Source organism: Pseudomonas sp. NBRC 111132 (genome assembly GCF_001320565.1).
GTDB classification, from domain to species: Bacteria; Pseudomonadota; Gammaproteobacteria; order Pseudomonadales; family Pseudomonadaceae; genus Aquipseudomonas; species Aquipseudomonas putida_P.
Genome location: NZ_BCBI01000050.1, coordinates 1 through 47,538, shown reverse-complemented (window position 1 = coordinate 47,538; position 47,538 = coordinate 1). Strand labels below are relative to the sequence as shown.

Annotated in this window: 64 protein-coding genes; 13 read left to right on the top strand and 51 right to left on the bottom strand. The window is 55.8% G+C overall.

All coding sequences use genetic code 11. From position 1 onward, the window contains the following. Nucleotides 1-72: 72 nt before the first annotated feature. Nucleotides 73-591 (top strand): YkgB family protein, encoded by a 519-nt coding sequence (locus APH35_RS21285; RefSeq protein ID WP_003464991.1) that lies wholly within the window; start codon nt 73-75, stop codon nt 589-591. 29 nt (nt 592-620) lie between these two features. On the opposite strand, the gene APH35_RS21280 is transcribed toward APH35_RS21285, so the two are convergent. From APH35_RS21280 to APH35_RS21265, 4 genes are all read right to left on the bottom strand, one after another. Beyond that, nucleotides 621-1,466, bottom strand: a complete 846-nt coding sequence (locus APH35_RS21280; RefSeq protein WP_003464995.1) for an AraC family transcriptional regulator — start codon at nt 1,464-1,466, stop codon at nt 621-623. A gap of 238 nt (nt 1,467-1,704) precedes the next feature. After that, the gene (gene ccmI, locus APH35_RS21275) at nt 1,705-2,916 is read right to left on the bottom strand and encodes a c-type cytochrome biogenesis protein CcmI (RefSeq protein ID WP_012080656.1); all 1,212 of its coding nucleotides are present in this window, start codon (nt 2,914-2,916) and stop codon (nt 1,705-1,707) included. Then, a complete protein-coding gene (locus tag APH35_RS21270) occupies nt 2,909-3,382 on the bottom strand; it encodes a cytochrome c-type biogenesis protein (protein ID WP_012080655.1) in 474 nt (157 codons plus the stop codon). The genes ccmI and APH35_RS21270 overlap by 8 nt, the downstream gene beginning before the upstream one ends. After that, nucleotides 3,379-3,888 (bottom strand): DsbE family thiol:disulfide interchange protein, encoded by a 510-nt coding sequence (locus APH35_RS21265; RefSeq protein ID WP_255260239.1) that lies wholly within the window; start codon nt 3,886-3,888, stop codon nt 3,379-3,381. Before APH35_RS21265 ends, APH35_RS21270 begins: the two co-directional genes overlap by 4 nt. Before the next feature lie 119 nt (nt 3,889-4,007). On the opposite strand from APH35_RS21265, the gene istA reads away from it, so the two are divergent. Then, the gene (istA, locus tag APH35_RS21260; RefSeq protein WP_101509640.1) at nt 4,008-5,507 is read left to right on the top strand and encodes an IS21 family transposase; all 1,500 of its coding nucleotides are present in this window, start codon (nt 4,008-4,010) and stop codon (nt 5,505-5,507) included. Continuing rightward, nucleotides 5,500-6,303 (top strand): IS21-like element ISPst3 family helper ATPase IstB, encoded by an 804-nt coding sequence (istB, locus tag APH35_RS21255; RefSeq protein ID WP_054882055.1) that lies wholly within the window; start codon nt 5,500-5,502, stop codon nt 6,301-6,303. Before istA ends, istB begins: the two co-directional genes overlap by 8 nt. A 777-nt stretch (nt 6,304-7,080) precedes the next feature. Here the strand turns inward: istB and APH35_RS21250 are convergent. After that, nucleotides 7,081-7,548 (bottom strand): hypothetical protein, encoded by a 468-nt coding sequence (locus tag APH35_RS21250; RefSeq protein WP_060515432.1) that lies wholly within the window; start codon nt 7,546-7,548, stop codon nt 7,081-7,083. A 127-nt stretch (nt 7,549-7,675) separates the two neighbouring features. Between APH35_RS21250 and APH35_RS21245 the strand changes: the two genes are divergently transcribed. Continuing rightward, nucleotides 7,676-8,251, top strand: coding sequence for a hypothetical protein (locus APH35_RS21245; RefSeq protein ID WP_060515431.1), 576 nt, complete (start codon nt 7,676-7,678; stop codon nt 8,249-8,251). Between the two features lie 96 nt (nt 8,252-8,347). Here APH35_RS21245 and APH35_RS21240 read toward each other — a convergent pair whose 3' ends face one another. The 12 genes from APH35_RS21240 to APH35_RS21185 all read right to left on the bottom strand — a co-directional run bounded on the left by APH35_RS21240 (nt 8,348) and on the right by APH35_RS21185 (nt 17,322). Next, entirely contained in the window at nt 8,348-9,142 is a 795-nt protein-coding gene (locus APH35_RS21240) for a hypothetical protein (protein ID WP_060515430.1), read from the bottom strand. A gap of 84 nt (nt 9,143-9,226) precedes the next feature. After that, nucleotides 9,227-9,736 (bottom strand): hypothetical protein, encoded by a 510-nt coding sequence (locus APH35_RS21235; protein WP_060515429.1) that lies wholly within the window; start codon nt 9,734-9,736, stop codon nt 9,227-9,229. Nucleotides 9,737-10,353: 617 nt separating this feature from the next. After that, entirely contained in the window at nt 10,354-10,761 is a 408-nt protein-coding gene (locus tag APH35_RS21230) for a hypothetical protein (RefSeq protein WP_060515428.1), read from the bottom strand. Nucleotides 10,762-10,794: 33 nt separating this feature from the next. Continuing rightward, nucleotides 10,795-11,487: a hypothetical protein gene (locus tag APH35_RS21225; RefSeq protein WP_060515427.1), complete on the bottom strand. Its 693-nt coding sequence runs from the start codon at nt 11,485-11,487 to the stop codon at nt 10,795-10,797. A gap of 1,057 nt (nt 11,488-12,544) precedes the next feature. Then, nucleotides 12,545-12,727, bottom strand: coding sequence for a hypothetical protein (locus tag APH35_RS28510; RefSeq protein ID WP_082425842.1), 183 nt, complete (start codon nt 12,725-12,727; stop codon nt 12,545-12,547). A gap of 20 nt (nt 12,728-12,747) precedes the next feature. Continuing rightward, complete coding sequence (locus APH35_RS21215; RefSeq protein WP_060515425.1) at nt 12,748-13,329, bottom strand: hypothetical protein; 582 nt, start codon at nt 13,327-13,329, stop codon at nt 12,748-12,750. A gap of 264 nt (nt 13,330-13,593) precedes the next feature. Next, entirely contained in the window at nt 13,594-14,223 is a 630-nt protein-coding gene (locus APH35_RS29475; RefSeq protein ID WP_223843666.1) for a hypothetical protein, read from the bottom strand. A gap of 143 nt (nt 14,224-14,366) precedes the next feature. Beyond that, on the bottom strand, nt 14,367-14,855 hold the full coding sequence (locus tag APH35_RS21205) for a hypothetical protein (RefSeq protein ID WP_060515424.1): 489 nt from the start codon (nt 14,853-14,855) through the stop codon (nt 14,367-14,369). Continuing rightward, complete coding sequence (locus APH35_RS21200) at nt 14,852-15,544, bottom strand: N-6 DNA methylase (protein WP_060515423.1); 693 nt, start codon at nt 15,542-15,544, stop codon at nt 14,852-14,854. The genes APH35_RS21205 and APH35_RS21200 overlap by 4 nt, the downstream gene beginning before the upstream one ends. Nucleotides 15,545-15,659: 115 nt before the next feature. Next, nucleotides 15,660-16,469 (bottom strand): hypothetical protein, encoded by an 810-nt coding sequence (locus APH35_RS21195; protein WP_156341232.1) that lies wholly within the window; start codon nt 16,467-16,469, stop codon nt 15,660-15,662. A gap of 150 nt (nt 16,470-16,619) precedes the next feature. Further along, nucleotides 16,620-16,919 carry a hypothetical protein gene (locus APH35_RS21190; RefSeq protein ID WP_060515421.1) on the bottom strand — a complete coding sequence of 100 codons (300 nt, stop codon included), beginning with the start codon at nt 16,917-16,919 and terminating at the stop codon, nt 16,620-16,622. A 13-nt stretch (nt 16,920-16,932) separates the two neighbouring features. Continuing rightward, entirely contained in the window at nt 16,933-17,322 is a 390-nt protein-coding gene (locus tag APH35_RS21185) for a hypothetical protein (protein ID WP_060515420.1), read from the bottom strand. Nucleotides 17,323-17,539: 217 nt separating this feature from the next. Between APH35_RS21185 and APH35_RS21180 the strand changes: the two genes are divergently transcribed. Continuing rightward, nucleotides 17,540-19,882 (top strand): autotransporter domain-containing protein, encoded by a 2,343-nt coding sequence (locus tag APH35_RS21180; RefSeq protein WP_060515419.1) that lies wholly within the window; start codon nt 17,540-17,542, stop codon nt 19,880-19,882. A gap of 112 nt (nt 19,883-19,994) precedes the next feature. Here the strand turns inward: APH35_RS21180 and APH35_RS21175 are convergent, their stop codons facing one another. After that, a complete protein-coding gene (locus APH35_RS21175) occupies nt 19,995-20,651 on the bottom strand; it encodes a hypothetical protein (RefSeq protein WP_060515418.1) in 657 nt (218 codons plus the stop codon). Nucleotides 20,652-21,091: 440 nt separating this feature from the next. On the opposite strand from APH35_RS21175, the gene APH35_RS21170 reads away from it, so the two are divergent. The 4 genes from APH35_RS21170 (at nt 21,092) to APH35_RS21155 (ending at nt 24,195) form a co-directional block, all read left to right on the top strand. Then, nucleotides 21,092-21,643: a site-2 protease family protein gene (locus APH35_RS21170; RefSeq protein WP_256213808.1), complete on the top strand. Its 552-nt coding sequence runs from the start codon at nt 21,092-21,094 to the stop codon at nt 21,641-21,643. 59 nt (nt 21,644-21,702) lie between these two features. Continuing rightward, on the top strand, nt 21,703-22,113 hold the full coding sequence (locus tag APH35_RS29095) for a hypothetical protein (RefSeq protein ID WP_060515416.1): 411 nt from the start codon (nt 21,703-21,705) through the stop codon (nt 22,111-22,113). Nucleotides 22,114-22,237: 124 nt separating this feature from the next. Beyond that, a complete protein-coding gene (locus APH35_RS21160) occupies nt 22,238-23,029 on the top strand; it encodes a hypothetical protein (RefSeq protein ID WP_060515415.1) in 792 nt (263 codons plus the stop codon). A gap of 179 nt (nt 23,030-23,208) precedes the next feature. Next, a complete protein-coding gene (locus APH35_RS21155) occupies nt 23,209-24,195 on the top strand; it encodes a ParB/RepB/Spo0J family partition protein (RefSeq protein WP_060515414.1) in 987 nt (328 codons plus the stop codon). Between the two features lie 418 nt (nt 24,196-24,613). Here APH35_RS21155 and APH35_RS21150 read toward each other — a convergent pair whose 3' ends face one another. The 30 genes from APH35_RS21150 to APH35_RS21010 all read right to left on the bottom strand — a co-directional run bounded on the left by APH35_RS21150 (nt 24,614) and on the right by APH35_RS21010 (nt 43,362). Then, nucleotides 24,614-25,186, bottom strand: coding sequence for a helix-turn-helix domain-containing protein (locus tag APH35_RS21150; protein WP_177335383.1), 573 nt, complete (start codon nt 25,184-25,186; stop codon nt 24,614-24,616). 71 nt (nt 25,187-25,257) lie between these two features. Further along, nucleotides 25,258-26,052: a hypothetical protein gene (locus APH35_RS21145; RefSeq protein WP_060515412.1), complete on the bottom strand. Its 795-nt coding sequence runs from the start codon at nt 26,050-26,052 to the stop codon at nt 25,258-25,260. A gap of 136 nt (nt 26,053-26,188) precedes the next feature. Beyond that, complete coding sequence (locus tag APH35_RS21140; RefSeq protein WP_060515411.1) at nt 26,189-26,596, bottom strand: hypothetical protein; 408 nt, start codon at nt 26,594-26,596, stop codon at nt 26,189-26,191. Nucleotides 26,597-26,610: 14 nt separating this feature from the next. Continuing rightward, a complete protein-coding gene (locus tag APH35_RS29170; protein WP_218187675.1) occupies nt 26,611-27,096 on the bottom strand; it encodes a hypothetical protein in 486 nt (161 codons plus the stop codon). 203 nt (nt 27,097-27,299) lie between these two features. Continuing rightward, nucleotides 27,300-27,932 (bottom strand): hypothetical protein, encoded by a 633-nt coding sequence (locus tag APH35_RS21130; RefSeq protein WP_060515409.1) that lies wholly within the window; start codon nt 27,930-27,932, stop codon nt 27,300-27,302. A gap of 103 nt (nt 27,933-28,035) precedes the next feature. Further along, entirely contained in the window at nt 28,036-28,656 is a 621-nt protein-coding gene (locus tag APH35_RS21125; protein WP_060515408.1) for a hypothetical protein, read from the bottom strand. Next, entirely contained in the window at nt 28,657-28,902 is a 246-nt protein-coding gene (locus tag APH35_RS21120) for a hypothetical protein (RefSeq protein WP_060515407.1), read from the bottom strand. A gap of 140 nt (nt 28,903-29,042) precedes the next feature. Further along, entirely contained in the window at nt 29,043-29,573 is a 531-nt protein-coding gene (locus tag APH35_RS21115; protein WP_060515406.1) for a hypothetical protein, read from the bottom strand. Between the two features lie 116 nt (nt 29,574-29,689). Then, complete coding sequence (lepB, locus tag APH35_RS21110; protein ID WP_082425841.1) at nt 29,690-30,631, bottom strand: signal peptidase I; 942 nt, start codon at nt 30,629-30,631, stop codon at nt 29,690-29,692. Next, nucleotides 30,628-30,888, bottom strand: coding sequence for a hypothetical protein (locus tag APH35_RS21105; protein WP_060515405.1), 261 nt, complete (start codon nt 30,886-30,888; stop codon nt 30,628-30,630). The genes lepB and APH35_RS21105 overlap by 4 nt, the downstream gene beginning before the upstream one ends. A gap of 2 nt (nt 30,889-30,890) precedes the next feature. Continuing rightward, a complete protein-coding gene (locus APH35_RS21100) occupies nt 30,891-31,631 on the bottom strand; it encodes a hypothetical protein (protein WP_177335382.1) in 741 nt (246 codons plus the stop codon). 8 nt (nt 31,632-31,639) lie between these two features. Continuing rightward, entirely contained in the window at nt 31,640-31,882 is a 243-nt protein-coding gene (locus APH35_RS21095; RefSeq protein ID WP_060515404.1) for a hypothetical protein, read from the bottom strand. A 152-nt stretch (nt 31,883-32,034) separates the two neighbouring features. Continuing rightward, a complete protein-coding gene (locus APH35_RS21090) occupies nt 32,035-32,283 on the bottom strand; it encodes a hypothetical protein (protein ID WP_060515403.1) in 249 nt (82 codons plus the stop codon). Nucleotides 32,284-32,604: 321 nt separating this feature from the next. Beyond that, nucleotides 32,605-33,081 carry a hypothetical protein gene (locus tag APH35_RS21085; RefSeq protein ID WP_060515402.1) on the bottom strand — a complete coding sequence of 159 codons (477 nt, stop codon included), beginning with the start codon at nt 33,079-33,081 and terminating at the stop codon, nt 32,605-32,607. Between the two features lie 386 nt (nt 33,082-33,467). Continuing rightward, nucleotides 33,468-33,740 (bottom strand): hypothetical protein, encoded by a 273-nt coding sequence (locus tag APH35_RS21080; RefSeq protein WP_060515401.1) that lies wholly within the window; start codon nt 33,738-33,740, stop codon nt 33,468-33,470. A gap of 149 nt (nt 33,741-33,889) precedes the next feature. Then, on the bottom strand, nt 33,890-34,213 hold the full coding sequence (locus APH35_RS21075) for a hypothetical protein (RefSeq protein ID WP_060515438.1): 324 nt from the start codon (nt 34,211-34,213) through the stop codon (nt 33,890-33,892). A 102-nt stretch (nt 34,214-34,315) separates the two neighbouring features. Continuing rightward, nucleotides 34,316-34,474, bottom strand: coding sequence for a hypothetical protein (locus APH35_RS28860; protein WP_156341230.1), 159 nt, complete (start codon nt 34,472-34,474; stop codon nt 34,316-34,318). A gap of 153 nt (nt 34,475-34,627) precedes the next feature. Next, on the bottom strand, nt 34,628-35,713 hold the full coding sequence (locus tag APH35_RS21070; RefSeq protein ID WP_256213807.1) for a DNA cytosine methyltransferase: 1,086 nt from the start codon (nt 35,711-35,713) through the stop codon (nt 34,628-34,630). After that, on the bottom strand, nt 35,676-36,101 hold the full coding sequence (locus APH35_RS29470) for a hypothetical protein (RefSeq protein ID WP_256213806.1): 426 nt from the start codon (nt 36,099-36,101) through the stop codon (nt 35,676-35,678). The genes APH35_RS21070 and APH35_RS29470 overlap by 38 nt, the downstream gene beginning before the upstream one ends. A gap of 166 nt (nt 36,102-36,267) precedes the next feature. After that, nucleotides 36,268-37,188, bottom strand: coding sequence for a recombination-associated protein RdgC (gene rdgC / locus APH35_RS21065; protein ID WP_060515400.1), 921 nt, complete (start codon nt 37,186-37,188; stop codon nt 36,268-36,270). A gap of 111 nt (nt 37,189-37,299) precedes the next feature. After that, nucleotides 37,300-38,088 (bottom strand): hypothetical protein, encoded by a 789-nt coding sequence (locus tag APH35_RS21060; RefSeq protein WP_060515399.1) that lies wholly within the window; start codon nt 38,086-38,088, stop codon nt 37,300-37,302. Between the two features lie 12 nt (nt 38,089-38,100). Then, entirely contained in the window at nt 38,101-38,427 is a 327-nt protein-coding gene (locus APH35_RS21055) for an Arc family DNA-binding protein (protein ID WP_082425840.1), read from the bottom strand. Nucleotides 38,428-38,477: 50 nt separating this feature from the next. Beyond that, nucleotides 38,478-38,882, bottom strand: coding sequence for a TraR/DksA family transcriptional regulator (locus tag APH35_RS21050; protein ID WP_060515398.1), 405 nt, complete (start codon nt 38,880-38,882; stop codon nt 38,478-38,480). A gap of 249 nt (nt 38,883-39,131) precedes the next feature. Next, nucleotides 39,132-39,638, bottom strand: a complete 507-nt coding sequence (locus APH35_RS21045) for a hypothetical protein (RefSeq protein WP_060515397.1) — start codon at nt 39,636-39,638, stop codon at nt 39,132-39,134. Between the two features lie 112 nt (nt 39,639-39,750). Then, the gene (locus tag APH35_RS21040; RefSeq protein WP_060515436.1) at nt 39,751-40,251 is read right to left on the bottom strand and encodes a hypothetical protein; all 501 of its coding nucleotides are present in this window, start codon (nt 40,249-40,251) and stop codon (nt 39,751-39,753) included. Nucleotides 40,252-40,306: 55 nt separating this feature from the next. Beyond that, nucleotides 40,307-41,182, bottom strand: a complete 876-nt coding sequence (locus APH35_RS21035; RefSeq protein ID WP_082425839.1) for a SprT family zinc-dependent metalloprotease — start codon at nt 41,180-41,182, stop codon at nt 40,307-40,309. Between the two features lie 603 nt (nt 41,183-41,785). After that, entirely contained in the window at nt 41,786-42,031 is a 246-nt protein-coding gene (locus tag APH35_RS21025) for a hypothetical protein (RefSeq protein WP_060515434.1), read from the bottom strand. A 191-nt stretch (nt 42,032-42,222) separates the two neighbouring features. Further along, the gene (locus tag APH35_RS21020; RefSeq protein WP_060515395.1) at nt 42,223-42,522 is read right to left on the bottom strand and encodes a hypothetical protein; all 300 of its coding nucleotides are present in this window, start codon (nt 42,520-42,522) and stop codon (nt 42,223-42,225) included. 247 nt (nt 42,523-42,769) lie between these two features. Continuing rightward, a complete protein-coding gene (locus tag APH35_RS21015; protein ID WP_156341229.1) occupies nt 42,770-43,045 on the bottom strand; it encodes a hypothetical protein in 276 nt (91 codons plus the stop codon). A 44-nt stretch (nt 43,046-43,089) separates the two neighbouring features. Next, nucleotides 43,090-43,362 (bottom strand): hypothetical protein, encoded by a 273-nt coding sequence (locus APH35_RS21010; RefSeq protein WP_060515393.1) that lies wholly within the window; start codon nt 43,360-43,362, stop codon nt 43,090-43,092. A gap of 153 nt (nt 43,363-43,515) precedes the next feature. Here APH35_RS21010 and APH35_RS21005 point away from each other — a divergent pair, with 153 nt between their 5' ends. The 4 genes from APH35_RS21005 (at nt 43,516) to APH35_RS20990 (ending at nt 45,204) form a co-directional block, all read left to right on the top strand. Next, nucleotides 43,516-44,166 carry a hypothetical protein gene (locus APH35_RS21005; protein WP_060515392.1) on the top strand — a complete coding sequence of 217 codons (651 nt, stop codon included), beginning with the start codon at nt 43,516-43,518 and terminating at the stop codon, nt 44,164-44,166. 132 nt (nt 44,167-44,298) lie between these two features. Then, entirely contained in the window at nt 44,299-44,484 is a 186-nt protein-coding gene (locus APH35_RS21000; RefSeq protein WP_060515433.1) for a hypothetical protein, read from the top strand. A gap of 43 nt (nt 44,485-44,527) precedes the next feature. Continuing rightward, nucleotides 44,528-44,710: a hypothetical protein gene (locus APH35_RS20995; protein WP_060515391.1), complete on the top strand. Its 183-nt coding sequence runs from the start codon at nt 44,528-44,530 to the stop codon at nt 44,708-44,710. Nucleotides 44,711-44,910: 200 nt separating this feature from the next. Beyond that, nucleotides 44,911-45,204: a hypothetical protein gene (locus APH35_RS20990; protein WP_060515390.1), complete on the top strand. Its 294-nt coding sequence runs from the start codon at nt 44,911-44,913 to the stop codon at nt 45,202-45,204. A gap of 39 nt (nt 45,205-45,243) precedes the next feature. Here APH35_RS20990 and APH35_RS20985 read toward each other — a convergent pair whose 3' ends face one another. The 3 genes from APH35_RS20985 to APH35_RS20975 form a co-directional block, all read right to left on the bottom strand. Then, a complete protein-coding gene (locus tag APH35_RS20985) occupies nt 45,244-45,522 on the bottom strand; it encodes a hypothetical protein (RefSeq protein ID WP_060515389.1) in 279 nt (92 codons plus the stop codon). 608 nt (nt 45,523-46,130) lie between these two features. Further along, a complete protein-coding gene (locus APH35_RS20980; protein WP_060515388.1) occupies nt 46,131-46,421 on the bottom strand; it encodes a hypothetical protein in 291 nt (96 codons plus the stop codon). A 363-nt stretch (nt 46,422-46,784) separates the two neighbouring features. Further along, nucleotides 46,785-47,210: a hypothetical protein gene (locus APH35_RS20975; RefSeq protein ID WP_060515387.1), complete on the bottom strand. Its 426-nt coding sequence runs from the start codon at nt 47,208-47,210 to the stop codon at nt 46,785-46,787. Nucleotides 47,211-47,538 lie beyond the last annotated feature (328 nt).

The following is a 47,538-nucleotide window of genomic DNA, read 5'->3' as shown; positions in this document are numbered from 1 at the left end:
TAATCATCTCATCGCCAACGCATACGGCGTTCGGCAGCCAACACACTCTCACTCACTACTGGAAGCTCAGACATGAAAACCATAGGCATTGAAAACTCGAAGTCCAGCGTACAGGCCCACTTAACGCTTGGAACCAAAACTATGGGGCTAGGTATCTATGGCGCGTACTTGGCTCTCGCTATTATTTACTTCTGGTTCGGCGGCATGAAATTTACCCACTACGAGGCCGAGGGCCTGGTTCCACTGGTGAGCAACAGCCCGCTTTTGGGATGGGTGTATAGCATTTTTTCGGTCGACATGTTCTCCAGCCTGCTCGGCATACTAGAGATTTCGATCGGCACTCTGATCGCAGGCCGCATGCTGTCGCCCAAACTATCCGTGGTAGGAGGCGCTCTGTCTGCAGGCCTGTTCTTCACAACCCTTAGCTTTATGTTTTCCACTCCGGGCGTCATTGAGCCTAGTTTAGGGTTTCCGGCGATTTCCGTTGCGCCAGGTCAGTTTCTGCTTAAAGACTTAGGGTTGCTTGCTGTTTCGATATTTGTGGCAGGCCATTCGCTGGTTGAACTGGAAAAACGTAAAATTAATGCATAATTTTTTCAATGGCTTAAGGCAGTAATGCCTTAGGCCTTTTTGCCATCATTTTCCCCCGCCAGATCTTTCAACCAGTCACGAGGGCTCAACCCCGTCTTGCGTCTAAATGCGCGAGACAGCGCCGAAGGACTTTCGTAGCCGACTTGAGCTGCAATCAGCGTAATCGAGCGCCCTTCTCGCATCAGCTTCTGAGCCAGGCTAACTCGCCAACTCAACAAATAATCAGCAGGCGTCTGTCCGATGACACTCTTGAAATGCACGGCATACGCAGCGCGTGACATATTTGACTCACTGGCCAGCTCTGCTATTGACCAGGCATGTTCCGGGGAGTTGTGCATCTGTAAAAGCGATCGGGCAAGCCGCATGTCGGCCAGTCCAGCCATCATTCCGGTGCGCAACTGGTGATGATCGAGCAGGTAACGGAGCAACAGAATGATTAGGAGCTCAAATAAGCGCTCAAGCGCGGCTTCCCTTCCACAATGCACATTTGCCGCCTCGGCAAACATCCACTCCAACGTGTCTGCCAGCATGGGCAGATCATCGAGTGCGAGCACCAAACAGTCCGGTAATGAAGCCGACAAAGGATTATCAATTCCGCCCTCAAACTCCATGGAAGCACACAACAACTTTGCGCCATCGGACTCACCCGCAAACAATTGATGCTTGGCGGGGCGTGGCATAAAAATCAAGCTAGGGCGAGTGAGCTGCAAATCCTTGCGATCGGGACCAAGCAACGTCACGCTGCCGGCCTGAAGCAGATGGATATAACCTCGCCGCTCGGCGCCATCGTAAGATGCAGAGCCGCATAGGTCGCCGTCATAGAACAGATTGGCCCGCACGCCGAACCGCGAGAGCAAATTAGACAAACGATCCATTGGCCGATCCTTGACGAGTCAGAACGCACAGACCATACCATCTGCGTTGTCGTTCAGTGCCTGTAGCGAACATGCCGGCGTAAATCAGCCAACGGATAAAGTGATCACTGAGCAGCTCAGCCTCCCTTTCCAGTTCGGCTGTTAAAAAAACAACACCGTTGTTTGAAAGCACCAGCAAATCAAGTGCTCACTCTTCTATTTTACAGTACCTGGCAACAGCACTTTGCGGTGCAGTCGATCAGATATCCGGAAGGTTGATCGTAAGCTTCAGCCTAGCGCTCTTCGAATTTAATGTCGTCGAGCTTCGGCCCAACCATTCCCCCGACCTACTCTTCCCTCCCCTAGAGACCCTAGCAGTCACTTGAATCGCGGCTGTCTGCGATAAGGTGTTGCTGGTAACTATTGCATCAGCGCCTGAAAACTCCACCTCGGCCGGCAGACTTGAGACCTTAAGTCGTATGGTAGCGAGAGGTACCTTGGAGCCCGATAGCGTCTGTACGAAAACGAACACACTGTCATCCAAAGCGACCTTTTCGAAAATTTCCGGGGAAATGTCCACCCGTACCTTGAGCGGTGTTGGTGGCAAGCCAGCAACATGGTTAATCGTCAAATTGTTGTTTTTTTCATCCGCTGAAAGACCGTTTCTTGCCTTTCCAATGGCCTGTACTAAAGCAGCGTGTGACGGATGGTCGGAACCCATCTCTGCTAATGCGTGATGCCAATATTTTAAAGCATCTTGGTAACGATGCTCTTCAAACGCAGCCAGACCTATGAGACTCAAGCTCTGGAGCTCACCCGGATTTCCATTTAAAGCTTCATCTGTCAGCGCCTTGATTGGCGGAGACCACATTTTGTTGTTAGAGAAATACAATGCTTTAGCCCACTCGCCTAATAACTCCGGTCGGCGACCGGCCAGTGACACCGTTCGTTCGAACATTCTAGCGGCATCGTCGGGCCTCCCTTGAGCCATGTAGTTTTGGGCCAGGTTATAAGCGTTCTCAGCTGACTCCGGTTGGGCGTTAACCGCGCGTTCCAGACGGTCGTTCATTTGCGCGAGTGAACCGGGAGGCTGGGCGAACTCACGAACCAGCTCGACTTTGTCGCTGGCGCCAAAATGCAGGTACAGCGCGAGCCCCAGCGCCGGTATCAAGAAAGCCACGAATACTGGTAGCGGCTTGCCTGTAGTCGAAAAACGTTCGAGGCCAGCTCCTTCGGTGTCCGCCAGCAATTCGCGGTCCGCCTCAGAGCGGGCACTGTTTTTTTGCGCAGGAGACATCACTCCGTCCCCTTGCTGAAGCTGTAGCTCCGCCAGGCGTTCCTGATACAGCGCCACGTAAAAAGCGGTGCGATCTTCTTCGCTTTGGGCACGACGTACAAACAACACAGGGATTAGCACGAAACTGAGGGCAACCAGCAACAGCAGGCCGACCCATAGCCAGAAATCAATCATTAGATTCTTTACCCAATAGGAGGAGGAGCCGTTGACGCTCTTGGTCAGAAAACACCTCAACATCATCGCCATGCCGACCACGATGACGTGCAACGATCAAGTAAATCACCCACACACCGCCCAACAACAAACCGCCAGGCCCAAACCAGAGCAACCAGGTGTGGCTGTTCAGCTCAGGTTTGTAGCGCACGAATTCGCCATAGCGATCGACCATGAAGTCGATGATCTGCTGATTACTCTGACCTTCATCGAGCATGCGAAAGATCTCTTTTCGCAGATCGGCGGCGATGGGGGCATTGGAGTCTGCGATATCCTGGTTCTGACATTTCGGACAACGCAGTTCCCGGGTCAACTCGGTGTACCGGGCGCGTTCGACCTCATCCTTGAACGCGTAAGCATCGATGGCAGCTTGGGCGGCACTAGCGGAACACAACACTAAGAGAGTTCCACATAGAAACCGGCTCATTGCGTGCCCTCCTGCACCAGACCTTGATAAAGATCTGCAAGCTGTTCACGCCACACCGTCTCATCTATAACGCCGACGTGCTTGTAGCGAATGATGCCCTTACTGTCGACCAGGAAGGTTTCCGGCGCGCCGTACACGCCCAGATTCAATCCGAGGCTGCCGGCTTCATCGCGAATATTCAGCTGATAAGGGTCGTGAAAATCCTTCAGCCAGTTCAGAGCATCGAAATTAACGTCTTTGTAATTGACTCCATGAATCACCACCCCCTGCTGGGCCAGTTTGTTCAGCACTGGGTGTTCTGCCCGACAAGCGACGCACCAGGTACCCCAAACGTTTACCAGCGCCGGTTTGCCCAGCAAATCGGCACGGGTCAGGGACCTATTGTCTTGCACGGATTGCAGGGAGAAATTGGGGAACGGCTTGTCAATCAACGCTGAGGGCAACGCCGAGGGATCGAGGTACAACCCTTTACAGAGAAATGCTGCCATGCCAAGAAAAAGCACCAGCGGTTGTTGCCGCTGACCGAAAACTGACCCAGTAGAGGCTGTTCTGCCGACTGAAAACTGACCCAGGTGTTCAACTGCTTCTGCTCAATTTTTGAGCAGGAGAACACAGGGTGATCAGTATGGAAATGATGGGCAAAATTCGCCGGATGTATTTCCGCGACAAGCTGTCGCTGCATGAGATAGCCAAGCGCACCGGGTTGGCGCGCAACACGATTCGCAAGTGGGTCAGAGCACCTGAGGCCAAGCCGCCGGTCTACCAACGCCGCGCGATCTTCAACAAACTCAGCCCTTTTCACGCCACGCTGGAGCAGGCGCTAAAAGCCGATTCGCTGCGGCCCAAGCAACAGCGGCGCAGTGCCAAGGCGCTGTTGGCGCAAATCAAAGCCGAAGGTTATGACGGTGGCTACAGCCAGCTCACCGCGTTTATCCGTGCCTGGCGAGGGGGACAGGGCAAGGCGTCGCAGGCCTTTGTGCCGCTGACCTTTGCTTTTGGCGAGGCGTTTCAGTTTGACTGGAGCGAGGAAGGCTTGCTGGTCGGCGGCATTTACCGGCGTATGCAGGTGGCACATCTGAAGCTGTGTGCCAGCCGTGCGTTCTGGCTGGTGGCGTATCCGAGCCAGGGCCATGAGATGTTATTCGACGCCCATACACGCTCGTTCGGCGCCTTTGGCGGCGTGCCGCGCCGAGGCATCTACGACAACATGAAGACCGCCGTCGACAGGGTCAATAAGGGCAAAGGCCGCACGGTGAATGCGCGTTTTGCGGTGATGTGCGCGCACTACCTGTTCGATCCAGACTTCTGCAACGTCGCCGCTGGTTGGGAAAAGGGCATCGTTGAAAAGAACGTGCAAGACAGCCGCAGGCGCATCTGGCTAGACGCCCAGGACTGCCATTTTCACTCCTTCGAGGAACTCAATGCCTGGCTGGGCCAGCGCTGCCGCGCGCTTTGGAACGAGCTGACGCACCCGCAATACAGCGGGCTCAGTGTGGCCGAGGTGCTGGAGTTGGAGCGCGCCGAACTGATGCCTATGCCCGCGGCCTTCGACGGTTACGTCGAACGGCCTGCGCGGGTTTCCAGTACCTGCCTGGTCAGCGTCGGGCGTAACCGCTACTCGGTGCCTTGTGAGTACGCCGGTAAGTGGGTCAGCAGCCGTTTGTATCCGACCCGCATCGAGGTGGTGGCCGATGATGCGCTGATTGCCAGCCATGCGCGTTTGCTGGATCGCGACCAGGTCAGCTACGACTGGCAGCACTACATCCCGCTGATTGAGCGCAAGCCCGGCGCGCTGCGCAACGGAGCGCCCTTTGCTGATCTGCCAGCGCCGCTGCGTCAGCTCAAGCACGGACTGAAACGTCATGCCGGCGGTGATCGGATCATGGTGCAAGTCTTGGCTGCCGCACCAGTGGCTGGGCTCGATGCCGTGCTGGTAGCCGTTGAGCTGGTACTGGAGAGCGGCAGCCTGAGCGCCGAACACATCCTCAATGTCGTGGCACGGCTGACAGCATCCGAACCGCCGCCCAGCGTCGAAACCCACTTGTCGCTCAAGGAAGCCCCCGTCGCCAACACGGCGCGCTACGACCGCCTGCGTGGCCAGACCGAGGAGATCGGTCATGCGTGATTTGATGGCGGAACTCAAGGAACTGCGCCTGCACGGCATGGCCACTGCCTGGGCGGAGTTAACTGTGCAGGGTGAGTCGAACACAGCCTCGTCCAAGTGGTTGCTTGAACACCTGCTGGAACAGGAGCACACGGATCGTGCCATGCGCTCGGTGAGCCACCAGATGAACATGGCCAAGCTGCCGATGCACCGCGATCTGGCCGGCTTCGACTTCAGCGCCTCCAGCGCCGACGCTCGCTTGATCAGCGAGCTGGCCAATCTGAGCTTTACCGACACCGCGCAGAACGTGGTGCTGATCGGCGGCCCAGGCACCGGCAAAACCCACCTGGCCACCGCACTGGCCGTGTCCGGCATCACCCGGCATGGCAAGCGCGTGCGCTTCTACTCCACGGTCGATCTGGTCAATCTGCTGGAGCGCGAAAAACACGACGGCAAAGCCGGGCGGATCGCTCAGGCACTGCTGCGCATGGATCTGGTCATCCTCGACGAGCTGGGGTATCTGCCCTTCAGTCAGGCCGGTGGCGCGCTGTTATTTCACCTGCTGTCCAAACTGTACGAGCACACCAGCGTGGTGATCACCACCAACCTGAGCTTCGCCGAATGGTCGAGCGTGTTCGGCGACGCCAAGATGACCACCGCCCTGCTGGATCGGCTGACCCACCACTGCCACATCGTCGAAACCGGTAACGAGTCCTATCGCCTGCAACACAGCAGCTTGGCGGCCCAGGCCAAGATCAAATCACGGGAGCGAAAGCGTAAGGGCGGCCAGGAACCGGAGGACGATGAGCCGTTCTGATTTCATGGCGACGACGGCCTGCTACATGGCTGCGTGTGGCAGGTCTTAAACAACTGAACTGGGCTAGCGAAGGAGTGGGGGCAACAGCAGCTGCGCTGGTAGACTTATCCACAGTTGCTGGTAACAAAATCAGCAATCCGCCCTGGGTCAAATTTCAATCGGCAGGGTGGGTCAATTTTCCATCAGCGCCAACACCGGTAGTCCTCCGATTTCGTTCGCCCAGCCGTCGCCGCAACCCCCTCAGCACCTTGCGGGCTTCTTTCCGGATTCCGTCCGGCCATGGCAGGCAGGCCTCCCATGTCGGGAGCTTCTGCGTCATCGTGGGTTGTCGAGATCAGCTGTCCTACTCTCGGTATTAATCGTTCAGGCCTTCAGTCTCGCGATCTACTATGCCCTCTGCTGACTTCTGCACAATCATTCCTGCACCTCGCGGTGCCGGTAGCCCTGACGGGCAACCGTGCAGATCTCCCCGGGTATTGCGCACCCACTTTCACACTTATACCTGTCGGATCTACGTCATGGCGTTCTGTGCAAGTATTGGGCTTCGCAGATCTCGGACTGCTTACCCCGCCATGCCGCCTCGTATCCGCTTCCTGTTCGTCAGGCCAGCGATTTGCCTCGGGCTTCCTTCAGACTCGCAGTCGCCCGCGAAACCCTTGCCTCTAGCTAGCACTTCCCCTTGCCGGGTGTGCAGGGGACTTTCACCCCTTAGTGGATGCGCCCTGCCGGGCGCACCGAAAAAAAACCCGGCAAATGCCGGGCTATGGGGTTACCTGCTCACGCTTGCGGCGTCAGCAGTAGCTCAAGGTGTTGACGATCACTTGCGACCATCGAATCGACGCCCCGCAAAATAGCAGCAGAGAGCGCCTTTCCAGCGATTTGCTGCGAGTTTGCGTTACCGTTGAGCTGCTCTTGAGAGCAGCACTCAGAGGCCTGGAGAATTGACCGGAGATTGCCTAAGGAGAGCCGACCGACTATGGCATCCAACACGATGGCAACAGGAGAGCCACACACCTGAGTCGCTTTAGCTACAGCGCTCGCTGTGTAAGGTGCAGGATCAACGGTGAGGCCCTGGGCAGCGGCCAAAATCTCATTCAACTGATCAGTGACCAGGTGCAAGAGCTCGTTGTAGCTATCCCCATCGGGAGGCAATTCCTTGTCGTTGAGGTCTCGGGCATGCGCGTTGACGGCGCTGAGAAGCTTGACCACAGCTTGCAGGGAGATTTTTGGATCGTTCAGGCTCATGAGAGGCACCAGGTAGTTGGTTGTTTAACTGACCTCAGGAGATGCTGCACACAGCCCTACAAACCCCTTTCTACATGCCTGTGGGACATCTCCTTGCATCATGAAAAGCCTTTCAAGGAGAGACCCTATGCAATTCCAACAAGCCTTCGAGCAAATGCGTGCCATCGTTGAGGCTGATGACTGCCTTCTGCGGGGATACAAACAAGACTTTTACCAGTTTGACCTGCTCCATCTCACCAAAACTGGGACGGTCGGCGGTCGATACGTTTGGGTCATCCGCGAAAACGGCACACACCTGGCTTCACTCGGCCTGCATTCCAAGCTCACTGAGTTTGTGGAATGCGCGCTCGACATGAAGGAGGCACTGCAGGTTTTCGAAATCACCCTGCTGAAGGATGGCGCTGCGACGATTAAACCTATCTCCGTGGAGATGGGGCGTGACCTGTTACGGCACCAGCAATACAAGTTCGAGGGACGGCACATCAAACGAGGCGGCCGCCTCGTTGCGCTGGTTGACATCGAGGTGTTGTACAACCGAGGCCAATACGGCGGTACCGTCAGCTTCTCCTTCGAATCAACACCGAGCAGGGATGAAGAGACTGACTTCAAGCAAATCGCCCTGTGCCTTTTCCAACAGAGAGCGCAAAGCTTGTTTGCCTGTATGGACAACGTGACTTTCCAGACGCGCAATCTTGCTGCATGAGGTACCAACGCAATACCCCACCGCTGGCCACCTAGGTCAGCGGTTTTTTTTGGCCGAAAAAAAACCGGCCTCAAGGGCCGGTCGGTAGCGTTTCCTTCAGCGTGCAGCGAGCATTGCCATACGGCTCCGCTCCTCGCGTTCAAGCAATTGCTGGCAGTTGTACGGCTCAACCACCTGGACGCCGCCCAGGTCATCGAGGTGCACCAGGTAATTTAAGTAATCATCACCAGGATTCGACCATAGGTGCCTCAGCCGCTCGTGGTTGAGCACATGTGCCTTGAACTCCTCTCGACTCAATTCCCCACGGCCGAGGGCGACCTGCAGTTTCGAGTACGCCAGGTAGTCTGGGCGCCAGCTTAAAGGGATAGCGCAAAGCGCGTGATGTACGCCATCCGAATCGGGCCATACCGGGGGAATGGTCGTCAGTTGTGCCATGGTTAGGCCCGCCTCTTCTGCCGGTGCAGCGATGGGCGAGAGTTCGAGCCCTGTAACATCGAACCAAGCATGGCCGGTCGCCGAATAAGCAACCGCGCTGATCGGTGACGTTGGTGCGCAACCATAGACCAGCCAGCTCTGGCAGCCAGCCCACTGACGGATGAATCTCACCATCAGGGAGCCGTCGACAAGAGGCTTCCGCCAGATGCAAGCGCGCAGGTGGTAATCGATATTGTAGGGCGCCAGGTCCGCAGGTAGATCAGTGTCGACAACAGCATCGAACACCTCAAACCCACCGGCGCCGATTCGCGCCAGGTAACTGGCTCCCTCGGCGATTTCAAAGGCAGGGTCAAAGTGCAGCACGCCGGCAAGTGCCGTCTCCCCTCCTCCGGTTAGGCGAAACACAATGCGGCCGTGAGGCTTGTAGCTGTGGTTGAACTGTACGGTGGTGGTCATCTGTATACCCTCTTCTTGGTCTGAGGGAATGCTTTGCAGGACCCAATAAAAAACCCACCGCGAACGGTGGGTCAGGTGTAGCGTTCAAGAACTGAGCAGGTAGTCCCCGGCGATGACAGCGTTGGTAGACAGGCCCTGTGAAGGGATTTCGACACGCTTGGTGCCGTCATCGATCAGCTCAACGAGCGTGGCGGCAAGTTTGCGCACGATGACATTGTCGACCGTTTTGACAGGCACCGAATGGCCCTTGTCCTGGAGCAGGAGCTTGTAGCCCGTATCGTCGGCGTTGTGGGTGATCACCAGAAAGCCATGCAGCTTACTCGTGTTTACATTCACCTGCAGCGCCGGGCGGCGGGCAAGCCGAGAATCATCGTCGCAGTCACGCAACAGGATGAAATCGGGGTTTGCACCGGCATCAAGCAGCATTTGCCAGATGGTGCGATCGTTGTCCGGGACGAGAAGGACCTCCACCAGCTCGATCAAGCGCAAGAGACGTCGCGAGCGAATCGACTCACGGTCAATAGGGAGCTTCGACTGGTTGAAATCGTCAATGGTGTCCAACTGTGCTACGGCATTTACGGTTTGGGTGTGCATTGCATGACTCTCCTGAAAGGTAAGCCAGGTGTTGCGAAGACCTGGTACCGCAGGAATGCGTCACACGACTGTGGAAAGCTGCCGGCTGGAGATGACCGCAGGCGGAGATCATTTTCACGACAGTTTGAATTTTTTTCAGGCTTTCTGAACCCGGCACAGGTATGATGCGCCAGCTTGCGTGTGGACCTGCATTTCAAGAGGCCCTTTTGGTGATATGTCCTCTGCTCGGTTACCGAGAATCTCGATGTTCCGAGGATGAGATACACCTTTCGACACGGTGTTTAGACCGTGCCGGCTTGCTGCATTCGAAGGGCCACCAGGGCCTCTTCTGGAATGCACCACGTGCGTTCTGAAAGCGCTGAAGTGCCGGTTAGGCGTTGGAAGATTGGCCTTCCTGAAACGGAGGTCAACGATTATGAAGCGTATGCTGAATTTTCTGAGCCACGTCTGGACTCTCTACCGGCTTTTGTCGGCTGTGTGGGGATTCATGCGTGACCACTGTGATGCGGTCTAAACGCCCGTCCAGTGTTGAGATGTAAAAAGGCCACCCGAGCGTAAAGCAGAGGTGGCCTTTCTGTTTCCACGGATGCATCCCAGTAAGGCTGGCCGGGTACGATTTACGAAGGTACGTACCAGCGACGTTCAATGTTCAGCTGATGCTCACGCTCGTAGGCACTCACGGTTCTAGCATGCTCATGTCGGCCGCCGTCGTACTGGTCTGGATCGCTGTTCAAGAGCTCGTCGAGCATACCCTTGACCCTGAGAGCGTGAGCTGCGCGCTTGGCCTTGATCGCCTTGCACACGTCCATGAAGTCGGGATCGCCTTCACCATGGCGACGGTAGGATGCCGACATCATTTGGAAGATCACCATGTGCCGGTCATCCAGATTACGCAGGCCACTAGCGTCCAGTGGGAAGGCAGCGCCGGCATACATGGACATCGCGAACGACTGCAGAAAAACCGCAGCCGCATAGTCGCTGTCGACCAGCACTGAGCGGAAGGTGGCGAAAGGTGATTCGGTCATCTGTAAACGTCCTGAAGGGTGTGGGATCGCCGATTACCAACCGGCGTAGTGCGACACCAGGTGGCCCCAGTCAGCGAGAGCCGAGTTGTCGCGCAGAATGGTCAGAGCCTCGGCGGCGTGGATCTTCGTTGGGCAACCGCCGGTGAGGAACAGCTTGTCCTTACCCTGGTTGTACAGGTGCATAACTGTCAAAGTCATAACCTGCTGGAGGGGACTCATTGCCCGGTACGCCTTGCGCATGGCGGTGAGCTTTTCCGGGATCTCCGCGTGGCCCCTCGCCCAATCACAGCCCTGAGGGCGGAGGCTGTAATGATCGCCAACAGCCTGGAACGGCTTGTTGTGGCGTTCAAAGCACCCATGCAGCTGGTATTTATCAACGATAGCCCAGACCGCGTCGCCGAAAATGCGTGCTCGATCATCTGACCCCTTGAACGAAGGCAGCTCAGCCCCGCACACGATCGCCAGGGCAGCATATTCCGCATAGTCCAGGCTCGGGATCTTGTCGACCAGGTCCACCAACGTATATCCAGGAAAGCGCCCGGCTGCGAAGGTAGGGTTGACCGCAGCATATGCTGCGAGGGCTGCGGGCTTCTGCGAGTGGTGGATATAGCCGTGACTGGCCGTTCCCACATCACTCAGCGACCACGTGCTCAGTGCACCTTGGTGGACGCCGAAGGCGGTCAACAGCTCTGTGGCTTTCACGTGATAGTGGGCTGCATCAAACATCGTTCGTCCTCTGAAACAGTTGATTGCAAAGCTTGTGGTGGATGGGGTTCTGCACCGCCAGATCTGCGGCTATGCATTCATCTGCCAGGTTCGGCCTCGCTTCATCACTGCAACCCTAGAGCGTCGGTGTGGGCTTCGCAACCCCTAGCAATATGGCCGAACAAGGCTAAATCGCAGGCACAAAAAAAGCCGCCTGAGAATGGGCGGCTTTCTTAGGCTAAATGAGCTGAGAGGCTCATCTGGCATGCGCGTACTGAAACGGTCGAACCTCAAAATAATATCCGAATTGCAATCCAGTGAGCAACCTGACCTGCCCCACCTTTTCACTAATGAAAAACCCGACCACTAGGGTCGGGTCTGTGCTGCGTTTGGAGATGATCCAGCCTAAGCCGGCAGATACTTGACCTCGGTCTCGGACCTCACCAGCTCTTGGATCACTGGGCACGTGGAAAGGCCGGTATTGACCATGTATTTCGCTGCACTCAACAGATAACGATTTCGCTCTGCCAAGTACTCGCAAGGCTCAAGACCGTTGGCTCCATGGCATTCGGAGAGGAAGCATTGGTAGAACACGACCTCACGCATGTCAGGGACAGATTTGAACTTCGGTTTCACACCTACGACACGTGCTAGGTGGAATCCTGTTGGGATCACCGAAGCCCCGTGGGCAGCAGTAAGGGTTTGCAGCATGGTGGCCCCCTGGGCATTGTCTGTGATTGCGATCAAGCTTCTGAACAGGTATCTAAGCGGCTACATAGGGCACGCCAGTAACGGGCATCCTGCATCGACTCCCTCCTCATACGGCGGTATTCGGGCCTATAGCGGTGCGGTTCTGTGCGAGCGGAGAGCGAGTTTTCCTTTGCCATTCGTAGACAGAAATTCAACTTGAACAGGGCATGTGCTTTCGGTCGGGATGACTGCTGCGTTCTTGCGGTGATCATTGGGGTTGCTCCTGTGATTTTTGACCTAGTGCGTGGAGATGGCGCACATCGATCACCACGCAAGCAGCTTGGCCGCGGGCAAAAAAAGCCCGACTAGGTCGTGCGTGGGTATAGCGTTAAGCGGTCTGGTAGAACAGTTCCGCCGGGTAGACGAAGACCTGAAGTTTTCCCTGCAGACATGACAGCTCATACACGTGCTTCGCTGGTGTCCGGCCGGGGCCTGGCAGATGGCGTTTTCCGACTTCAGACCAGCCCAAGCGTTTCAGTTCAGCAACCTTCTGCTCTTGGTAAGGCGACATTTTTTGATCCCCCTTCGCGGTCACAGTCGACCAGCTGGTTTCGTCTCACCAAAAATCCCGAACTCAACAAGGGTGCTGAATGCGATTTCGAGGGCCGGCTTTTGGTGGGCGAGCTCCAATGCTCTCTCACCAGCAGCTTTCGCTTTCTCCGCCTGCCAATCACACAGGAAGTCGGAGAACCGACGGTATCTGTGAAAGTCGATAAACCGATCGAAGCAGACCTCTTCTGAGGCTGCCAGGGCGGTCATCGCCGTGAGCAGATTCCCAAATGCAGGGAGTTCACTACGTTTCAAAGTGCCCGCAGCTACGAGCTTGTCGACCGTGGTGTCGAAGCGTTGCTGGTGTTCTTCAAGTCTGCCGCTCACGATCCGGAGCGCGTGATCCTGCGCGACAAACTGATTCCGCCCATCACGGTGATAGCGCGGATCGAACTCAGCGAAGCTGGTGTGCTTCAGTGAAAGCCCAGAGGTGGCACCCTCACGGTCTGTTTCGATGTTCAGGCGGTCAACGAATGGGGTCGACCACCGGATGCCGGTCAGCCCCTGGCGACCAGCCTGGACCATCACCATCATTCCATCAGTCAGTTCAAGTGTTGCGAGCATGAGTGTGTCCCCTTAGAACGTTGATCAAGTCCAAGGGGATGAGTCACATGAACCGCGAAACTCACCAATTTTGTCGGATCGGGCACAGCGCCCGGGGCACCATAAAAAAACCCGGCACATGGCCGGGTTGGGTGTAGCGTTAGGATACGGAGGGCCTGGGACAAATGCGCTGGGGCCCGGGCGAAAAAACCCGGTCTATTGACCGGGTCATGTGCAGCGTTTGACGCGAGCATCATGCTGGCGCTAAAGGCTGAAGTACAGCAGTCATGCCGACTCCGTGACTTCGTCATCGGAGTGGCAAGCCGAGAGATCGATCTCTACTGGCTTTTGATCGGATTTTGCGGTCACCACGAAGGTGCACGCGCTGTCCTGCTCACCGGCGGCAATGTGGCTGCGGAAATACCGGTCCGCGACAGCCTGGGCTGCCGCATGGTGATCCCCCTCAACCTCAACATCAGCACTCCAAGTAACGAGATACTGTCGTTCCCCATCAACTTCAACCTCTTCGGTGCCTCCAGCCAAGCGGAAGTGGCTTTCCAGTTCGGCGATCGGCTGGCGTGCGCTAACAACCTCGACGTCGGTGTTTCTGACGAATCCCGAAAACCAGAAGCTGGTCGAGTCCACATTCAGGCAGCAGGCCTTCAGTAGCACATCGTTTTCAGCTTCAATTTCCTCCGCCTCCTCCGTGCCCGGGGCGTACTGATGGAATGACGCAGTGCTGTCGAACGTTTCGACCTTGTGCAGCCCATTCTCTCTGACTAGGCGAGCCAGGTTCATGATGCCCTGTGCTGCAGCCAAATCGATGTTGAAGGAAGCATAATCCGGTGTGCCTTCTGCGCCATTGGTGGCACGGGTTTCGACGGTGTAGCTCTTGGTGGTTACGGACGAATGCATAGCGGTACCCTCAGGTGTTGGTCTAGTAAAGCGAGATGCGTCACAGCCAACATGAATCGGCGCTACGGACTGAAGCCCATATCTTCGGCCGCTTGAATGACGCCCAAAAGAAAACCCCGTCTCAAGGACGGGGTTTGATGGGGTTAACGGCGGTGAAAGCAGATGCTCTTCAATGCCCTGTCGACCAGGTCACCTTCGTAACTCAAGATGACCTCCACATTGGCGCACGAGCGCTGGGAAGGTCCCAGAGCACGTGCTGCGATCAGGTAACCATTGAGGTCCACTTGCGATGCAGCACCGAATAGAACCGCATTATCGACCACTGCGCGGAGAACATCCCCGGCACCATCGTCTTCGGTCCAACTGGGTGACACGGTGTTGCGAGCACTGACCTGGTTACCGCATACACGGAAGTGCTCAAAGCGCCCGGGGGCATTTTGAATCGAGACCGAGTCGCAGCCTTCAAAATTACCCACGTAGATGACCGGCCGTGTAGCGCCGTTGATGCGAGCTACGGTGGTCATCTTTGAGGCAGCAACCGATTGAACAGCATCTGAGGCCTCCGAAGCACTTGCCGCATGCGGAAGCGCCTGGAAGGCTAAAGCCGCGGCGATCGAGTACCAGCGTTTCATGAGGCGACCTCAAGTTTCGGAATTGAATTTTGACGTGAACGCATCCGCGTAGGAGAGGTTGCGTGCAAGATCTGCTGCTTGGGTTCCGTGCTGAGCGTATCACCAAGGAGCACTATGATCTCCCCGATTTCGACTCTATGAATGGCACAATTCGCGGCCAGCTGAATTGCAACCATACGTGCGCAGATTGCATCGATGTCGCACGCGTGAAAGAGCCATTGCTGCAGCTCATCAGGCCCTTTCGTCTCAAGTAGGTGGTTTGCTTTTGCCAACAGCATAACCCCACTGCCACATGCCGGATCGGAGTACGCTTTGAGATCACCGGCGCGAGGCGCGTCGATGTCGGTATCGCTCATCCTAACCATCATGCTTGCGAGCGACCAGGGCGTGAAGAACTGCCCCAGCATTTGCTTGCCGCCATGGCTGGCCAGCTCTTCGTAGAGTGGGCCTAAAATGTCCTTGAACGGTTCTTCATTGGCCACCGCCTGATCGTACAGCGTGATGACTCGTCCTATTTTTCCGCGTGCATCATCAGGAATTGGATACCAAGGCTGAAAGCCCCAAAGCTCCATCACTGCCCCGAGGAAAAAACGAAACATCTCCGCCGGTGGATACCGGTGGCCATCACACAATGCTTCTGCCAGTGGCTTGATGGTGGGTGGTACCGCGCGTGCTAGTTTGCTTGCCATGGGTAATCTCCAGAGAGGTTAGTCGTATGGATTGGGATGCATCACAGCGACCTACAACTCCGGCCGGCGCCCGGGCATAAAAAAACCGCTCCGGTGAGGGAGCGGTTGCGTAGCGTTAGTCAGCGGACTCTTCCGGATCAGCAACGTCCGGAATGGAATCTCGCGGCACCCATGTCCAGGTTGCGACAAATGCGCCATCTTCACACAGCGTTACCTGGGCATCTTCATTGACCTGCAGATCATCATTGGCGATGTTGTCCAGCGCCCATGAACGGTACCGGTCCTTGAGAGCGTTCGAGTCCACTGCCTGCTGATCCGGCTCTTCTTGCTCCAGCAGTTTCTTTTGAGCGAGATCATCGAGCAACTGAACAGAGGGAGCGCACTGCGACAGACCGAAGTGAACTCCTTGGTGCCCGTAGCGTTTGGAAAACTCTTCTGCCGTCATCTTGGCCAGCACTTTCTCGATGCAATCACTGCACAGACCGTGACCAGCATCTTGATTGCCCCACTGCCGACCGGTGGTTCGAGCACCACAGCACGGGCACAACAAGCGCACCGGGGCATCGAGATGTCCAGTCAGGTCGACATGTGCATAGGGAACATCCCTGAGCTCACAGTAGGCTTTCTCATCGCCATCGGCGTCATACAGGCCCAATGTGCACTCATCCCACTCCTCAGGTTCAGCGATGGACACCTCGATCGAAAGAAGCAGGTACTGACCGTTGCAGAACTCCTTCCGCAAAGCCATGCAACCGCTTCCGGTGTGATAAACCTCGAAGCCATACGCCTGTATGGGGTCAACAACTGTTGTTCCGCACGGCGAAAAGTAGGGGTTGCGAATCTCCACGTCGTTGAACATGAAAGCCATCTCCGACGGTGAATACGGCCGCATGAGCGTCTCGCCATTCGGCAGGACCTCGGTCATGACCATTTCTTGGGTACCAGCTGCGTTGCTTGCAATTACGTCCATGGTGCTGCGCCTCTTTGGGTAGTCATCTTGGTCTGAGATGAAGCACAGCCAGCTGTAACGACAGGCGAAAAAAAACCGCCCCATAAGGAGCGGCGGTACAGCGGTTTAGATTCGAGCAGAGACCTGGTAACCCTTGCCTCCTTCTGCCTGCGTCACGCCGCCTTCAAGCGTGATTGTCACGTCCTGCAGACCAGCGTTGCGGAACATGCTCGCCACAGTTTCAGCCACCGGCTGCATCTCAAACGGCAAAACCGTGTGCCAAGCGTTAGAAAAATGGCACCAGCGGCAGCCGTATCCAGCGAAAAACCCATTCTCGCGATTCCCAGGAACCGGATCCGGCATTTCCAGGATCTTGTTGATGCGGGTGGCAAAGGCTTCCGGGAATTCCTTCAGAACTGAAGACATACGAACCTCTCGATTAAGCGGCCTGGTGAATGTGCTGGTGCTTGCCGAACTCATTGAGGGAGTCCAGCTTTGCGAGGAACCGCTCAGCCGCAGTGGTGCTGGCCAATTCAGAGACAGTCTCAAAACGGTTCATTCCGCCGGCATAGTCCTTCCGGCCCTCACAGGATCGATAGAGCACTTTGAGCACTCGATCGAAACCGAGATGAACCATCAGATAGAGATGATCGCTGTGCAGGATCACCTCCCCCATGACTGCGTTTCCGCCTTTGCACGAACGAATTTCGTAGCTTGATTCTGGAAGCTTCAGGCGGCCGGCGATCTCTTTGAGCAAGCGCTTGCCCGAGCGGTGAAGGGTTTCTTTGGTGATTCGTTTTTCGAGCAGCGCTTTAGGGATTTGAAGCATGAGGTTTCTCCTCAGGGAATGACGGTCTCTTGCGAAGACCTGGTCATGGGAGATGCGCTACATAGGAATGCAAACCTAATGCTCGATCACCGCAGAGCGAGTGCAAACCAATAAATAACACGTACGCATAAGATTCCATTTGCTTTGTATTGAATCCTGACAGTATTATCCGGCCATCCAATTGATATCACCTAACAAGGTCAGGACGAAACAGCCCATGCACAACAATGCAACCCCCTTCAAGCCACGTCTCTCCCTGCTTGTCGCCTCCATCGCACTGGCCATGAACGCAGGCACTGCGCATGCCGCTTACGGCGGCATTGATGTCTACGCGCCAACGCTTGGCTCCTCCGATACCACCTACGATCCGCACATCGGCGGCTCGGGTGATGGTTCCACCCTGGTTGGCGCCCAATACAACCCGAGCACCGACACCACCGAGGCCTTCAAGTGGACCTTGCTGGGCGGTAAGCAGTTGCTGGCCAATCTCGGCACCAACGCCGCTGCATACGCGGTATCGAATGAAGCTGACGTCATCGTCGGTAGCTCCGTAGACAGCCTCACGGACAACGAAACCGCCGTGTACTGGAACAGCGCCGGCATTCACAAGCTGGACTTCCTGAACGGTGGGGCCGAGGCCGAAGCTCGCGCTGTTTCGGCTGATGGCAGCGTCATCGCGGGCTCCGCCGACGATGGCCTGACCGGCAACCGATCGGCAGTGACCTGGGACCTGGCTGGCGCTGTGACTCAGTTGGGCTACCTGAACGACGGCACCTACAGCTACGCCATGGGCATCAGTGCTGACGGCAATGTGGTCGTGGGGTACGCGCAGAACGGCGCAGGCAATGGTGATATCGCCACTCGTTGGGTGGGCGGCGGTAGCGCCGAGAGCCTCGGCACCTTGGAGGGAGGTACTCAATCCATCGCCACGGCGACCAGTGCCGATGGCACTTACATCGTCGGTGCGAGTGACTCTTCGCTCGCCCTGAGCGAAGCTATGATCTGGTCCGAGCTGTCTGGCATGAAGGGCTTGGGCTTGCTGGCCGACGGTACCCTGTCCAAGGCTGAAGGCGTCTCTGCCAATGGCGCCGTGGTCGTCGGTGTCGCGGATACCACTGGCAGCGTCCTCTCCGGGTTCCGTTGGACAGCAGAGACTGGCATGCAATCGCTGGTTGAGTGGCTGCAGGACAACGACCCGTCTTACACACTGCTGGCCAACAACACCCTGAACACCGCCACCTCGGTGTCCGCTGATGGCAACACCGTCTTCGGCCTGGGCTTCCTGAACGGCCGCTCGCAGCCGTTCGTAGCGCGTTCCTATGGCCCGATCTCTGAACCTGTGGTCACTACCCCACCAGTGGTAACCACTCCGCCTGAAGAGACCACTCCAGAGGTAACCCCTCCCGTCGTCACCCCGCCAGTTACTGACCCAACGCCGCCAAGCACCGGAGGCTCCTCCAATGCAGGGGACACTTCTACTGGCGGTAGCGATGCAGGCACGGGCACCAGCGCCGGTGGTACCGAAACCGATTCGGGTACCGGTGGCACTGGGGGCACTGACACGGGTACTGGTGGTACCGGCGGAACTGGCACTGGCGCGGGTGGCGCTGACGTCACTACTCCACCGACTGGCGTGATCGGTTTGCTGGACCTCGGTGACTCGTTGCAGAATGCGACCCTGTACGCGCAAGCTATGCAGAATCAGCTGCAAGGCTTCGTCCAGGACCAACTGTCCTGCTCGACATTCGACACCAGCGGCATCTGTGTCAGCGTCAGCAGCCAGATGACTCACCACTCGGGCACGGTCCAGGGTGACAACGTGTACGGCGGCGTTACCGCTGCATATCGACTGACTCCTGACTTGGTTGCCGGCATCGGCTACCAAGGCCCGAACACCTCGCTCAAGATAAACGATGACCGCGTCGAGGGTGATACCAACACGATCGGTGCTTTCGTCGAGTACGGTAACCGTCTTCGCGAAGGCGTATTCGCCCGGGGCGCCGTGGCTGTTTCCGAAGGCGATGCCACCATCAAGCGCTCCTACAAAACGGGTGCCGGCGACGTCGAATCGAAAGGCAAGGCCGATGTCAGCCAGCGTGCTGTATCGGGCCAGGTCGGTTACGTATTCATCCTGCAAGACAACATCGCGGTGATGCCTTTCCTGGGCTTGGACTACCTCAACACCAAGCTGGACAGCTACACCGAGACCAGTGGTTCCTTCCCGGCGCACTTCGATAAGCGTACCGAGGAGAATATCTACGGTACCGCGGGCCTGAACGCCAGCATGAACCTGGCAAACAAGGCCATCGTCTCGGCCAACATTAAGCACGTCAGCCGCCTGAACAACTCGCAAGACGATCTGACCGGTGAGGTGATGGGCGTGTCGCGCTTCGACATGAAGCAGGACACCACTGAGCGCTGGAACGAAGTGGGCGTAGGGCTGCAGGTTGCCGGCCCGTTCAAGGCCTCCCGCGTGGGCATCACCTACGGCCACCGCTTCGGCAGCGACAAAGCCGTTGCCTCGGACGTCGCGACGTTGTCCCTGTCGGTCGGTTTCTAATCGGAAACTGATTCACCAAGCGCCCCACTCCCCAGTGGGGCGTTTTTGTTTGTGGGTGGTTATCGTCAGGCAAAAAAAAGCCACTCCGAAGAGTGGCCGGGGATCATTGGTGTTAGGCAGCTGACTGCCTGTTCTGTTGCTCCCACCATGTGCGGAAGCTGGATACTAGAGAGCAGCCATTGTCTTCAGGCAAGGCGATAACCGCCTTGTTCTCGTGACTGATCTCATGTTCTGGCTCACCATCACGCGAACAGTGGTAGAGCTTGAAGGAGTTACGCGTGTCCAACTGGAAGCAGCACAAAGTGCCCTTCGGCCGTTTGTAGTAGACCCGGCAGAAGCCCGACTCAACAGAGTGGAATGCCAACTGCTCAACCTGTGTGACTTCAACTGGTGGTACCAGGCGGTGACGATGCTCAACGATCAAAGCTCGCAATTCAGTCATATCGATCGAGCGCTTAACGCCATCAGGGAAGAGAACGTCGCCGTACAGTGCTACCAGATCAGAAGCCAAACTGTCCTCAACCAAGTGACAATCTGCGAGGTCCCAGGCTCGGCCAGAAATCCATTCTCGCTTTTCCTCTGGGGTTTCCAGTTCGTCGATATACTCACGCTGCTCTGCCATCGACTCAGCTACTTTGAAGCAGGCTTCATTTTGAGAAACTGCAAAGGCATATTCGGAATATGTCCCCTCATCCTGCTGCCCCCAATTCAGAGTAACTGCGAACAATGCAAGGGCTGGTTGATTAGCTTTTACTTCAGTGCTGCTCATGATCGGTGTTCCTTTGAAAGTTAGTATCAGCCAGCAAGTTTCATATCTTGCTGAAGCGCAGTTTTGCCTTCATTGAAAGCGTTCAACAGTTCCGGGACATCAGACAGGAGTGCATGAGGGGTTTCAGAAGCCCCCCAGCCATATCCCCAGGCAGCATCCTTTGCATCTTGAAATGCGCTGGCTGCTAGTTGAGTGGTTTCCGGAGATTTCATGAGTAGTAGGGCTAGCGCCCATTGAGTTCGAGCGTAAGCCGCAAGCTGAAAACAAGTATTCATACTTCACCAGAGTAGTTTCATAACCATCTGTAATGACGCACACGGACCTGTATTACCATCTGGCCTGTAGTTGTACTGTGCAGTACACAGGACAAGACAAATATCCGGATATTGACTTGAACGTTTTGAAGCTTTGCTAAAGAATTACTGCATCATGTTCTAGGAATGAAAACCATGCTGCCTGACGCACTGGTAACCATCGGGATGTTCGCCATCGCCTTTTTCGTCATTTGGCTGATGCTCGTGTTCTTGCTTTTGATCCACGAAGCCGGGCATCTAATACCGATGCAGCGGTTTGGCATTAAGCCTGACAAACTCATTATTGGCGGATATAAGCTTTTCTCGTTCCGAAAATCCGGGATCATTCATGAAATCGGTTTGATTCCGCTTTGGGCCTATGTGGTCAGTACCGACTATGAAAAGGCGCCCTCAGACCGCCGGGCGATCATTGCTGCAGGCGGCCCACTCATCTCGCTGGCGACCGGCCTGCTGTTTTTCGGTATTAACTACGTCTCGCCGAACTGGCCGACGCTTGTCGCGGCCCAGGGCTCGATCCTCCTAGCAGCGACTAATATCATCCCCTTGCCCCCAATGGACGGGTGGACGATCGTCGAACATTTCTTGAACCGCCGTGGGATCTACTTTGATGACCGGAACAGGAAGGTCCTCATGGGCATAGGGCTTTTGACCATTATTGCTATCACCCTCGCCCTCTAGAATTACAGAACCCTGCTCTGCATCTCCTGGTGCAAGTTAAAACCACCAGGAGATGACTCATGACCACCACTTCCCTCGACGCTACCTCTCAACGCCCAGCTGTGCACCCAAGCTTCTTCGAGGAGGCCTTCAAGAGCTACAACGTACCGCCGAAGATCCGCGCATTTGCAGAAGCATTCTGCATTCGCTTTGACGTTCGCGGCATCTGCGACCCGGCCTATTGTGCAAACTCTGCAGCCCTTAAGCTGAAGATCGGTAATGGTTGCGGGACGTTCGATCACGAGAAAGACCCCGACGAAAACGGCATCCCCCTGATCGGAGAGCAACTGCTGTTCTCATACAGCACCTGCATCCAACGAACAGAGCCGGGCACTACCGCTGACGTCATCAACAGCATGGTGAAAGCAGCCCTCGCCGGCGCAGCTGTAGAGGAGCTTCTGCCTGCGCCAGCAGCCTCAGCTACAAACTGACCATACCCAGCCGCCCTCTTCGAGGGCGGTTTTTTTCGTCCACCAAATGTAGCGATGGCATTACGATACAGGTGGCGTATGTGTTCATGTATCATTCACGCGTCAAAACTATGAGGGACTAACCATGCTCACGAGCCAGCCCCAGCAAGGCATTTCTTCCCCCGCCCATCTGCCGGCCGCCAGCACCTCAGCGGTTAAGTGGTTCTCCCAGGTCACTGTCGAGCTTTCGTATTGGCACGGGAATCAGAGGTTAAAAAACCTCGACCAGTTTGAATGGCATGGTGATGCCGTCATGGCGCCAGCGCTGACCCACGCTCAAAGCAAATGTGATTTCTACAAGATCGACGAATCGTCCTCCCTTGAGCTGTGGGCGTTTCGCTCCCAGTGGCAAGTTGCGAAAGTTCGTGCCGGCGCCGACCAGCACTGGTCGTTTGCGGAAAGCCTCGACCACGTGACAAGAGTCATGGTCAGCCATCATCCAGTCTGGTCATCAAAACACGGAAAAATTTCCCCCCCTGACACCTGGCCAGGGTTCACTGCTACCTTCCAGAAAATCATTTCAGTCGACGCTTGTCGATCGAGAGATGAACTGAATGGGCTAGTCAGTGCAAGTCTGTGCATCTTCGGACAAGGTCCTGAGGCAATGAGTCTCGCTATTACGAATGGTGCCATCCGTGACCTGACCATCACTCGCGTTGGAGCGAACAACCACAGCCCTGGCTGTGAGTTGTTTAAGGTGACGGGTGCAATCGAGGTGGCCATGTCTCCCTACCAAACAGAATCGGGCCTTGACCATCTGGAAGACACCATCCGCAGCTCAGTCGGTATCAAGTTATCCCTTGTCGACGGAGCCACCGCCACGGGGCAACTCGATGCCGCGCAGCGCTCTACGATCTGGGTAGTTGAGCGCAGGTAACGCAGCAATCCTTTAAGAAATACCTTTTGCGTATGCGTACGCGTTATGTATTATTGCCGCGCCAGACAGGTAGCATATCTGTCCGGATGGCTGGTGTCGGCAAATCTGGGTTATGCGCAGGTGTCAGTCATCTCTGTTAGCAAGTTCAACGATCACTGACCCTTCAGGAGGGCACCGCCATGACCGCAGCCGTCGAAAACAGCAGCACCGAACACCAGATGGATCTGGATTTCCGCATGATCATCGCCACTGGCAACATCAAGAAGGCAATGGAAGAAGGTGATGGAAAAAAGAAATTTACCGCCGGCGACCTGTGGAATGTGGCGCCAAGCACCATCAAGGTCATCCCGGGATACAATGTCAGGGAGCGCAATGCCGCCTACCTGGCCAACGTTCAAAAGCTGAAGCAGTCAATCAAAGACAATGGTTTTAAAAAGGATTCCGCTCTGTCGGTCATCATCCGTCGCGATGAAAATGGCGGGCAGTCTATTTGTCTGAAGCGTGGCCATCAGCGGCTTGAAGCCACGCTGGAAGCGATCGCTGACGGTGAAAGCATTCCAACCATTCCTTGCATCATTGCTGCAGATGATTGTTCTGAAGAGGACATGACGGCAGACCTCGTGATCAGCAACAATGGTTCACCGCTTAGCCCGTATGCGACCGCAGTCGTTTGCAAACGCATGACCCGCTTCCACCCCGATGACCATACCGCGATCGCCAAAAAACTGAATCTCTGGCCCGCCCAGGTTTCGGACTACCTCTTGATGATCAACGGACCTATCGAGATCAGGAACTATGTCCGCGACGAAGTGGTTTCCTTCACGCTGGCAGTTCAGATACTTCAAGAGCATGGTCCCAAAGCTCTGCAAGTGATCGAGCAAGGCCTTGCCCGTTCAGCTGCTGCAGGCGGCAGAACAGAGAAGCTGATGCCTCGTTTTGTACCAGGCAAGGTCATCAAGAAGGCAATCACCAACGCAGCACCAACGATGAAAACGGCAATCCTAGAGATTCGGCAAGACAAAGGCTTCAGCCAGCTTTCCCCGGAAAACCAAAAGCGGCTTGAAGATATTCTCGAACAATTCCGCCTGGCGGAAGAGGAAGAGAAAAAACTGAACGTAAACCCGTCCACTGAGCAAGAGCTCAACCTCAAAACTACTGAGGACTAACCATGCCTTCCAGGCTACCCCTACACTTGATGTAGGGGTTTTTTTTGCCTATCGAAAAATGGCCCTCAACTTCGTCCACCAAGTTGTGTGCACCTCATGCCGCTTCAATTGCCCAGCAGCTGACCACTCAAGCCGCACCGAACCGGATGACCCCGTACACATGATCGCGAATCGGGTGAACGACGCGCATGCCTCACAGGCAGCAAGTCCAACCAGCTCGAAGCGATCGCCCGGCTGAGGTCTGATCTCACCCCTCACCAAATGTCCGTTCAAACTACGCCGGCACTGGCCGCAGTCGACTGCGAAGCGGGCAAGTTGAGTACCATCTGAAAAGACGATCGGGAGGCGTAGGTGCAAGGGCTTCACTTGCCTCCACTGGCTGATCGCCCCGTCAATTGTTGAACTGCTACCAACATCCTCACTGCTTGCCACTGACACGGCCCTCGTCGATCGCCTTCATGTACACCTGGACCCAGCCTGGTATCCGCCGTTGTCCTCTTTCCCAATAGCCTACTGCGGCGTAAGCCCACCCCAGCGCATCGGCCAGTTGTGCTTGTGTCCAGCCTAGAACCTCGGCCCTGATGCGCCTGATATCCGCACCGGCCAGGCTCGGGGCGTCGCCGACCAACTCACCTTGCACTGCAGCGCGGAAGAGTGATCGAGCTGCAACCGGCATATCGGCCCCCTTCTCCCATTTCGATACCAGCCCGGGCGACACGGACAGCATCGAGGCTATAGCTGCTTGAGTCAGGCCTGCTGCATGGCGCTGGTCCGCAAGATCAGTGTGCACGGTTTGGGCGAACTGGATCTGGTGTTCTGTGGCCATGTCGTCGCGATAGCATTGCGCTGCGTGCTTCGCCCGGGAACGGCCGTGGTAGGCTAGGTCGCGAAAATGGCGATCGGCGACAAACTTCCCATCCTTCATCAGTCGAACACGCCAGCCGGCATCAGAAGGCTTCGATGGGCGATTGTCACGGGTGATGCCCTGCATGCTTGAGTCAGTGATGCGCCTAGCAGAGGACACTTCGATACCAGGCGCGGGCTTGGAGTTCTCCATAAGCCTCAATCATCCAGGGAGTCGTTCTGACCTGACTCTTGGGCATCATCACCACCCAAGAACATCCCATTGCTGGAGAGCAGAGCACCACCCAGAACGAGAGCTGACGTAACTGTCAGCGCCGGCACCCCATCCGACTCCCCTGCGTCTGCGTTGGCGCCCTTCGGCCGCGGCTTCACCGGAATCGGGATACTCGCTGCCGCAGTTGCCGTGGGGGCTTGGAGTGTCAGGGGGGCATCAGGACGCTTTTGTGGTACCGGCTTAGGTAGAGGATTGCCCCGTTCTGGCATGAGCAGTGGCACATCATCATCCAGACTGAGCGTGACCTCATTGGCCTGCGCTTTCTCCAGGCTGCTGAAAAGCTCATCAGACCGCGCCATCAACTTGCTGAACTGCTTGTCGGTCATGAGTTCCCCCCTGCGCAGCCCACCCATGTTCCGAATGGTGTCTGTAGTGATGGCGTACAGGGAATCTTGAAGCTCGGTGCGCACCTGGTGCGTCATGAATTCACACTTCAAGGACAGTACTTGTTCCGCTCGGCCGACCTGGGTCTCCAGCTTCTCAAGCGCCTGTAGTTGGCGCTGGATCCGCAGCTCTGCCACTTGTGCCGTAGTTCTGTACCGGTTGAACCAGTACCAGGCGCCGAGGAGGAAAATGGCCCCCGCAGATGCAGCCAGGTACGTAGGCAGTTCGCTCGAAGGCGGGTCTGGCACAAGACTGAAACTGAACGAGTCAGTTGAGATTAGGGACAGTGCGACTGCCCCTGACAGAGACAAAAGAAAAGGTGGTTTTGCAGTCATATCGAGCTCCAACGCTGACAGCTTCACTAGGCTTGCAGATACATAACGCGTACGCGTACCTGAATAGTATCGCCTATGAATTTTTATTGTCACGCTGTAAGAATGAGCTGTCAGGGATTCCCTACCTACCTTGGCATTACATCTGATCGAGCTTGAAAGAATTGGCGCCGGCCACGAGATCACTACCCAGGTTGGCCAGAATCGTGTCCTGCGCTACGGTGGCAACACCATGGCCGCGGATGCCGCCAGTACTAACCCAATAGACCTTACCGGTGCCAGCCTCCTCCACCCGTTTATGAAGCTGCACTGAATAGCTGTAAAGCCGTTCTCCCGGCTGGTAGTCGGCCGTCTCCAGGTATGCGTAAAGTTTGTAGCTGCCATCAAGCTCTACGATTTGCCGTGGCAGGTGCGCTGAAATCGTTTCCTTGACCAGGTCATGGGGGATTTCAGTGGCATTGGAAGAAAGCACCAGTTCGACAGCAGAGGCATTGCATGCGCTGAGTGACGCAATGGCCAGGAGGGCAAGCTTTGTCAATTTGATCATGGGGGGGGTCTTACTCATTCAGTTGATGTGTGGGCGCTGCAATCTGCCGCTGAGATGACCTCTCCGCGAAGGTGCAACATCATCGCGTAGATCGCGACATCGAGCGGATCTCCTTTCTCTACGTGCTCGCGCAGCTCTTTCGAAAGGAAATCAGCTGTGCATGTATCGCCTTCATTCCAGCCAGCACGGCCTTTCGCCCGGTTCCTGGCCATCTTCACCTTCATGTTGAGCGCGATGGCGTCGACGGCCGCATCATCGAGCTCTGTCTCACTGAGCTGGTATGGAGCGTTGTAAGTACGAACAACAGCGGTCGATCGATCAGGCCCAGATACCCTGACATGCACCTCACCGACCTCTTCCAAGGCCGCGTGCACGCCACCTGGGTTCTCCCGATGAGCCACACGGAGCGCATCCAGCCAGATCTGCTCTGTTGTCATGTCGCTGCCGGCTGCTCCTGCAGGCGCAGAGGCCTGGTTCTTCGCGTTGGCCAGAAACAACACGGTATTGCACGCAGGGCAAGGGGGCATCTCATTATGGCCAACGATAGCCCCCTGGCTCGCCACGAAACCATATCCAGCGCATTCAACCGACCCCCCTATTACCGCGCAGCAAGGGGTGTCGGCTGGAGCTGGTGAAGCAAGCGCAGCTGCATCTTGGTGCGCTATTGAGTTCTCTAGTTGCACGATTTCACCTGAGACACCGATCAGAGGAACACCGAGGTGCCGCCCGCTGGGGGTTGCGCTTGGGATGGTTGAACTGCCGGCGACTCACCCGTCGACACTGGGGGCGAGGACAGAAGCGCAGACGCTTCCTGCCGGGCTTGGTGGATGACTGCGGGATTAATTGCCTTCCAGTAGCAATAGGCCGAACGGGAGTTCTCGTGCATGGACAGGTCACGCTTGCGCATCAAATGCTCGATCTCCGAAACCACCCAGTGGCCAGCGCCAAAAGCTTGATCCTTGCCCGAAAGCCAGAAGTTGGCATCAGTGATCTTGAAGAGCATCTCGAAGACAGCCAGCGCCACAACTGCCACTGGATCAGTACTGCACTTCAGACGGGCCATGATCGGACCGAGAGAGCGTATATGAGCCACGCGGAGCGAATTGGCCCAGGAAACAGAACGAGGGCGGCCCACCAGCTGGGGCAAAGTGATCTTATAGAAGCCCTTTGCTTGGGGCTTAACCAGGTCGCGGATGTGGGCGCTGCAATCCCCGCAGAGAGTGCTGTTGGCGTAGAGGCGATCCTGCCGGCGCCCGCTCATCCCTGGAGAGGAAAAGCTGAACAGATCAATGTGCCCACAAAGGCACTTGGTTGGAGCAGTAATGTGAGCCGCCATGGACACCTCCAGAAGTTTTGCCGGCGAAAACCACCGGAATCGACCTGAAGCATAACACGTACGTATACGATATGGATCACTTGATTCTGTGAATTTCCCTTCCCTAGGCGGCCGGCAGCAGCGACAGGATTAGGGGGCCAAGCTCCTTGGCCGTGTAAGCACCGGATATAGCCATCTTGACGCGAAACGGGATGGGCTTACGCCCCGTGCGGATCAGAATGAAATCCTCCAGTGACAGGCCGATTCTGGACGCCTGCTCACTGTCACTCAGCCCAGAGATCGCTGCCAAACCATCGAAGAAGGCACTGACCAGGTCTGGTGAACCGCCGGCGTCAAGGCGATCGAAGAAACCGTACACCAATGTCTCGCGGACCACCTGTGACTGTTGATTGGCCGCCTCCACTGCCTCCCGAATGGGCTCTGGCAATGCTGCGAGCAAAGTCGACAAGGTCACCTCCACACCCATCGCGCCCAGCGTGCGTATGCGCGCTGGAGGAGGCAACGGGCGCATGTGCACTCGGCATTGGCGGATCATGGAGATGCTGATGCCAATTTCTTTGCTAAGCCGGGTATCCGCCCAGCCCTGCTCGTCGCGGAACTGGTCCATCAGCTGGGCCCAGGCAACATTGCTCAAACCGCTATCCGCCGATTCGAAAAAGAGATTGCGAGAGCTCAGGTTGGCTGCCGCCTCGGTACCGCTGCTCCCTTCATGAAGGTCGAACATCTATTTGCTTCCGTTCGGTTCTGCAGCAACCTGGTCATCCAGCTCAACAGGAGCGGCCACGAAAGAGCGAATGATGAGGTACAGGGCCCCTCCGACAAGACAAAGGAAGACGCCCTTAAAAATGAGCTGGGGGGAAATCTGCACCACGCCGGCGCCAACAGCCATGGTAGCCAGCAGGCCCATGACTACGACGACAAGAGCAACCACGACGCGAATGATCAGAGAATGTGAGGAACGGCTATCCATGACTAGGCCCTTTCGATACGTAACGTGTACTGATAATACTGGATGAGTGCATATCAGTACAACGCCATGTGTGACCCCTCGGAGCCCAAAGGTCCGAGGGCAAAAAAAACCCGGGCACTTGGCCCGGGCATACAGCTGGTTTACAAACTGGCCACCCCAAGCGGGATGATTGGCGAGGTAACGGCATGCAGTCCGAAACCGTTCCCCTCGATGCTTACCGAAGCAGTCTTGATGCGAATAGCCCCCAGAATTCCGACATTGGAATTGGAAACGATGCGCTCCTGGCCAGTCTGCGTAACTGAAACAGGTTCGAAATCGGCGCCCATGTCATTGGCCAGCAACTGGTTGATGCGTTTAACCATTTCGGATGCAGCTTCGTCGGCAAGACCTTCTGCCGAAGCGGAGTCAAAGCAGATACCGATCACCTCTGCATCCGCACCAGACTCGTCGTCATCCTGGGACAACACTACGTGGGCCGTGGCCTTCAGTTCACTGGAGCTCACCAACTCGGCGAAGACTGTCGATCGATACGCTTGCTCAAGTTCAGCGAGCTCAGCGTCACGTACCGTTCCTGCAGGGTACGACCCCACCTGGTGCAGCAGGTTACCGCGAGAATCGACTGCAGCTGCTGCGAGTTGGGCATATTTGATTGCGGTGTCATGGAAGTTCATGCGTTTCTCTCCTGAAAGGTGGGTGCAAGGCCTTGCGTTGCCTTACAAACAGGTAATGAGGAACACGGGGGTGTATTCTTGCGTTGCTCCATGACAGCTTGCTCCTTGATAGCGAATCAGCGAGATATTCGACTGAATTCCAATCTGCCGTTAGTGAAATCAAGATCAAGAATGGCGCGACCTATTATTTCCTTGTCCGAGACAAAACCCCAGTAGCGGCTGTCCAAGCTATTGGGGCGGTTATCACCCAGTACAAAATAAGAACCGGCAGGAACAGTACATGACAAGCCTGACACGCTTCTCTCACAGCCGGGAATGGCAGGAAAGTCAGTGCTTACACCAAAGTCACTGCTGCCAGGGTCTTTGATCGTGCCGATTTGTAAGTCCTGAATTTTCTCCAGCGTATAAACGGCTTGTTTGAGCTTTCCGCTAGCTTCATCTTCGTAAGCAAATGGCTTCTCGCCCAGATGTACCGCCGGTGCATTATTAATGGCTAATACACCACCTTGATAAGTGATGTGGTCACCGGGGACTCCAACCACACGCTTGATGTAAGGCTTAGACGGATCGAGTGGGAATCGGAAAACCACAACATCCCCAAATTTCGGTGGTCGGCCTTGCGTGATTGGCTTCGGAACGAATGGTAATCTCATACCATAGGTGAACTTATCGACTACAACGACACTACCCACCACAAGTGTGGGGCGCATTGATGACGACGGAACAAGGTATGGCTCGGCGACAAAGGATCGGAATAGGAGCAGGAACACGGCAACAGGCGTCAACTCCACCAGAAAGGCCACTACCCCTTGCGTGAAGTGATGCCGGCCTTTAGCTCCCAGATATCGTTCATACATCCAAAACGGCAGCCCAAGGACTGCTGCAGTCGCGAGCAAGGTCGCCATGTCCAAAAATGTGCAAAGCAAAATGTATGGGCCAAGCACCGCAGCGGCGCACCCGAGGGAGTAGATCCAGGCTGGTCCATGGGCCTGATACTTTTTGCGACACAGCGCCGGAGCAGCTACCGTCAAGCCAACCCCGATCAAGAACAGACTCATAGGTATTTGCCCATCTTTACATGGTAACGATAGATAACTAGGCGGATTATGAACAGAGCGACAAAAAAACCACCCATTGCCCAGCCAATAACCTTGACCCAAAAGCCGTAGCTGTAAGCAGGGATGATTTCGAACTTTTCCAGGAGGAAATCAGTTAAGGATCCAACCACCCAGAAGAGCGCTGCAACCACCCACCCATTCATGAGAAGTTGAATATTATACTTTACGCCATTGGGCTGCTTCGATTTTGCGAGCATATTTACTCCGCTGCTATAAACGACCACCCTGCACGGCTTAGCGCGCATTTGTATCCGCTCAGCGGCTTGATCAACAAAGTAGACTCAAGTGACGCAGCAATACAATCAAAGTGATAGCTGTAGTATAAAGAAAGCTTCTCCACGTCCGCTCTAAGGGCTCGCCAGTATGCCTCGTAATGCCGGCTGCCTAGAACTGGAGCAGTATTTTCGTATTGGAGAGGAAACGGCTGCAGGGTTAGAAGCACCAACCGGAATTTCGATCGAAGCCAGGTGCATGAAGCTTCGATAATAGACTCGCTCTGTTCTGACGACCTGAATTTGTCGCGAACTTCCAGCCGGGTTATAACAAAGACGCTGCCAGCTTCGAGCACTGCAGAGAAGTCCTGGTGGCAGGTTCTCACCAGCTCGTGAACCAGCTTCTGGACGGTCTCGCTGACCAGATCGCAAGCCTCAGCCAAGGAGTATCGCTTCCCCTCCCCACTGGACAACAAAACCGCGTCCAGGACAGCGACTGGTACAGCCTCTGACTTCGATAGCAGCCAGGCTGTAACCAGTCGCCCTTCACATACCGCAGAGCCATCAAATACATCCCCTGAAAGGCTCAGCTCCACGGCATAGCCACCTGCGAGCTCTACGCGCTCAACCACCCCGCGGTGCATCGGTATCTCGCTGTAGAAACCGGTGTCGATCAGGCTTCGCACATACGGGCGGCAGGGGGTGACTTGCGCCAGGCTGGCAGGCACAGTGAAACTCAGCGCAGACCGGTGCCAGCACGAGCCTGCTCACTGGCCTTGGCCTTTCTACGGTCGGCCATTTTCATCAGCTGCACGAAGAGCACCGCCATCATCAGGACCGCGATCAGCACGAAAGCGAGTGCAGGGGTGATGTGGCCAATCTTTGCCCACACGAAAACGAAAGCCGCCAGTGCCAGGGCTGCCGGCACTTGGCCGACAATGTTCAATGTACGCATGGCCCAAAATTGGATTCGTTGCATTTCAAGCTCCTTGAATTGATTGATAACACGTACGCATAATACAAGAAGAATCTATATGCTGCTAGCCATTCGATGTCATGATGCCGCCACAAAAAAAGGCCTCAGTTCACAGTAATGAACCGAGGCCTTGTGGTCACCGACCAGGGAGTGACTTACAGAGGGTTGAAAATCGAATAGAAGCACACGGCCAGTGCAGCTGCGCAAAGGGCCGAGCACAGCCAGAGCAGGATATTGACATCGCGCAGCGAGCGGTCAGCAAAGCCCTGAATGGCCTGGGCCTGCTCAGGGCCAGAGGCGTTTTTCACACTGAAAAGAGCTTTCCGGCGCTTGATTGCGATCGAGATGATCACGGCCAGCACCACAACGGCGATACGAGCGAGCATGTCGGTAGTGATAGTCATAGCGGTTCCTCAGGTTGGGTTGGATACAGAACAGGTAAACGACTTACTTAGCGAGAGGTGGCATCACGGCTGCCGCCCCCTTGTTGAGTCATGGTTTTGATGGCTGCTAATACTGGGTCCCTGGGCCCGGCATCTTCGCCCTCGCAATGGGTGTGGTGCTCACCTGGCTTAATCAGGCAGTACCGCCCCACTGGCTTAGATGCTGTTACCTCTAAGCGATGCTGGGCACCAGGTTTGAACAGGATCAGGCCGACAGCAGCAACAGCGCAGACAGTGGCAACGGCAGCAATAGCGGTGCGCAGAGAGAAGAATCGCCCTCGACTATTCACCGACAGCAAACTCCACCCCGGTCGACAGGCTGATCATCTGAACTGCAAGGTCTGGGTTTATCAGCCCTTTTGAGGCGAGCCCCCTGATCTGGCCGGAGAAGAACTGCACGAAGAATCGTTGCGAGGCGTGCACGCTTTGCTCAGCAGCACCCTGCTCCTTCACCTGGTCACGGCGCTCGATGGCAGCGGCGGCTGAGGTGGCGATAGCGTTGGCCAAATCCCCAGCTCCGGCCTCGCCTCGGGAGGGCAGCCTCGTCACGTCAAGCTGCGCAAGGACATCATGCGGGAGATGCAAGCTCGAAAAACCCTCACCGTACCACCCGTCATACACCGACACCCCGTGCTCGTCGGTGGCCAGCACAGTGAAAAAACGAGAGAGCTGGTGGGGCTGATCGTCACCAACAGCAAGCTTGGGTGGGTTGGCCACCTCGTAGCCGGCGCCGACCTCGAATTCGAGTGTGTTGGCCAAATTGAACGCTCCTATCGGTTCCAAGAAATCGCCAGACGCAAGAATACATAACGCGTACGCATACGGCTATAGGATAGTTGCAAATCTGCATGATTCTTGCCGTTCATTGAAGCAGCGGGCAGCGCCTGGGAGGACACGCCAGCACCGAAAAATCAGATCTAAAAAAAAGACCCACCATCTAGGATGGTGGGTCGGATCTAGCGTTACTTTATAGGTAGCTCTGCTGAGCGTTTATTTGGATTGCAGCGGCTTGCTATTTTGGCTTGCACCGTACTTTACGCGTCTGAACTCACCTTTGATGGCAGCTACAGCTCCCATCAAAGGTGCGAAGAAGATACGCGGTGCTTGCCTTGCAGCATTAGCGAACTCGGACCCAAATGTATTCTTCATTCTTCAGCAAACTCCCGAATGGCTCTGTAAGCACCAATACAGATAAATATAAAGAAGAGACTTGCATCAGCCAAAACTAGCGCTTGCTCAAGTAGCGTCAATATATCAAGCGTGAACTTGCTAATACCGAAGTCAGCAAGGTAGTGGACTAAATGGTTGAGCAGTACTGCAGGCACCATAATGATGAAAAAGATGACCGTGCCGACGAAGCCATGAGCTGCGAAGTGTGCGATCGGATTCCACCAAGGTTTTTTGTGCGTTTTCGACATCTATTACTCCTGAAAGGACCTGGGGCGGTCGTTGAGAAATCCCATAGGCCTTCTTGCGGTAGACCTAGCCCCTGGAGATGCGTAACGCGGGCGTGTAATCGGCAGGCACAAAAAAGCCAGGCATAACCTGGCTGGGTGGAACGTCTCGATTAGCTCTGCCGGGTCTGACGCAGCCGACCTGGTGTGAATTTGCCCGAGAACGAGAAGCCGAGCTCCCTCACTCGCTCGCGGACCTTCAGCTTGTTGGATTTGTCACCCCGCTCCTTGTGGAGCTCGACATGCTCTGCCTCCACCTGGAGTAAGAATTCGACGTCCTTCTGACACAGCTCCAAGGACTGCTCCAGTTTTTTCCGGTCCGAAAATTTCTTTCCGATCAGAGCGGCCGAGGCCGCAGCCAGGACGGTACTGGTGACGGCAGCAAATGCATTTATCAAAGCGGATTGAACAGCAGGATCGTTAAGTGCGAGAAGCATGATGGCCCCCTGAAAGTTAACTTGCTCCAAGGGGATGCTTCACAGAAACCAGTAAAACGCAGGCACAAAAAACCCGCTCTATCGGCGGGTTCTTCGTGACTATCAATGCTTTGGAGTAATTTTGCCAGACCGGTCGCCTTCCCCGGCTTTAGCCATCTCAGCCTTGATAGCCTTGTAGGCGCCAACCAGAGGCGCAAAATAGATGCGAGGTGCCTGTTTTGCAGCACTCAGAAACTCTGAGGCGAAAGTCGTAGCTTTCATGTGCTTGCTCCTTCTCGGGGAAAACTATTGACTCATATATAGCAAAATAGGGGTGCGCCTTCAAGCGCGTGAAACAATTTCATCGGAAAAAGAAAACCCGATTCGCATAAGCGAACCGGGCATGTGTAGCGTTTTAGGCGAAAAACCCACCACTCAGATCAGCAAGGCCAGTGATCCAGTTTGGTATTTGTCAGACTCCGCACCAACCACCTCATTCATGCTGACATGAGCAGATCGGACGGGAAAGTTAACTATATTATTGCGAGACGCCATGACGGACCTACCAATTTCTTCTCCAACAGAGACGAATTTCGGGAAGCTCACGCTTTGGCCACAGATCTCATGGCCAGTAGTTTCAGATACACCATCGGTGAGCCCAGCTGGAATCCCTTTGAGCCTCTCATGCTCGGCTTTATTGAAAAGCCTGCTGAGCGTAGGATCCTCTGGGTGCACCAGGAATGGTTCAGTTGAACGTCCCTTTTTATATCCAGCACCAATTGTGCCACAACCATCTTCTTTACCAGTCAACAGTTGACGGACAAAACCTTTGCCAGCAGCGATATCTCTCGCCTCTTTCTCAGCAAGATAATCATACTTCTTCCATGATTCATCGTTCAGAGGTACGGGGTCTAGAATGTCATTGATGCATGACTCACGTACCTTACTGACTTTAAGGTTTTCGAACGAGAAACTGTCTCCAATCCCTGGCGTCATTGCCACGACAACGAGGCGCTTACGATGCTCAAGCGCACCATAATCCCAACCATCCAGTACTGTTTCGTGTACCACATAGCCGAGATGATTGAACACGCTTCGAATCACCGACATAGACGCAGTGTTAGCGTACTCTCCGACGTTCTCAATGATTGCGACACATGGGTTTACATGGCGCAACCAGTTAAGGTACTCGACGAACAATGCGCCAGCATCATTATGGCCTTCAGCAAATTCAAGTTTGTTCTTGCTCCTACCGCTTTTGCTTGCTCCTACGCATGGAATACCACCAACAAGGATCTCGCACAGCGGTGTGTTTTCACTCAAGTAAACATCCCGAACATCGGAGTGAATAGCGATCGAGTCATCTGTCCAGAGACAAGAATTGTTTCGCATTGAGCAGTCGAGATAATCGCTTTCCATCTCAACGCCAACTTGAACGAATGAGTCGACGCCAGACTTAACCATTCCCGAGTGCAGGGCGCGGTCAAGAACCTCCACCATGGAACAGACTTGCAACAGCAAGCTTCTGTCCACGCTCAAGCTTTTCCTTCATCCGTTTGAGACGCTCGCGGATCTTGGTTTGAATCTGCAAAGCAGTGATCACAATCCGGCCACGACGAATCGCAACCCGGACCTTATGATCATCTTCAAAGACTTCGCGAATTTGATCAGATCGCAGGTCGATTACTGGATGAACAACCCCATTACGCTCACGTTTTGAAACACTGATGCACTTCCCGGCAAAGCCGGAATGAACCTCAATTAGTTCTAGACGTCGGGCAACCTTGTCAGACTTGATCGAGTATTTGTTGCCAATCTGAACACCCGCAGTCAAAAGATGACGGCCTTCCATGAAAACACGTGAAACGCCTTTCGATTCGCCAATTTTTGCGTTGATGATGGTGGTCATTGTGCTGCTCCAAGTAGTCGGCACAGCTCCCCTGACGGGGACTGGGCCCGATCGGGGAAATGACAAACTGGTTGTCCGTACCTACCTGGAATGAAAAACAAGGCTCCATATTTTCCGGCCAAAGAAAAAGCCCCCGTCTCGGCGGGGGCTAGGTGTCCAGCTTGGATCAGATCGACGCCGGCATCTCCTCGCCACCCAGCGATTCGTACAGAGCCGGGAGGAATTCGGCGAACGTCATCATCATCAGAACGAACGTGGCGTCGGCCTGGGCCAGGGCATCCTCTCCCCCGTCCTGGGCAGCCTGCTCCTGAAGCAGCTCTTCGAACTTCAGGCGTCTGATCACTAGCTTGTCGTCCAGGACGAATGACAATTTGTCCTGCCAGGCCAGCGACAGCTTGGTCGCGACCTTGCCAGTTGCCAGGTGATTTTTGATTTCGTCGCTGGTGAGATCCTGCCGCTTGCAGCGAACCGATCCGCCATCTTCATGGGTGTCGTGCAGTTCACATTCGTCCAGGACATAGAAGCCTCCGCTCGCCTGGCCGGTTTTGAGCCAGTCAGTGAGGGTCGCGCTCGGGGCGATCTTCACCGTAACCGGGCGCACCGGCAGGGACCCCATTACTTCACGGAGCGTGGAGAGCAGATCCTCTGCACGTTTGGCGCTCGCGTTGTTGACGATGATCAGCCCGAGCTTGGGCGCGATAGCCGCAGTGATTACTCCCCGACGGATAAACGCCTTCGGCAGCATGGCCTGGATCGTTTCGTCCTTGATCTGGTCACGCTCTTTCTTGTAGACCTTGCACTGCTGGGCGTTCTCGATCTCCTCGACCTTTTCCTTCACAGTATCATTGACCACGCTTGCCGGCAGGATGCGCTCTTCCTTCCGAGCACTGATCAGAAAGAAATTCCCGCTCTGGTGAACGAGTGGAGCATCCTCCCCTTTGCCCAGCGGCGCGATGAAGCCATAGGTGACCAGCTCTTGCGAACCGCACGGCCGTGCCGGCTTCGACGCCAGGGCGGCTTGGAGAGTATCCGCGGCAAATTCAATATCTTGGGTCAGACGGTAAACGGTCAAATTCTTAAACCACATTGTCATGCCTTGTTATGTGATGTCGGTGATGACAGAGCCGTCATGAGCACTGTCTTGATTGATTGAGGTCGCAGCACCTGAGTGATTTCTGATGGGGAGGTGAACTGCCGATCAGCCGGCAGCCGCGTAGCAGAGCCAATCGATCTCGTCGGTGGGGTTAGGCCGTTCGAGCAATGCCCACCATCCTCCCCACTCCTCACAACTGATCGGTCGCGATGTACCCGGTGCCCCTTCTACGCAGAACTTGCCTGAGTCCGACGACCAGGTGACTACCAACAAGGAGGCATCGATGCCCTCCTTCCCGCTCCAGTTCCAAAAATGGCCGGCACTTTCCGGAGCCGCCTGCGACCAGGTTCGGCGCGTGCTCTCCTCAGCAGACCGCTGGCGCCCAGCAGGCGCATTTTCCAAACGGGCGGATGGTGAGCTGCTGAAAGTCGCTAGAGGGCCTTCATTGGCCGTCTGCTGCAGCCAGGGCATCGGAGAGTTCATGTACGCGATGTAGTTGGCAAAGAGATTCGCGGTGTCACGCACTCCTACCGCGGTCGCGTACTTCAGGAGTTTGGCCGCCTGCGCTGGTTGTGGCGCTGTGAGCAGCTTTCGCAAAAACACAGCTTCTGCCGCTGAGAACTGATGGCTGCCGGCATGGCCGCTAGCTCCTGGTGGAACACTGAGCCCCGAGGCATGCGCCTCGATCATCGCCCGGTCGACCTCCGCATCGAGCGATTCCCCGCTCAGCAGTGCGTCGATGCCGATACGAACCATTGGGGTGTTAGCTTTCCCGGTCCGGAGGGCGGGGCCACGCAAGTAGAAATACCGCTGGGCGGCCTTCAAGAGCAACGCCGCAATGTCGGCAGTGCCGGCGCCAATTGCGCCAGGAGCTACATCAAGCAGGTTCCCCATGGCGATCGTCCTTCACTGCGCGCTGGCGATCGACAGTCGCGGCGGCTGCTGCACACCTGCCTTCGGTGTTTCGTTGCCCTGAGCTGCCCTGATCTGCGCCAGCTCTTGCTCCAGCTCCTCACAACGCCGGGTAACCTGCGCCAGTGTGCGCACCGTCAGGTCGCCATGCTTATCCTGCTCGATGCTCAAGTCCAGGCGGGCGATGATTTCGGAGTTCATGCTGCGGTGATTGCCTTTCGCGATATCAGCGATCTGCTCGCGCATGCCGTCAGGCAGACGGACCACGAATTTGTCAGCTGTGCGGGAGGACTTGACGGGCAGGGATTGGGACTTGGGCATGGGGAATAACCTCAGTAAGACGGGCTGGCGGCATTACAGGTAAATGTTGATTACGCAGCGCGAAGGTGCCGGGATTTGTTCTCGCGGCTCTCCTTGGCTTCGACAGTCAGGAGCGATCGAGGATTTGAGAGCAAGCGACGGAGACCAATCGGCTCACCGGTGTCTTCGCACCAGCCGTAACTACCGTCTGCAATCGCAGACATGGCCAGCTTGATATCGCGCAGACTTTGGTTTTCACGCTCGATGCTGCCCAGGATGGACTGGCGCTCTTGTTCGATCAGTGCGGCGTCCACTTCATCAGGGGCTTTCTCCAAGCCCGTCAGGTCGACGCGCAGCTGCTCGATGCGCCCCATGGCTGTAGCACTTTCTTTCGCCAGCAGGTTTTTGAAGAACGCTACTTGCTCAGGGTTCATGTACTGGTCGTCGGGCTGTTGCAGCAGTTCCTGAGGGGTCATCGATTGGGCCTCGTGATTGGTTGGGTCAATGTGCCTGGCGCCAGCGTCTCGACTATCGAAACTGCAGCTTGATGGCACCATGCCGTCATTTTCACACGCACCGATATTACGGCCAGTATCAGAAACGCACAACAGCAAAATTACACATACGTGTTATGCATGCGAGAAAATATTTTCTGACGATCGCCCGGGTTTCCTGCAGGCGAAAAAAAAACCCCAGCGCCTAGGCGATGGGGTTCGGGAGAATCGTTATGCTGCTTCCGGCTGAAGGCTTCGTTTGTCCACGTAGATTTCCTGCACGAGATGAACTCGGTCTGGATTCTGCTGCGCAAATTGAGCAAGAGCGGCGCCCGGGCTACCACCACCACAGCGGAACGTCTGGAGCCCATCTTCGTTTGGCATCGAGTAGACCAGCAAGAACGCGGTGTCCTCGTGATAGCGGTTGGCAGCGTAGTCGACAGCTTTCCCTGTCAGACCGGCCATTTCAACAACCCACTGCAGGGTTTGAGTTCGAACCTCAAGCTCGATCATTGCCTCCTCGCCAGTCCTGGGGAACTGAGCCTGAGACAAATCGCGGCCCATGTATGCTGCTTTCGCTTTCTCGAACTGACTGAGCATGAGATGCGCGAAATCGCCGAACTGGAAAGCCAACTTTGCCCGCATAAGGTCCAACGGCTGATAGAAGTCAGGAGCCTTCCAATCAGCTGGCACTCGGCCTTCAGTGGAGACTGCAACTGCTTGGTTTGGGTTAGTCATGGTGCGGCACCTCATGTGCGTTAAGTTTGTAGGTGGAGATGGCCCACACAGAAATGTATGACGTGCGGCCTCGCCCCTATCGCTGGGTGCATGGTGCCGGCATGCAAAAGGCTCACGCCGCTTGCACGTCCAGGATGTATAGATCTGCAGGGACGCTCACGACATCCCCGAGCCAACGCCGAACGGCGTCCCTCTGAGTTGCGACTGGGAAGCCAGGCTCAGCGCTCATCATGAAACCAAAAGCCTTGAAGCTCGCTTCACGCATGGCCCATTCCAAGCTTCGTCCGCTCAGATCTTCGACAGACACGGTCTGGTACGAATGGTCTGTTCTGCAGCGACCAAGCATGCCCGGTGCGGTAGCCCGGGCGAGTAGCGCCGAACCGCCAGCGGCGAGCTCAGCGCCATTCTCATCCGCTACCATCCAGTCCCAGTGGTTCGCCGCGACGACGTCACGCAGGCTGAGCTGGGGCTGTGAAAGGTGCGATTTGGCCATGTCGAGCGCATGCTGCGCATTGGCTGCAGCGAACAGTTCGCCGGTGACGACTCGCAATGCTTTCAGGCGGAAAGTGTCGGCGGCATCGGGGTGTTGCTGGGTAGGCTCGGTATGACGCATGACGGGCTCTACGCGAATTGCTTCAGGGGTAATGGGCGCTTTCATAACCGCCACTTCAGCCTACACCTGCTCGCACCATCCGCACCTTCACCCCTCGCTGCTCGAAAGCCTTAGCTACGCGCCCTTGACGCTCGTCTTGGCCATCGCCGAAGACGATGGCGTGAGTCACCCCGCCTGGCAAGGTGTCGGGGGTCGGATGCCTGGTCACCGAGGCCAACGGGACATTCAATTTCTTGCTCAACAGCTGGCGGTGGCGTTCACCCGTGATTAAGCAGTCAACGACGACCTGGTTCACCTGGTGATCAATGATGAGCTTGGCGATCCGGTCAGCTTGAGCGCTGTCGAGCGCGGGGCCTGAGGTACTAATGAAGAGTTTCGAAATTACAGGAGCAGGTGCTTTCTCTGCCTGCTGGACGAACTCCAGAATTTCACCACACGTCTTGCATTGGAGTATGGCTGCCTTACGCTGGACCCGATTGTGCTTCGTGGTGCTGAGCTTATGGTCCTTGCCCTTACACCCGCATCTGTAGACGAAGCTTTTTTTGACCGCCCTCGACGTGTCCATGCTGTGACACCTGCTGGGGTCAAGCTTGAACACATCCCTCATGATGCCCTGCCATTCTGCTCCATGTGAGGAAGGCTCCATTCCCCAGATAGTGCGCGTGATGTAATGAGCCACTTCATGAGGGCAGGTGTCATCAAGGAACGTGCGAAGGTTTTCCTTGGCCAGTATTCGGTTAAACCGGAACTCCTGATCCTTCGGCTTGCCTGTGTGCTTGTCGATCCTGTATCGATACATGCCAGCTGTACGGCCGGTGAGATCAAATCGCACAGGTATTTCCGGAAATACTCGGCCAAAACGTGAGGACGCTAACGCCAGGCATTCTGTGACACGGGCCCTGACCGCCTTCAGTTCGTCGACGGGGAGCATCAGGCTTCAGCCTCTGGCAGCACCTGGATACTCAGCTGGGTTTCACGAGCAGAGGAAGGTGTATGCATGGCTGAGGGCGCTCCTGGATAGAAGCGCCAGATATTACACGTACGCGTTAAGTATCGTAAACGCACATATAGATGAAGAAGCCAGCTCACAGGCTCCCTGTAGATGCGCCGATCGCCTTTTCCGCGGGCAAAAAAAACCTCAGCACTTGGGCTGAGGCTTCTTGATGGTCGCTATCTTCATTGCTACCTAGGCACGAGCTTTACGGCGGCGAGAAGTATCCGGTCATAGCGCATGACCAATTGTTTAAGACGGCGGCTAGATACGTTGCCGTTGATCGCCTTGGCTACCATTCTCTCGTGACGTGCTTGGGCGCGACGCAGCCGCTGGCCTTGTTCTCCTCGCCATAATTTGAGAGGCATCTCCGGACCAGTGGGGGTAGAGTTGAGTGTTCCCATTTGCAATCTCCTGAGGCTTGCGTTGCATGACTCAGGGAGATGCGGAACGCAATTACATACGCCTCATTCGACTTTCATTTTCCAGAACTACAACGAGCCAGCCGGCCAAAATTTGCTTACATCCCGGTGGCGGCACCGCTCAATCCGCATTTTTCTTTTTCGCCCTTGGCTTCTTGGTGATCACAATATTTGGCAAGCCGCGGACCGCGTCATCCCAGTGCGGATCACGGTCAAGGTCGTTGACCACTTTGCTGATCCACACAGCCGTCTTACCCCAGCGGATGGCAAGCTGGCGGCCATTCCAGCCGCGGGCCTTGTACTCAGCTTTGAACTCTGCAGGGGTCAACAGCGGCTGTTTCAGTTGAACTTCGTTTTCCAATTTCATGCACTCGAAAATTTTGATGTCGAAGGCTGGTCGAGAGTCCACCCTCACCTTCGTACGCTACCACGAAAGCGCAGAGAGAAGATGCATTTTTAAACTATAGGACAATAATAATCAACTGGGAACAGCCTGCCCTCTTCAGTGGGGCACAAAAAACCCGGCCTCGTGAGCCGGGTGGATGAATCGTTATTGGTTCAGCATCCGAGTGCCTGGCAGTCGTCGCAAAGGCCAACCTGGAATACTTCAAGATCGGTGAAGCACCGGGGACATTGCTCGACATCATGATCTGCCGCAGGCTTGCTGATTGCGTCGCCGAACTCGGCAACCAGTGCAGCGTAGTGATCGCTGGTTGAAGCGTCACCGCGCAGCTCAAAATAGCGGTCCTCGGTCTTCGAGTAGGCTTTAAACACTTGCTTACCGTTGAACTGGCTGGCGCCCACTGAAACGGGTGCAATGTTGCGCAGCATGGCGATGTTCACGGGCATTGTTTGCATTGGGTTCTTCCTCAAGGAGTGGGTTGGCCGTATAGCTAGGAATGGCCAACAACACCTGATAAGCCGCCCCAGACGGCAGCTCCCGCGGGCGAAGCTGCGGGTATCAGCTGCCGATCGCCGCAGGCTCTTTGAGTTGCGCCTTCCTGACATTACCCTCCTGAGCAGGAAGCGCAGGTGTAAAAAACCCCGAACTGCGTGAGCAGTTCGGGGTGGTGCAGCGTTAGGGGACCAGGCCTGGCGGAAGGTACTACCAGTGCGAAGGCCACTGGATAGAATCGTCATCGTCGTAGGGGACAGGCTTCACCTTGAACCCAACAAGCAGAATCTCCAGCAGTTGCTCATCGTCCTGGGGCAAATCAAACCAACCTGCCTTGTAAAAGCGTCTCGCGAAGCTGTAGTCATCCCACAGCCGCTCGATATCGTTCTCGCTGGCCATGTAGCCTGCATTCGCCAATGCCGCACACATGCGGCGAACATCAGCGCTGCGTGCCGACGGCGCCGGCGTGTATTGAAGGTATTCCATACTGCTCATCCGCCAATAATCACTTTTTGCTCGTGTTGAGAACGTCACGCAGCGCGTTTGTAGGCCTCGATTCGCTCGTCGGCTGCGGCCAGGTAGCCCTCGACCCTCGCACGCGCTTTGGCCATGTTTTCGACATCATCGGGTTTCGCACGCGAGCACGAAATGTACGAGACCTCAGTCAAAACACGTTGGGTTATCTCTTTCCAATGGGAAACTTCATCGGCACTGCAGCAGGCATGGTAGTCATCAACCTTGCGGTGGAGACGGTCGTAGGCACGGCGGTATTCAGCGACAGGGACGGTTTTGTTGCTGCTCATGGGTGGCACTCCTCAGAAGGGAAATCTGGTTGAACTTGCCCATGGAGATGCCTCACGCACGCGTGTAACGGATGTGCCGGCGAGCACCATGGTCCTTGTTCTGCCATGTAACTCATCCCTGAGCACGATGTTCAATTCCTCAGGAGAGAAACTATGACAACACTCGTGAAAGTAGCGACCTGCTTGACCCCGGAACTTGCGCGTACCATCGTCAAGATGGCGTGCATCGTGCGCATCTCTCAGACCGGAGAAGGTGTAGAGATTCGCGACACCAGACCCCTGCTCGATCGCTTGGAGTCCCCAATCGAAGGGCGTGGTGTCGTCCGAACATTTGGCTCCACGCATTTCGTGGTGACCGAGGACCTGGCGCACCGGCTCGACGCAAAACACCTACCAGGTGAGCCGACTGAAACTTCACCGGTGACTGCGGCAGAGGATTCCGACGCGCTGAAAACGATTATTGCTGACCGGCTGGGATCTCAAGGTTGGGTGATCGTCGACGACCTGAGCTTCAACTGCACCTCTGGTGTGGCCAAAAAGCAGTACCAAACAGCAGTCGGCATCAAAGAGGCAATCGCATACCTGCAAGCCGGGGATGACGGCGCCAGGCGCCTGCTCGCTGAATACTACAGCGAGGGCAACAATGTGCTGAGCACAACCACTGCGACCTTCACCCCAGTCTGCTCGACCGAGGCTGTAGGAGCGGGCACTAGCCGTTTCGCAGCCCGAGTTGACGACGTAGTCAGCGGCACCTATGCAGTGCGCCTGCTTCGTCCTCGCGACCTGGCCGCAGATGGTAAATAGCACCACCACGCTCCCCTAAACGAACGCTCCACCATACCCCGGGTTCGCCTGGGGTTTTTCTTGGCCAGAGTTTCCTTTTGCATGTGCGGCATCACCGCGTACATAGCCAACAATCCACCGGGCGGAGACACCATGAACCATTATCAGCAACTGATCGCAGACGAAATCCTGTCTGTTCGAGGACAGAAAGACTATTGCTTGCAAGTCCTATCCGCCGGCGGCCTTCAAAGCTGGGAGTCGAAGGAATACAGCGACCTGGTTGAGGAATACGACCAGAAGCTCAAAGGGCTGAATGAAAGATTGCCCGCGGCCGGCTGATCACCAGTCCTCCCTTACCCCCCCAACCTCACCCAGGAACATCATGACCAACGCAATCGAAGCACAAGCACAGAAGGTCCGTGCCGCCTATGCAGTTACTGGCAGCGTCAACCCTGAATACGAGCGCGAGTTCGACAAACTCTCGGATATGCGTCGTGAGAACATGGCTCAGGAGTTCCGCGCAGAGCGTGGCCTGCCCCCCACGGCCGAAACCCCGTATGACTGAGCCTCAGGGACCTGAGTCTTGAACATACACACCACCGCCCCCGGCTTGCTGGGGGCGTTTTTCGTTCCGCTTCCGGCAAGGTAGAGCCAAGCTGCAATGCGCAAGAGGCACCAACAAAATCGAAGGGGTCCTTTGATGGGTTGCATCGGTTGCCACGTAGGTGTAAATCACCGTGTGCACGCAAATTTCAAGGAACAGGCATGACTGAACAACCCGACCAGGAGCTGTATTACGAGCTTCAGATCGCCGCCAATCGCCAGACCATCTGGATTCACAGCAGTGATGGCTCAACGGTCGGTCGATTCAGCCCTAGAGGAATTGATCTTCACAATACCGTTACCGAAATGATGGCCGGAGCGCCTGAATGCCGCCTGTGTACGTATGGAAGTCCAACACAGGCCGACTGGCTGACCTTTCGCAACCGCTCGCTTGAATGGTGGGGCGTGGATGTTCCTCACAATGCAATCGACACCAGTTTCCTGCTGCCAGGCTAAGAGGCGATGACAGGGCCTCACTCGGTAGCCAGGCGGCCCTTAGCACGCACTGGGCGCCTCGGTCAGAGGTGAACCCTCCATTTCATCATCGCGCTTGTCGGCCTCTTCCATACAGGCACGTAGTAACTCAATTTCTAGCAGATCATGTTCAATTTTGGTGACCACGCGGAAATCTCGCAGCAACATTAGACGCCCCATGTGATAGCCCCGGGTTCGCTCCAAGTCCGGGTGCTCACGATAGCTGCCAAGGTTCGCCATATCATTCTCCATGGCGTCCAGCACAAACTGTTTCAGGGCTTGCGGATCGATCATGCTCATGGTCTGTACCTCTCGAAATCGCAACTGGGAGAGCGTATTTCGTGAGCGTCGTGACTGTCCATTTCATCGCCAGCCTGACGCGATTACCCGCACTCAAAGAAGCTGCATGCCTGCCCTGCTCCGGGCAGCGGGTTTGAAGTCCATTCAACCTACATCGCGGTGAGCACTGACAACTGCCCCGCCCCGCTTACAGGTCACTGCAGGCAGGGCTATCAGTATAGCGCGTGGCTTCAAGGTCGGCGGCGAGGAACCGGCCGGACTGTCGCTGAGCACTGATCAGATGAGAATGACCGGCTCCGGATCATTTTTATCGGCCCAGCTATGTGTACGGCGATCCCGTGTAGTGAGCTCCCAAGTGCGAACAGTCGGAGTAGAACGTGTCGTTCTCACAGACCAAGGTAAGATCCAAATGCTCGTCAGGGACCGTTTGAGGCTCTGAAGGGCCTCCCGCACTGTTACCACCGCGTTTCGTGAATTCTTGCTCTTGCAGGCCTTTGTCAGGGTCTTCAACCCCGGAACGCTTGCCTGCAGTTGCAGCCGTGAATTTGTTCGAGGAAGACGGCAGCTAGGCACTTGTGCCTACCGGATGACTAGGCACATGTGCCTAGCTAGGGATGGGCCTCTTCAGCGATGGACTGCGCATCTAGCTGCTGCTTTCGACGCTCCATCAACTTCTGCATGTATACGATCCCATCTTCCAAGGCCTTCACCGCCCAGGACGGGCAAGGCCTGGATGATTTCTTGGTCGGATCGTTGAGCCAAGATCGAACCGCACGAACTGAACAGGGTCGCTGGGTCACGGCATTGATGAGCATCGCGCTCTCCCCCTGCTTCACCTTGTGCTTTTCCAGCAGCGCGAGGAACGCTTGCCGGTTGGCATCCCGTTGTTCGACGTCCATCAACCCTCCGAGCCTTTTGAAATTAGGCACATGTGCCTACTCGTATTCTAGGCACATGTGCCTATCAAGTGAACTACAAAATTATGGTCCCAGTCATGCCTAGGCAGTGCTTCCGACGTGCTTCCGCGGCCCAGGCCACACCTGGGCGCTGCCGGTTGGCCGTGACTGGTCAGTCGTCGTAGAAGTCGGTGTAACTCTGCAGAGTTCTCCCTCCACGAACCAGGTCGATCGTCATCTTGTTACGGTCGGGCCCCATTTGGAAGGTACGGCTGGTATCCCAGGACTTCACGACCAGCGTCACGGTACCGCCGGTGGCGTCGGTGTACTCGTTAGTGGTATCCCAGTAGGCATCAGGCCTAAACGCTATCGTCTATTACCATTCTGAGCTTGGGAAAGTCGATCGTTGAAATCGTCAAGGGACAAGCTGCCATCGTTCAATTGGAAAAGCAGGTTCTGGCCTTGCACCCTCCCCTCCGCTTTGCTCTCGCGGACCACTACATCGGTGGCCAAGAGGAACTTGCGAAGGGCTTCTTGAAATTCACGAGGGACGGTTGCGATGAAGTCGCATTGGTGGGAGTCACGGTGACGCACTTCGAAGAAACCGTCACCGCTGTACATCTGGCCCGCCCCCCTTTGCACCCAGGGATCAGTCACTACGCCAGGACTAACAGCCTCGGTGGGGAATGATGCTCGCACAAGCTCAGACAGAGCTTCAGCCATACGCTCGCTACCAGGCAGCTTGTAGCACCCCATTGGCAACGCCAATCGTGCGCCGAAATGCAGGCGCACCGCCGAGCCTCCTGAGGCTTGGTCCACAGTTGCTTTCAGCGAAGGGTAATCTCGAAGCTTTATCTCACACTGGTAGCAGACGTTTCCGACATAGAATTTTTGTCGCGTCTTGCATCCCGGGCATTCCTTCTCTGTCGCTGATCGCATGCGGACGTTCACTCATGAATTTGAATTTTTGAAATCACTCAGCCGCGGAGCTGCGATTATCGGCAGTGGTTAACGAGCGGCATCATTAGATACATAACACGTACGCATAATACTTGCTGGCAAAAGGCGGATCAAGAGCATGTATTCAATAGCTCCTGCAGCGCCAGTCGGTTGTACTGGC

Excerpts from the sequence above, each read along its gene's own strand:
- APH35_RS21080 (WP_060515401.1), bottom strand. The coding sequence starts at position 33,740 with ATGTCGAAAACGCACAAAAAACCTTGGTGGAATCCGATCGCACACTTC.
- APH35_RS21045 (WP_060515397.1), bottom strand. The coding sequence starts at position 39,638 with ATGACTAACCCAAACCAAGCAGTTGCAGTCTCCACTGAAGGCCGAGTG.
- APH35_RS28860 (WP_156341230.1), bottom strand. The coding sequence starts at position 34,474 with ATGAAAGCTACGACTTTCGCCTCAGAGTTTCTGAGTGCTGCAAAACAG.
- APH35_RS21185 (WP_060515420.1), bottom strand. The coding sequence starts at position 17,322 with ATGCTTCAAATCCCTAAAGCGCTGCTCGAAAAACGAATCACCAAAGAA.
- APH35_RS21280 (WP_003464995.1), bottom strand. The coding sequence starts at position 1,466 with ATGGATCGTTTGTCTAATTTGCTCTCGCGGTTCGGCGTGCGGGCCAAT.
- APH35_RS21090 (WP_060515403.1), bottom strand. The coding sequence starts at position 32,283 with ATGACTATCACTACCGACATGCTCGCTCGTATCGCCGTTGTGGTGCTG.
- APH35_RS21000 (WP_060515433.1), top strand. The coding sequence starts at position 44,299 with ATGAACCATTATCAGCAACTGATCGCAGACGAAATCCTGTCTGTTCGA.
- APH35_RS21285 (WP_003464991.1), top strand. The coding sequence starts at position 73 with ATGAAAACCATAGGCATTGAAAACTCGAAGTCCAGCGTACAGGCCCAC.
- istB (WP_054882055.1), top strand. The coding sequence starts at position 5,500 with ATGCGTGATTTGATGGCGGAACTCAAGGAACTGCGCCTGCACGGCATG.
- ccmI (WP_012080656.1), bottom strand. The coding sequence starts at position 2,916 with ATGATTGATTTCTGGCTATGGGTCGGCCTGCTGTTGCTGGTTGCCCTC.
- APH35_RS21010 (WP_060515393.1), bottom strand. The coding sequence starts at position 43,362 with ATGAGCAGCAACAAAACCGTCCCTGTCGCTGAATACCGCCGTGCCTAC.
- APH35_RS21200 (WP_060515423.1), bottom strand. The coding sequence starts at position 15,544 with ATGGCAAGCAAACTAGCACGCGCGGTACCACCCACCATCAAGCCACTG.
- rdgC (WP_060515400.1), bottom strand. The coding sequence starts at position 37,188 with ATGTGGTTTAAGAATTTGACCGTTTACCGTCTGACCCAAGATATTGAA.
- APH35_RS21120 (WP_060515407.1), bottom strand. The coding sequence starts at position 28,902 with ATGGATAGCCGTTCCTCACATTCTCTGATCATTCGCGTCGTGGTTGCT.
- APH35_RS21075 (WP_060515438.1), bottom strand. The coding sequence starts at position 34,213 with ATGCTTCTCGCACTTAACGATCCTGCTGTTCAATCCGCTTTGATAAAT.
- APH35_RS21155 (WP_060515414.1), top strand. The coding sequence starts at position 23,209 with ATGACCGCAGCCGTCGAAAACAGCAGCACCGAACACCAGATGGATCTG.
- APH35_RS29470 (WP_256213806.1), bottom strand. The coding sequence starts at position 36,101 with ATGACCACCATCATCAACGCAAAAATTGGCGAATCGAAAGGCGTTTCA.
- APH35_RS21125 (WP_060515408.1), bottom strand. The coding sequence starts at position 28,656 with ATGTTCGACCTTCATGAAGGGAGCAGCGGTACCGAGGCGGCAGCCAAC.
- APH35_RS21215 (WP_060515425.1), bottom strand. The coding sequence starts at position 13,329 with ATGCTCGCAACACTTGAACTGACTGATGGAATGATGGTGATGGTCCAG.
- APH35_RS29475 (WP_223843666.1), bottom strand. The coding sequence starts at position 14,223 with ATGCATTCGTCCGTAACCACCAAGAGCTACACCGTCGAAACCCGTGCC.
- APH35_RS21050 (WP_060515398.1), bottom strand. The coding sequence starts at position 38,882 with ATGACCCCTCAGGAACTGCTGCAACAGCCCGACGACCAGTACATGAAC.
- APH35_RS21060 (WP_060515399.1), bottom strand. The coding sequence starts at position 38,088 with ATGGGGAACCTGCTTGATGTAGCTCCTGGCGCAATTGGCGCCGGCACT.
- APH35_RS21005 (WP_060515392.1), top strand. The coding sequence starts at position 43,516 with ATGACAACACTCGTGAAAGTAGCGACCTGCTTGACCCCGGAACTTGCG.
- APH35_RS21170 (WP_256213808.1), top strand. The coding sequence starts at position 21,092 with ATGAAAACCATGCTGCCTGACGCACTGGTAACCATCGGGATGTTCGCC.
- APH35_RS21175 (WP_060515418.1), bottom strand. The coding sequence starts at position 20,651 with ATGAGCAGCACTGAAGTAAAAGCTAATCAACCAGCCCTTGCATTGTTC.
- APH35_RS21250 (WP_060515432.1), bottom strand. The coding sequence starts at position 7,548 with ATGAGCCTGAACGATCCAAAAATCTCCCTGCAAGCTGTGGTCAAGCTT.
- APH35_RS21140 (WP_060515411.1), bottom strand. The coding sequence starts at position 26,596 with ATGATCAAATTGACAAAGCTTGCCCTCCTGGCCATTGCGTCACTCAGC.
- APH35_RS21095 (WP_060515404.1), bottom strand. The coding sequence starts at position 31,882 with ATGCAACGAATCCAATTTTGGGCCATGCGTACATTGAACATTGTCGGC.
- APH35_RS21145 (WP_060515412.1), bottom strand. The coding sequence starts at position 26,052 with ATGACTGCAAAACCACCTTTTCTTTTGTCTCTGTCAGGGGCAGTCGCA.
- APH35_RS21205 (WP_060515424.1), bottom strand. The coding sequence starts at position 14,855 with ATGAAACGCTGGTACTCGATCGCCGCGGCTTTAGCCTTCCAGGCGCTT.
- APH35_RS21115 (WP_060515406.1), bottom strand. The coding sequence starts at position 29,573 with ATGAACTTCCATGACACCGCAATCAAATATGCCCAACTCGCAGCAGCT.
- APH35_RS21150 (WP_177335383.1), bottom strand. The coding sequence starts at position 25,186 with ATGCAGGGCATCACCCGTGACAATCGCCCATCGAAGCCTTCTGATGCC.
- APH35_RS20980 (WP_060515388.1), bottom strand. The coding sequence starts at position 46,421 with ATGGACGTCGAACAACGGGATGCCAACCGGCAAGCGTTCCTCGCGCTG.
- APH35_RS21235 (WP_060515429.1), bottom strand. The coding sequence starts at position 9,736 with ATGCACACCCAAACCGTAAATGCCGTAGCACAGTTGGACACCATTGAC.
- APH35_RS20995 (WP_060515391.1), top strand. The coding sequence starts at position 44,528 with ATGACCAACGCAATCGAAGCACAAGCACAGAAGGTCCGTGCCGCCTAT.
- APH35_RS21020 (WP_060515395.1), bottom strand. The coding sequence starts at position 42,522 with ATGCAAACAATGCCCGTGAACATCGCCATGCTGCGCAACATTGCACCC.
- APH35_RS21055 (WP_082425840.1), bottom strand. The coding sequence starts at position 38,427 with ATGCCCAAGTCCCAATCCCTGCCCGTCAAGTCCTCCCGCACAGCTGAC.
- APH35_RS21035 (WP_082425839.1), bottom strand. The coding sequence starts at position 41,182 with ATGCTCCCCGTCGACGAACTGAAGGCGGTCAGGGCCCGTGTCACAGAA.
- APH35_RS20990 (WP_060515390.1), top strand. The coding sequence starts at position 44,911 with ATGACTGAACAACCCGACCAGGAGCTGTATTACGAGCTTCAGATCGCC.
- APH35_RS28510 (WP_082425842.1), bottom strand. The coding sequence starts at position 12,727 with ATGTCGCCTTACCAAGAGCAGAAGGTTGCTGAACTGAAACGCTTGGGC.
- lepB (WP_082425841.1), bottom strand. The coding sequence starts at position 30,631 with ATGAGTCTGTTCTTGATCGGGGTTGGCTTGACGGTAGCTGCTCCGGCG.
- APH35_RS21245 (WP_060515431.1), top strand. The coding sequence starts at position 7,676 with ATGCAATTCCAACAAGCCTTCGAGCAAATGCGTGCCATCGTTGAGGCT.
- APH35_RS29095 (WP_060515416.1), top strand. The coding sequence starts at position 21,703 with ATGACCACCACTTCCCTCGACGCTACCTCTCAACGCCCAGCTGTGCAC.
- istA (WP_101509640.1), top strand. The coding sequence starts at position 4,008 with ATGGAAATGATGGGCAAAATTCGCCGGATGTATTTCCGCGACAAGCTG.
- APH35_RS21230 (WP_060515428.1), bottom strand. The coding sequence starts at position 10,761 with ATGACCGAATCACCTTTCGCCACCTTCCGCTCAGTGCTGGTCGACAGC.
- APH35_RS21270 (WP_012080655.1), bottom strand. The coding sequence starts at position 3,382 with ATGAGCCGGTTTCTATGTGGAACTCTCTTAGTGTTGTGTTCCGCTAGT.
- APH35_RS21040 (WP_060515436.1), bottom strand. The coding sequence starts at position 40,251 with ATGCGTCATACCGAGCCTACCCAGCAACACCCCGATGCCGCCGACACT.
- APH35_RS21105 (WP_060515405.1), bottom strand. The coding sequence starts at position 30,888 with ATGCTCGCAAAATCGAAGCAGCCCAATGGCGTAAAGTATAATATTCAA.
- APH35_RS21015 (WP_156341229.1), bottom strand. The coding sequence starts at position 43,045 with ATGGAATACCTTCAATACACGCCGGCGCCGTCGGCACGCAGCGCTGAT.
- APH35_RS20985 (WP_060515389.1), bottom strand. The coding sequence starts at position 45,522 with ATGAGCATGATCGATCCGCAAGCCCTGAAACAGTTTGTGCTGGACGCC.
- APH35_RS21180 (WP_060515419.1), top strand. The coding sequence starts at position 17,540 with ATGCACAACAATGCAACCCCCTTCAAGCCACGTCTCTCCCTGCTTGTC.
- APH35_RS21025 (WP_060515434.1), bottom strand. The coding sequence starts at position 42,031 with ATGAAATTGGAAAACGAAGTTCAACTGAAACAGCCGCTGTTGACCCCT.
- APH35_RS21130 (WP_060515409.1), bottom strand. The coding sequence starts at position 27,932 with ATGGCGGCTCACATTACTGCTCCAACCAAGTGCCTTTGTGGGCACATT.
- APH35_RS21195 (WP_156341232.1), bottom strand. The coding sequence starts at position 16,469 with ATGACCGAGGTCCTGCCGAATGGCGAGACGCTCATGCGGCCGTATTCA.
- APH35_RS21160 (WP_060515415.1), top strand. The coding sequence starts at position 22,238 with ATGCTCACGAGCCAGCCCCAGCAAGGCATTTCTTCCCCCGCCCATCTG.
- APH35_RS21240 (WP_060515430.1), bottom strand. The coding sequence starts at position 9,142 with ATGACCACCACCGTACAGTTCAACCACAGCTACAAGCCTCACGGCCGC.
- APH35_RS21225 (WP_060515427.1), bottom strand. The coding sequence starts at position 11,487 with ATGTTTGATGCAGCCCACTATCACGTGAAAGCCACAGAGCTGTTGACC.
- APH35_RS21190 (WP_060515421.1), bottom strand. The coding sequence starts at position 16,919 with ATGTCTTCAGTTCTGAAGGAATTCCCGGAAGCCTTTGCCACCCGCATC.